Source organism: Nocardia pseudovaccinii NBRC 100343 (genome assembly GCF_001613225.1).
In the GTDB taxonomy this organism is placed as follows: domain Bacteria; phylum Actinomycetota; class Actinomycetes; order Mycobacteriales; family Mycobacteriaceae; genus Nocardia; species Nocardia pseudovaccinii.
In genome coordinates, this window is sequence record NZ_BDBY01000158.1 from 1 (window position 1) to 57,040 (window position 57,040).

General features: G+C 66.0%; 51 protein-coding genes, 1 pseudogene and 1 riboswitch. Of the genes and pseudogenes, 18 read left to right on the plus strand and 34 right to left on the minus strand.

The window, feature by feature from the left end; genetic code table 11:
* The 4 genes and pseudogenes from NP3_RS50460 to NP3_RS48030 form a co-directional block, all read right to left on the minus strand.
* Nucleotides 1–151 (minus strand): annotated as a pseudogene (locus NP3_RS50460) (OsmC family protein); the annotation flags it as partial.
* 96 nt (nt 152–247) lie between these two features.
* Nucleotides 248–955, minus strand: coding sequence for a response regulator (locus NP3_RS18600; RefSeq protein ID WP_063042916.1), 708 nt, complete (start codon nt 953–955; stop codon nt 248–250).
* A 38-nt stretch (nt 956–993) separates the two neighbouring features.
* Nucleotides 994–3,495: an ATP-binding protein gene (locus NP3_RS18605; protein WP_063042867.1), complete on the minus strand. Its 2,502-nt coding sequence runs from the start codon at nt 3,493–3,495 to the stop codon at nt 994–996.
* Complete coding sequence (locus NP3_RS48030) at nt 3,492–3,644, minus strand: hypothetical protein (RefSeq protein WP_157124384.1); 153 nt, start codon at nt 3,642–3,644, stop codon at nt 3,492–3,494. The genes NP3_RS18605 and NP3_RS48030 overlap by 4 nt, the downstream gene beginning before the upstream one ends.
* A 466-nt stretch (nt 3,645–4,110) precedes the next feature.
* On the opposite strand from NP3_RS48030, the gene kdpA reads away from it, so the two are divergent.
* From kdpA to NP3_RS18625, 3 genes are read left to right on the plus strand one after another with little or no spacing between them, the layout of a single operon-like run.
* Nucleotides 4,111–5,781: a potassium-transporting ATPase subunit KdpA gene (gene kdpA, locus NP3_RS18615; protein ID WP_063042868.1), complete on the plus strand. Its 1,671-nt coding sequence runs from the start codon at nt 4,111–4,113 to the stop codon at nt 5,779–5,781.
* A gap of 1 nt (nt 5,782) precedes the next feature.
* Nucleotides 5,783–7,912 carry a potassium-transporting ATPase subunit KdpB gene (kdpB, locus tag NP3_RS18620; RefSeq protein WP_063042869.1) on the plus strand — a complete coding sequence of 710 codons (2,130 nt, stop codon included), beginning with the start codon at nt 5,783–5,785 and terminating at the stop codon, nt 7,910–7,912.
* Between the two features lies 1 nt (nt 7,913).
* On the plus strand, nt 7,914–8,801 hold the full coding sequence (locus NP3_RS18625) for a potassium-transporting ATPase subunit C (protein WP_063042870.1): 888 nt from the start codon (nt 7,914–7,916) through the stop codon (nt 8,799–8,801).
* Between the two features lie 49 nt (nt 8,802–8,850).
* Here NP3_RS18625 and NP3_RS18630 read toward each other — a convergent pair whose 3' ends face one another.
* The 3 genes from NP3_RS18630 to NP3_RS18640 all read right to left on the minus strand — a co-directional run bounded on the left by NP3_RS18630 (nt 8,851) and on the right by NP3_RS18640 (nt 12,449).
* A complete protein-coding gene (locus NP3_RS18630; protein ID WP_063042871.1) occupies nt 8,851–9,036 on the minus strand; it encodes a hypothetical protein in 186 nt (61 codons plus the stop codon).
* 81 nt (nt 9,037–9,117) lie between these two features.
* Nucleotides 9,118–11,256 (minus strand): amylo-alpha-1,6-glucosidase, encoded by a 2,139-nt coding sequence (locus NP3_RS18635; RefSeq protein WP_063042872.1) that lies wholly within the window; start codon nt 11,254–11,256, stop codon nt 9,118–9,120.
* Nucleotides 11,253–12,449: a glycosyltransferase family 4 protein gene (locus NP3_RS18640; RefSeq protein ID WP_169814514.1), complete on the minus strand. Its 1,197-nt coding sequence runs from the start codon at nt 12,447–12,449 to the stop codon at nt 11,253–11,255. The genes NP3_RS18635 and NP3_RS18640 overlap by 4 nt, the downstream gene beginning before the upstream one ends.
* A gap of 370 nt (nt 12,450–12,819) precedes the next feature.
* Between NP3_RS18640 and NP3_RS18645 the strand changes: the two genes are divergently transcribed.
* The gene (locus NP3_RS18645; RefSeq protein WP_063042873.1) at nt 12,820–13,101 is read left to right on the plus strand and encodes a hypothetical protein; all 282 of its coding nucleotides are present in this window, start codon (nt 12,820–12,822) and stop codon (nt 13,099–13,101) included.
* A 1-nt stretch (nt 13,102) separates the two neighbouring features.
* Here NP3_RS18645 and NP3_RS18650 read toward each other — a convergent pair whose 3' ends face one another.
* From NP3_RS18650 to NP3_RS18690, 9 genes are all read right to left on the minus strand, one after another.
* On the minus strand, nt 13,103–13,552 hold the full coding sequence (locus NP3_RS18650; protein WP_063042874.1) for a carboxymuconolactone decarboxylase family protein: 450 nt from the start codon (nt 13,550–13,552) through the stop codon (nt 13,103–13,105).
* 65 nt (nt 13,553–13,617) lie between these two features.
* Complete coding sequence (locus NP3_RS18655; RefSeq protein ID WP_245721002.1) at nt 13,618–15,156, minus strand: PstS family phosphate ABC transporter substrate-binding protein; 1,539 nt, start codon at nt 15,154–15,156, stop codon at nt 13,618–13,620.
* A gap of 151 nt (nt 15,157–15,307) precedes the next feature.
* Nucleotides 15,308–16,381, minus strand: a complete 1,074-nt coding sequence (locus NP3_RS18660; RefSeq protein ID WP_084508683.1) for a PHP domain-containing protein — start codon at nt 16,379–16,381, stop codon at nt 15,308–15,310.
* A 5-nt stretch (nt 16,382–16,386) separates the two neighbouring features.
* Nucleotides 16,387–16,968 (minus strand): dihydrofolate reductase family protein, encoded by a 582-nt coding sequence (locus NP3_RS18665; RefSeq protein ID WP_063042875.1) that lies wholly within the window; start codon nt 16,966–16,968, stop codon nt 16,387–16,389.
* A 62-nt stretch (nt 16,969–17,030) separates the two neighbouring features.
* On the minus strand, nt 17,031–17,891 hold the full coding sequence (gene mutM, locus NP3_RS18670) for a bifunctional DNA-formamidopyrimidine glycosylase/DNA-(apurinic or apyrimidinic site) lyase (RefSeq protein WP_063042876.1): 861 nt from the start codon (nt 17,889–17,891) through the stop codon (nt 17,031–17,033).
* Nucleotides 17,892–18,037: 146 nt separating this feature from the next.
* Entirely contained in the window at nt 18,038–18,760 is a 723-nt protein-coding gene (rnc, locus tag NP3_RS18675; protein ID WP_063042877.1) for a ribonuclease III, read from the minus strand.
* A 22-nt stretch (nt 18,761–18,782) separates the two neighbouring features.
* The gene (gene rpmF / locus NP3_RS18680) at nt 18,783–18,965 is read right to left on the minus strand and encodes a 50S ribosomal protein L32 (protein ID WP_014987105.1); all 183 of its coding nucleotides are present in this window, start codon (nt 18,963–18,965) and stop codon (nt 18,783–18,785) included.
* 54 nt (nt 18,966–19,019) lie between these two features.
* Entirely contained in the window at nt 19,020–19,649 is a 630-nt protein-coding gene (locus NP3_RS18685; protein ID WP_063042878.1) for a YceD family protein, read from the minus strand.
* Between the two features lie 77 nt (nt 19,650–19,726).
* Nucleotides 19,727–20,473, minus strand: a complete 747-nt coding sequence (locus NP3_RS18690) for a DivIVA domain-containing protein (RefSeq protein ID WP_063042879.1) — start codon at nt 20,471–20,473, stop codon at nt 19,727–19,729.
* A 303-nt stretch (nt 20,474–20,776) separates the two neighbouring features.
* Between NP3_RS18690 and NP3_RS18695 the strand changes: the two genes are divergently transcribed.
* Entirely contained in the window at nt 20,777–21,292 is a 516-nt protein-coding gene (locus NP3_RS18695; protein ID WP_063042880.1) for a GtrA family protein, read from the plus strand.
* Nucleotides 21,293–21,354: 62 nt separating this feature from the next.
* Here the strand turns inward: NP3_RS18695 and coaD are convergent, their stop codons facing one another.
* From coaD to NP3_RS18710, 3 genes are read right to left on the minus strand one after another with little or no spacing between them, the layout of a single operon-like run.
* Complete coding sequence (gene coaD / locus NP3_RS18700) at nt 21,355–21,840, minus strand: pantetheine-phosphate adenylyltransferase (RefSeq protein WP_063042881.1); 486 nt, start codon at nt 21,838–21,840, stop codon at nt 21,355–21,357.
* A 54-nt stretch (nt 21,841–21,894) separates the two neighbouring features.
* Nucleotides 21,895–22,455 carry a 16S rRNA (guanine(966)-N(2))-methyltransferase RsmD gene (gene rsmD, locus NP3_RS18705; RefSeq protein WP_063042882.1) on the minus strand — a complete coding sequence of 187 codons (561 nt, stop codon included), beginning with the start codon at nt 22,453–22,455 and terminating at the stop codon, nt 21,895–21,897.
* Nucleotides 22,452–25,856 carry a pyruvate carboxylase gene (locus NP3_RS18710; protein ID WP_063042883.1) on the minus strand — a complete coding sequence of 1,135 codons (3,405 nt, stop codon included), beginning with the start codon at nt 25,854–25,856 and terminating at the stop codon, nt 22,452–22,454. The genes rsmD and NP3_RS18710 overlap by 4 nt, the downstream gene beginning before the upstream one ends.
* Nucleotides 25,857–26,162: 306 nt before the next feature.
* Nucleotides 26,163–26,367, plus strand: a riboswitch (cobalamin riboswitch).
* 140 nt (nt 26,368–26,507) lie between these two features.
* Here NP3_RS18710 and metE point away from each other — a divergent pair.
* Nucleotides 26,508–28,763 carry a 5-methyltetrahydropteroyltriglutamate--homocysteine S-methyltransferase gene (gene metE / locus NP3_RS18715; protein ID WP_063042884.1) on the plus strand — a complete coding sequence of 752 codons (2,256 nt, stop codon included), beginning with the start codon at nt 26,508–26,510 and terminating at the stop codon, nt 28,761–28,763.
* A 503-nt stretch (nt 28,764–29,266) separates the two neighbouring features.
* Here the strand turns inward: metE and NP3_RS18720 are convergent.
* The 3 genes from NP3_RS18720 to prpB form a co-directional block, all read right to left on the minus strand.
* Entirely contained in the window at nt 29,267–29,653 is a 387-nt protein-coding gene (locus NP3_RS18720; protein ID WP_063042885.1) for a nuclear transport factor 2 family protein, read from the minus strand.
* A 93-nt stretch (nt 29,654–29,746) separates the two neighbouring features.
* Nucleotides 29,747–30,865 carry a bifunctional 2-methylcitrate synthase/citrate synthase gene (locus NP3_RS18725; RefSeq protein ID WP_063042886.1) on the minus strand — a complete coding sequence of 373 codons (1,119 nt, stop codon included), beginning with the start codon at nt 30,863–30,865 and terminating at the stop codon, nt 29,747–29,749.
* Nucleotides 30,858–31,856, minus strand: a complete 999-nt coding sequence (gene prpB, locus NP3_RS18730) for a methylisocitrate lyase (protein ID WP_084508684.1) — start codon at nt 31,854–31,856, stop codon at nt 30,858–30,860. Before prpB ends, NP3_RS18725 begins: the two co-directional genes overlap by 8 nt.
* A 26-nt stretch (nt 31,857–31,882) precedes the next feature.
* Between prpB and NP3_RS18735 the strand changes: the two genes are divergently transcribed.
* Nucleotides 31,883–32,113, plus strand: a complete 231-nt coding sequence (locus NP3_RS18735) for a DUF1737 domain-containing protein (RefSeq protein WP_245721003.1) — start codon at nt 31,883–31,885, stop codon at nt 32,111–32,113.
* An 8-nt stretch (nt 32,114–32,121) separates the two neighbouring features.
* Here NP3_RS18735 and prpD read toward each other — a convergent pair whose 3' ends face one another.
* Complete coding sequence (gene prpD, locus NP3_RS18740; RefSeq protein ID WP_063042888.1) at nt 32,122–33,636, minus strand: 2-methylcitrate dehydratase PrpD; 1,515 nt, start codon at nt 33,634–33,636, stop codon at nt 32,122–32,124.
* Nucleotides 33,637–33,785: 149 nt separating this feature from the next.
* Here prpD and NP3_RS18745 point away from each other — a divergent pair, with 149 nt between their 5' ends.
* Nucleotides 33,786–35,207, plus strand: coding sequence for a short-chain fatty acyl-CoA regulator family protein (locus NP3_RS18745; protein WP_174566235.1), 1,422 nt, complete (start codon nt 33,786–33,788; stop codon nt 35,205–35,207).
* A gap of 72 nt (nt 35,208–35,279) precedes the next feature.
* On the opposite strand, the gene recG is transcribed toward NP3_RS18745, so the two are convergent.
* Nucleotides 35,280–37,553 carry an ATP-dependent DNA helicase RecG gene (gene recG, locus NP3_RS18750; protein ID WP_063042890.1) on the minus strand — a complete coding sequence of 758 codons (2,274 nt, stop codon included), beginning with the start codon at nt 37,551–37,553 and terminating at the stop codon, nt 35,280–35,282.
* Between the two features lie 4 nt (nt 37,554–37,557).
* A complete protein-coding gene (locus NP3_RS46800; protein ID WP_245721004.1) occupies nt 37,558–39,774 on the minus strand; it encodes a DAK2 domain-containing protein in 2,217 nt (738 codons plus the stop codon).
* Nucleotides 39,775–40,108: 334 nt separating this feature from the next.
* Between NP3_RS46800 and rpmB the strand changes: the two genes are divergently transcribed.
* From rpmB to NP3_RS18770, 3 genes are all read left to right on the plus strand, one after another.
* The gene (gene rpmB / locus NP3_RS18760; RefSeq protein ID WP_011210730.1) at nt 40,109–40,300 is read left to right on the plus strand and encodes a 50S ribosomal protein L28; all 192 of its coding nucleotides are present in this window, start codon (nt 40,109–40,111) and stop codon (nt 40,298–40,300) included.
* A gap of 102 nt (nt 40,301–40,402) precedes the next feature.
* Nucleotides 40,403–40,894 carry a GNAT family N-acetyltransferase gene (locus NP3_RS18765; RefSeq protein WP_063042922.1) on the plus strand — a complete coding sequence of 164 codons (492 nt, stop codon included), beginning with the start codon at nt 40,403–40,405 and terminating at the stop codon, nt 40,892–40,894.
* Nucleotides 40,895–40,933: 39 nt separating this feature from the next.
* The gene (locus NP3_RS18770) at nt 40,934–41,716 is read left to right on the plus strand and encodes an enoyl-CoA hydratase/isomerase family protein (protein WP_063042923.1); all 783 of its coding nucleotides are present in this window, start codon (nt 40,934–40,936) and stop codon (nt 41,714–41,716) included.
* On the opposite strand, the gene NP3_RS18775 is transcribed toward NP3_RS18770, so the two are convergent.
* The 4 genes from NP3_RS18775 to thiL are packed head-to-tail and all read right to left on the minus strand — an operon-like array spanning nt 41,717 to nt 44,747.
* Nucleotides 41,717–42,580 (minus strand): alpha/beta fold hydrolase, encoded by an 864-nt coding sequence (locus NP3_RS18775; protein WP_063042891.1) that lies wholly within the window; start codon nt 42,578–42,580, stop codon nt 41,717–41,719.
* Nucleotides 42,581–42,637: 57 nt separating this feature from the next.
* Nucleotides 42,638–42,904, minus strand: a complete 267-nt coding sequence (locus NP3_RS18780) for a hypothetical protein (RefSeq protein ID WP_040693471.1) — start codon at nt 42,902–42,904, stop codon at nt 42,638–42,640.
* Nucleotides 42,905–42,948: 44 nt separating this feature from the next.
* Nucleotides 42,949–43,632 carry a uracil-DNA glycosylase gene (locus NP3_RS18785; RefSeq protein WP_063042892.1) on the minus strand — a complete coding sequence of 228 codons (684 nt, stop codon included), beginning with the start codon at nt 43,630–43,632 and terminating at the stop codon, nt 42,949–42,951.
* An 11-nt stretch (nt 43,633–43,643) separates the two neighbouring features.
* Nucleotides 43,644–44,747 (minus strand): thiamine-phosphate kinase, encoded by a 1,104-nt coding sequence (gene thiL / locus NP3_RS18790; protein WP_063824815.1) that lies wholly within the window; start codon nt 44,745–44,747, stop codon nt 43,644–43,646.
* A gap of 172 nt (nt 44,748–44,919) precedes the next feature.
* On the opposite strand from thiL, the gene NP3_RS18795 reads away from it, so the two are divergent.
* Nucleotides 44,920–45,672 (plus strand): DUF3515 domain-containing protein, encoded by a 753-nt coding sequence (locus NP3_RS18795; protein WP_063042893.1) that lies wholly within the window; start codon nt 44,920–44,922, stop codon nt 45,670–45,672.
* A 78-nt stretch (nt 45,673–45,750) separates the two neighbouring features.
* On the opposite strand, the gene NP3_RS18800 is transcribed toward NP3_RS18795, so the two are convergent.
* Together NP3_RS18800 and NP3_RS18805 are read right to left on the minus strand one after the other, a co-directional pair.
* Complete coding sequence (locus NP3_RS18800; protein ID WP_063042894.1) at nt 45,751–46,848, minus strand: D-alanine--D-alanine ligase family protein; 1,098 nt, start codon at nt 46,846–46,848, stop codon at nt 45,751–45,753.
* Between the two features lie 65 nt (nt 46,849–46,913).
* Nucleotides 46,914–47,909 carry an NAD(P)H-dependent glycerol-3-phosphate dehydrogenase gene (locus NP3_RS18805; RefSeq protein ID WP_063042895.1) on the minus strand — a complete coding sequence of 332 codons (996 nt, stop codon included), beginning with the start codon at nt 47,907–47,909 and terminating at the stop codon, nt 46,914–46,916.
* Between the two features lie 43 nt (nt 47,910–47,952).
* Here NP3_RS18805 and cofC point away from each other — a divergent pair, with 43 nt between their 5' ends.
* The 3 genes from cofC to NP3_RS18820 all read left to right on the plus strand — a co-directional run bounded on the left by cofC (nt 47,953) and on the right by NP3_RS18820 (nt 52,017).
* On the plus strand, nt 47,953–48,651 hold the full coding sequence (gene cofC, locus NP3_RS18810; RefSeq protein ID WP_063042896.1) for a 2-phospho-L-lactate guanylyltransferase: 699 nt from the start codon (nt 47,953–47,955) through the stop codon (nt 48,649–48,651).
* Nucleotides 48,652–48,812: 161 nt separating this feature from the next.
* On the plus strand, nt 48,813–50,972 hold the full coding sequence (locus NP3_RS18815) for an RNA degradosome polyphosphate kinase (RefSeq protein ID WP_063042897.1): 2,160 nt from the start codon (nt 48,813–48,815) through the stop codon (nt 50,970–50,972).
* Between the two features lie 100 nt (nt 50,973–51,072).
* Nucleotides 51,073–52,017: an NUDIX hydrolase gene (locus tag NP3_RS18820; protein WP_063042898.1), complete on the plus strand. Its 945-nt coding sequence runs from the start codon at nt 51,073–51,075 to the stop codon at nt 52,015–52,017.
* A 183-nt stretch (nt 52,018–52,200) separates the two neighbouring features.
* Here the strand turns inward: NP3_RS18820 and NP3_RS18825 are convergent, their stop codons facing one another.
* From NP3_RS18825 to leuC, 3 genes are all read right to left on the minus strand, one after another.
* On the minus strand, nt 52,201–52,851 hold the full coding sequence (locus NP3_RS18825; RefSeq protein ID WP_063042899.1) for an HU family DNA-binding protein: 651 nt from the start codon (nt 52,849–52,851) through the stop codon (nt 52,201–52,203).
* Between the two features lie 156 nt (nt 52,852–53,007).
* On the minus strand, nt 53,008–53,616 hold the full coding sequence (gene leuD / locus NP3_RS18830) for a 3-isopropylmalate dehydratase small subunit (RefSeq protein WP_063042925.1): 609 nt from the start codon (nt 53,614–53,616) through the stop codon (nt 53,008–53,010).
* Between the two features lie 81 nt (nt 53,617–53,697).
* Nucleotides 53,698–55,119: a 3-isopropylmalate dehydratase large subunit gene (gene leuC / locus NP3_RS18835; RefSeq protein WP_063042900.1), complete on the minus strand. Its 1,422-nt coding sequence runs from the start codon at nt 55,117–55,119 to the stop codon at nt 53,698–53,700.
* Between the two features lie 149 nt (nt 55,120–55,268).
* On the opposite strand from leuC, the gene NP3_RS18840 reads away from it, so the two are divergent.
* The 3 genes from NP3_RS18840 to NP3_RS18850 all read left to right on the plus strand — a co-directional run bounded on the left by NP3_RS18840 (nt 55,269) and on the right by NP3_RS18850 (nt 56,832).
* Nucleotides 55,269–55,970, plus strand: coding sequence for an IclR family transcriptional regulator (locus tag NP3_RS18840; protein ID WP_063042901.1), 702 nt, complete (start codon nt 55,269–55,271; stop codon nt 55,968–55,970).
* A 35-nt stretch (nt 55,971–56,005) separates the two neighbouring features.
* Nucleotides 56,006–56,506 carry a pyridoxamine 5'-phosphate oxidase family protein gene (locus NP3_RS18845; protein WP_063042902.1) on the plus strand — a complete coding sequence of 167 codons (501 nt, stop codon included), beginning with the start codon at nt 56,006–56,008 and terminating at the stop codon, nt 56,504–56,506.
* A 131-nt stretch (nt 56,507–56,637) separates the two neighbouring features.
* Nucleotides 56,638–56,832, plus strand: a complete 195-nt coding sequence (locus tag NP3_RS18850) for a DUF5302 domain-containing protein (RefSeq protein WP_063042903.1) — start codon at nt 56,638–56,640, stop codon at nt 56,830–56,832.
* Nucleotides 56,833–57,040: the final 208 nt, after the last annotated feature.

Below are 57,040 nucleotides of genomic sequence, written 5' to 3' on the forward strand. Positions count from 1 at the left end.
CCCCCGGCACGCCCTGCGATGCGATCAATACCTCGGCCCCGCGCGAGCTGCGGCCGGTGTACGCCCTGGTCCCGGTGCGCTCGACCCACAGGGTGGTCGGCTCGGTCGCGGCGGCGGTGGTGGTCGCGGATGCGGTGGTCTGGTCAGCCATGGTCACGATCCTGCCATTCTCGAAACGGAACTCTCACCCCCGCCAACGCGGCACGTGCCCGAGCCCTTCCGCGAATCGCCGGTGATCTCCCAGACATCACTCCTGGAAGCGGTACCCCATTCCGGCCTCGGTCAGCAGATGCTTCGGATTCGACGGGTCGATTTCGAGCTTGCGCCGCAACTGCGCGAGATACACCCGCAGATAATGCGTTTCGGTGGCGTACGACGGCCCCCACACCTCACGCAGCAGTTCGCGCCGCCCGACGAGTTTGCCGCGGTTGCGCACCAGCATCTCGAGCATGCCCCACTCGGTCGGGGTCAGGTGGACCGTTTCACCGTTCCTGGTGACCTTCTTCGCGCTGAGGTCGACGGTGAACGATGAGGTCACCACGACCGGATCGGTGGCATCGGTATCGGTCGCGCCGCGCCGGACCGCGGCCCGCAGCCGGGCCAGCAGCTCGTCCATGCCGAACGGCTTGGTGACGTAGTCGTCCGCGCCCGCGTCCAGCGCCTCCACCTTGTCGGTGGAATCGGTGCGAGCCGAGAGCACAATCACCGGGGCGGCGGTCCAGCCGCGCAATCCGGCCAGTACCTCGATGCCGTCCATATCGGGCAGACCCAGATCCAGAATGACCACGTCGGGATGTTTGTCGGCCGCCGCGCGCAATGCCGCCGCGCCGGTGCCCGCTGTGATCACCTCATAGCCGCGCACCGACAAATTGATGCGCAGGGCGCGCACGATCTGCGGTTCGTCATCGACCACAAGCACCTTGGTCGACGGTGCTTCCTGCTTCTTGTCGGTCATTACGACTTCCTGTGCGGTCCGCGGTGTCGTTGTGCTCATCATCGGCTGCTCACCTCGGTTTCATCGGCAGGCAGGTCCACGATCATCGTCAATCCTCCGCCCGGTGTCGGTTCGGCGTGCACGGTGCCGCCCATCGCCTCGACGAAGCCGCGCACCACCGACAGGCCGAGCCCGACGCCCGTGGTGTTGTCACGATCGCCGAGCCGCTGGAACGGCTCGAATAATTGCTCCTCGGTGCCCGGCGGAACACCGGGACCGACATCGATCACGGCAATCGACACCCGCTCGCCGTCGTGTTCCGCGGTGACCCGCACAGGCGTGTCGCGCGTCGAATGCCGCAGCGCGTTATCGATCAGATTGGCCAGCACCCGCTCGAGCAGGCCGCTGTCCGCCCGCACCGAGACCTCGCCGACCTCCACCTTTACCCGATCCATTGCCGCACGCCGCAGCCCACGCGCACCCATCCCGACGCTCACCAGCGCCTGATGCACGACCTCGTCCATGTACACCCGACGGAACTGCGGCTGCACCACGCCGACCGCCAGGCGCGACGAGTCGAGCAGATTGCCGACCAGTGCGGTCAACTGATCCACCGATTCCTCGATGGTTTCCAGCAGTTCGACGGTGTCCTCGGGCGAGAACTCGATGTCGTCACTGCGCAGACTGGAAACCGCGGCCTTGGCACCGGCCAGCGGCGTGCGCAGATCGTGGCTCACCGCGGACAGCAATGCCCGGCGCAACCGGTCGGCCTCGAGCAGGGCCGCGGCGGCGCTGGCCTCCTCGGCCAACCTGGACTGCCGGACCAGCCCGGCAGCCTGGTTCGCGACCGCGTTGAGCACCGGACGGTCGACCGCGGCGAGCGGCCGTCCGGCCAACAGCAGCCAGCTCGTCGCATCGCCCGCCTGAATCGCGGTCTCGGCCTCGGACGCTCGCTGCGGCGGACTCGTGCCGACCGCAGCGATCACCTCGTCGCCGAACTGCATGCTGACCGCGCGCAGACCGTAGGTCTCGCGGACCTGCTCCAGCAGCTTGGGCAGATCCGCACCGTGCAGCACGGCACCGGCGAACAGGGTCAGCAACTCGGCCTGCTGGGAGGCTCGACGCGCCTGCCTGGTCTGTTTGCCTGCCACATCCACCAGCGCGGCGACCGCCACCGCGACGATCAGCAATACCACCACGGTGATGAAGCTGTCCGGTTCGGCAATGGTCAGGCTGTAGCGCGGATCGACGAAGAACCAGTTCAACAGCATGCCCGACAGCAGCGCCGAAAGTGCCGCGGGCACAACGCCACCGAGCAACGCCACCGCGACGACGCCGATGAAGAACACCGCGCTGAGCCCGCCGAGCTGCAGATAGCCGTCCAGGAAAGAACAGATCACCGAGACCGCTGCCGGAACCAGCACCGCCGCGAGCCATGCGCGGATCGGCTGGCGCGGCATCAGCGAATAGCGGCGCAGCCCACGATTGGCCTCCTCGTGCGTGACCATGTGTACATCGATCTTGCCGGATGCCTGCACCACGGCGGAGCCGATCCCCTCGTCGAGCATGCGCGCCCAGCGTGAGCGCCGGGACGTGCCGAGCACCAGCTGGGTCGCGTTCACCTCGCGGGCGAATTCCAGCAGCGTATTCGGCACATCGTCACCGGTGACGGTATGCAGCGAGGCATCCAGGCTCGCGGCGAATTCCCGCAGCCGGGTCAGCCGTTCCGTCGATACTCCGGCGAGTCCGTCGCCGCGCACCACATGCAACAGGACCAGGTCGGCGCTGGATTTGGTGGCGATACGGCTGGCCCGGCGCACCACCGTCTCCGATTCGGGACCGCCGGTCACCGCGACGACCACACGTTCGCGCGCCTCCCACAGCTCGGTGATCTTGTGGTCGGCCCGGTATTTCGCCAGTGCCGCATCGACCTGGTCGGCCAGCCACAGCAGCGCCAATTCGCGCAGGGCGGTGAGATTGCCGGGCCGGAAGTAGTTTCGCAGCGCCGCGTCGACCTTGTCGGCGGCGTATACGTTGCCGTGAGAAAGCCTGCGCCGCAACGCCTCCGGCGTGATATCGACCAGCTCGACCTGGTCGGCGCTGCGCACCACCGCGTCGGGCACGGTTTCCTTCTGCTGGATGCCGGTGATCTGCTCGACGACATCGTTGAGGCTCTCGAGATGCTGCACATTAACCGTCGAGATCACGTCGATGCCCGCGGCCAGCAAATCCTCGACGTCCTGCCAGCGCTTGCCGTGTTCGCTACCCGGGGCGTTGGTGTGCGCGAGTTCGTCGACCAGCACCACGGCCGGTGCGCGGCGCAGCACAGCTTCCACATCGAGTTCGGGCAGTGTGGTCCCGCGATACGCCACCATGCGCGGTGGAATCCGCTCGATGCCCGCCAGCAGTTCCGCGGTCTTGGCTCGGCCGTGTGTCTCCACTACCGCAGCTACCACGTCGCGGCCGCGTTCGAGTCGGCGATGGGCCTCGCCCAACATGGCGTAGGTCTTGCCGACCCCCGGTGCCGCACCGAGGTAGATGCGCAGTTGCCCGCGTTTCACTCGTCCATCATCGCGCGATACGGCGTGTCGCCGAAGATCCGTACCCGTTCTGTCGCGCTATCCGAATCCTGCTCCATTACCGACAGCGCGCGAATGATCAGCGCGCAACAGACGAATCCGATGAGCACCGCGACCGTGACAGCCGACATGACGATCCCTTTCACCGACCAATAGGACCCCGGTCGCGCTGGCATCCCCCGCATGGCCGGTCGATGAATTTCTACTCCCGTATCGGCGGCCTATCTGGATCTTTACGGTGTGTTGACGGGTTGACCCCCTACCTTGACGGCATCCTTTCACCCAGCGCCTGAGCCGTACCCGTAAACGAAGCGTCAATGCTCGTCGATGGGCCGCCAAGAACCCGTAAACAAGCTCCGCACCAGCTCGAATGACCGCTTGACTCGCCATGTCGCGCGCCATACCTGGAGCGCCAATGGAGGTTGTGTAAATGTCTGTCGTGGTGTTCACGGTGCTCACCGTGGCGATCTTCGCGCTACTCGGCCTGATCCAGCGTGGGGTGGAAAAGCTGTGATCGCGAACCTGATCGGTCTGGTCCTCGCCGTCCTCATCGCCGTCTTCATGGTGGCGGCGCTGCTCTTCCCCGAGAGGTTCTAGTTGAACACGACCACCGCGGGGATCGCGTTCGTCGCGTCCCTGATCATCGCGCTGGCCTTGGTGCATGTGCCGCTCGGCGACTACATGTTTCGGGTGTACAAGGCCGAGAAGCACTCCCGCGCCGAGCGGGTCATCTACAAGGCCATCGGTGTCCAGCCCGAGGTCGAACAGACCTGGGCCGTCTACGCGCGCAGTGTGCTGGCGTTCTCGGCGGTCAGCATTCTGTTCCTGTTCTTCCTTCAGCTGATTCAGGGCAAGCTGCCGCTGCATCTGCACGATCCGGCCACCGAGATGACCCCGGCGCTGGCCTGGAATACCGCGGTCAGCTTCGTGACGAATACGAACTGGCAGAACTACTCCGGTGAGTCGACCCAGGGTCACCTGGTGCAGATGGCCGGGCTCGCAGTGCAGAATTTCGTCTCCGCGGCCGTCGGCATCGCGGTGGCAGTCGCGCTGGTGCGCGGCTTCGCCCGCAGGCATACCGGCGATCTCGGCAACTTCTGGGTGGATCTCGTGCGCGGCACCATTCGCATCCTGCTGCCGCTGGCCTTCGTCTTCGCGATCATTCTCGTCGCCGGTGGCGCGATCCAGAACTTCCACCTGCACGATCAGGTCGCGCAGACGCTGAACGGCAGCGAACAGACCATTACCGGCGGGCCGGTGGCCAGCCAGGAGGTCATCAAGGAACTCGGCACCAACGGCGGCGGCTTCTACAACGCGAACTCCGCGCACCCCTTCGAGAATCCGACGACCTGGACCAATTGGATCGAAATCTTCCTGCTGCTGGTGATCAGCTTCTCGCTGCCGCGCACCTTCGGTCGCATGGTCGGCAGCAAGAAACAGGGCTACGCGATCGTCGCGGTAATGGGCACGATCGCGCTGATCAGCGTCACCTTGCAGAACCTCTTCCAGCTGCAGCACCACGGCACGGTGCCGACCGCGATCGGTGCTTCGCTCGAGGGCGTCGAAACCCGCTTCGGCGTGGCCGATTCCGCGACATTCGCCAGCGCGACCACGCTGACTTCCACCGGCGCGGTGAACTCGTTCCACGATTCCTACACCAGCCTCGGCGGCATGATGACGATGTTCAATATGCAGCTCGGTGAGGTCGCGCCGGGCGGTACCGGCTCGGGGCTGTACGGCATGCTGATCCTCGCGGTGATCACCGTTTTCGTCGCGGGTCTGATGGTCGGTCGCACACCGGAATATCTGGGCAAGAAGATCACGCCGCGCGAAATCAAGCTCGCAGCTTCATACTTCCTGATCAGTCCGCTGATCGTGCTGGTGGGCACAGCGGCCGCGATGGCCATGCCTGGCCAGCGCGCGGGCATGCTCAACGCCGGACCGCACGGGCTCTCGGAAGTGTTGTACGCCTTCACATCCGCGGCGAACAACAACGGTTCGGCCTTCGCGGGGCTTTCCGGAAATACCGAGTGGTACAACACCGCGCTGGGCCTTGCCATGGTCTTCGGCCGCTTCCTGCCGATCATTTTCGTACTGGCCCTGGCCGGTTCGCTCGCCCAGCAGGGTCAGACCCCTGAATCGATCGGCACGCTGCCGACGCACCGGCCGCAGTTCGTCGGCATGGTCGTCGGCGTGACGGTGATCCTAGTCGCGCTGACCTTCCTGCCCGCACTCGCACTCGGGCCGCTCGCCGAAGGAATCCACTGATATGTCCACTACGACAGCCGAACCGGTCCAGCACAAACGTGGCGTCCGCAAGGGTGTGCTGGACCCCAAGATGCTGCTGACCTCCATCCCGGACGCGGTCCGCAAGCTCGACCCGCGCACGATGTGGCGCAATCCGGTGATGCTCATCGTCGAGATCGGCGCGGTCTGGTCGACCGTGCTCGCACTGGCGAAGCCGACCTTCTTCGCCTGGGCGATCGTCGTATGGCTGTGGCTCACCGTCGTATTCGCCAATCTGGCCGAGGCGGTCGCCGAGGGACGCGGTAAGGCGCAGGCCGACACGCTGCGGAAAGCCAAGACAGACACCATGGCTCGGCGTCTGGTCGACTGGTCACCCGGTGGGCGGATCGTCGAGGAGAGCGTCGGGGCTCCAGCGCTGCAACGCGGCGATTACGTCATCGTCGAGGCGGGCCAGGTCATTCCGGGCGACGGCGATGTCGTGGAAGGCATCGCATCGGTGGACGAATCGGCCATTACCGGCGAATCCGCGCCGGTCATCCGGGAGTCCGGCGGCGACCGCTCAGCGGTCACCGGAGGTACCACCGTGCTGTCCGATCGGATCATCGTCAAGATCACCCAGGAGCCGGGCGCGAGCTTCATCGATAAGATGATCGCGCTCGTCGAGGGCGCGTCGCGGCAGAAGACGCCGAACGAGATCGCGCTGAATATCCTGCTCGCCGCGCTGACCATCATCTTCGTCTTCGCGGTTGCGACACTGCAGCCGTTGGCGATCTTCTCGAAGTCGAACAACCCTGGGGTGGCGGATACCTCGGCGCTGGACGCGCACGGTGTCACCGGCATCGTGATGGTCTCGCTGCTGGTGTGCCTGATACCGACCACCATCGGCGCGCTCCTGTCGGCCATCGGTATCGCGGGCATGGACCGCCTGGTGCAGCGCAATGTGCTTGCCATGTCCGGCCGTGCGGTCGAGGCCGCCGGTGATGTGAACACCCTGCTGCTGGACAAGACCGGCACCATCACGCTCGGCAACCGGCAGGCCTCGGAATTCGTGCCGATGCCCGGCATCTCGGATGACGAATTGGCCGATGCCGCACAACTTTCCAGCCTCGCCGACGAGACCCCCGAGGGGCGCTCGATCGTGGTCTACGCCAAGCAGGCGTTCAACAAGCGCGAACGCACGCCTGGTGAGTTGACCGGTGCGACCTGGGTGGAATTCACCGCCCAGACGCGTATGTCCGGCGTGAACCTGCAGGACGGCCACCAGTTGCGCAAGGGTGCCGCCAGCGCGGTCACAGACTGGGTTCGCGCACAAGGCGGGGCGGTCCCCGGCCATATCGGCGTGATCGTCGACGGGATCTCCGCATCCGGCGGCACCCCGCTGGTCGTGGGTGAGGTCGATGACGGAAAGGCCCGGCTGCTCGGCGTCATTCATCTGAAAGACGTTGTGAAGCAAGGCATGCGGGAGCGATTCGACGAAATGCGCAGGATGGGTATCCGCACGGTGATGATCACCGGCGATAACCCGTTGACCGCCAAGGCGATTGCCGACGAGGCCGGTGTCGACGACTTCCTCGCCGAAGCGACGCCCGAGGACAAACTGGCGCTGATCAAGCAGGAGCAGGACGGTGGTCGCTTGGTCGCGATGACCGGTGACGGCACCAATGACGCACCGGCCCTCGCCCAAGCCGATGTGGGCGTCGCGATGAACACCGGCACCTCGGCAGCCAAGGAAGCCGGAAATATGGTCGATCTGGATTCGGATCCGACCAAGCTCATCGAAATCGTGGAGATCGGCAAACAACTGCTCATCACCCGCGGAGCGCTGACCACCTTCTCGATCGCCAATGACATCGCGAAGTACTTCGCGATCATTCCCGCGCTGTTCGTCGCGCTGTTTCCGGGCCTCGACCTGCTGAACATCATGCGGCTGGCCAGTCCACAGTCGGCGATCCTTTCGGCGGTCGTCTTCAACGCGCTCGTCATCATCGCGCTGATCCCGCTGGCGCTGCGTGGTGTGCACTACCGGCCGAGCAATGCCTCGAAACTGTTGAGCCGCAACCTGACCATCTACGGTCTCGGCGGCATCATCGCGCCGTTCATCGGCATCAAACTGATCGACCTCGTCGTCCAACTCCTCCCCGGGATGTCCTGATATGCGTATGTCGACTTGGATCCGGCAGCATCTGGCCGCGTTGCGTGCGCTGCTGGTGCTCACCGCGATCACCGGAATCGTCTATCCCGTCGCGGTTTTCGCGGTCGCCCAGATTCCCGGCCTGCACGATAAGGCGGACGGGTCGCTGATCACGGTGGACGGCAAGGTCGTCGGTTCCAGCCTGATCGGGCAGTCGTTCACCGATAAGGACGGCAATGCACTCGTGCAGTATTTCCAGAGCCGTCCGTCGGCGGCGGGCGACGGCTACGACCCGCTGTCCACCGCGGCGTCCAACCTCGGCCCGGAGAGCATCGTCGATACGCTCGACGCCGATCCGGCCAAGGTGAAGCTGAGCCTGCTCTCGACGGTCTGCGCGCGAAGCAAGGCGGTCGGCGACCGTGACGGGGTCGACGGCAGCCGTCCGTTCTGCACCAAGGACGGTGTCGGCGCGGTGCTTTCGGTAATCGGACCGCGCGGCGCGGACGGCGAGGTTTCGCGCCCGGTGCAGGTCGTGAGCGTCAACGAGGTGTGCCCGGCGAAGCCGTTCCTGGCCACGTACAAGGGTGTTCAAGTCGAATGCGCCGAGCCGGGCGAGGACTACTCGATCGGCCGGATCGTACCGATCATCGGCGATACCTCGACCGGCACACCGGTGCCCACCGATGCGGTCACCGCCAGCGGCAGTGGCCTGGACCCGCATATCTCACCGCGGTACGCGGCCCTCCAGGTCGCGCGAATCGCCAAGGCCCGCAATATCTCCGAGGATCAGGTGCGCGCACTGGTCGACGCGCACACCGAGGGCAGGACTCTCGGCTTCCTCGGCGAACCGCGTGTGAATGTGATCGAGCTGAATCTCGATCTCGACAAGCGGTACCCGGTGCGCGGCTAGCGAACCGAGCGCTCATTCCCGAACGGGAATGGGCGCTCGGCCGATTCGTTCAGTTGTCCTCGACGCGGGCGAAGCAATACGCCGACGCGGCGAGATACTGGCGGCAGTCCGGTCCGTGGCCCGCATGCGTACTACAGATGAAACGCGCCAGGTCCAGATCGAGATCCATCGGCTCGGCACTACAATCACGGTGCTGAGTGCTCCACAGATCCCGGCGATCCAGTGATGTCTGCATTGTGCACCTCCAGCCTGTTGGTATTCAGTGGAGAAGCGAACCAATGTCCTTACATTGGTGGATTACCCGATCCGGCGCCGTTCATCGCGTGATCTGCCAATCGTCGGGCAGCCGCACCGTGGTGACCTGATCGCCCTCGGCCACGAGATCCACCGTCGCCGAACCCAATCGCAGATCGCTCAGCGTGACCGTGCCCCATTGCGGCGGCAGTTGCGGTCTGACGGTGAGTGTGCGCGACGGCGCGGCCGGATCCAGTCCGAGGAATGAGCGCACCAGCAATAGCGGTGCCGCGCTGGCCCACGCCTGCGGTGAACAGGAGGTGGGATACGGGACCGGAACCGCGAACTGATCGCGCGGAAATCCGCAGAACAGCTCGGGCAGCCGACCACCGAAAGATGCCGCCGCATCGAGTAATCCGCCCGCCAGCCGGGTGGCGAGCTCGACCGCGCCCGGCACCTGCCGGTAGCGCAGCAGGCCCGCGACGGCGATCGCGGTATCGTGCGGCCAGACCGATCCACAGTGATAGCTCATCGGGTTGTAGGCGCCCATCGACGAGGCGAGGGTGCGCAGCCCGAAGCCGGTGTCCATTTCGGGACCGGAGAGCCGCCTGACCATCTCGGCGGCGTGCTCGTCGCTGGCGATACCGGTCCAAAGACAGTGCGCCACATTGCTTGTCAGCGCATCGACTTGCCGTTTGCGGCCGTCGAGCGCGACCGCGTACCACCCCTGCTGCGGCAGCCAGAACTGTTCGGCGAATTTGCCGCGCAGTTCGGCGGCCCGCTCACGCAGCCGGGTCGCCGCACGCTGATCGTCGAAGGCCTCGGCCAACTCCGCCCGGGACAGCAGTGCGGCATATGCATAGCCTTGCACCTCACACAGCGCGATCGGCGCCTCAGCGAGATGTCCTGCGGCATCGTTGATTCCGTCGAAACTGTCCTTCCAACCCTGATTGATCAGCCCGCGATCGGTGGCACGGCGGTATTCGACGAAGCCGTCGCCGTCACGATCGCCGAAATCGGTGATCCACCGCACCGCGGCGTCGGCGGCGGGCAGCAGTTCCCTGATTACCTCCGAATCCGCACCCCATCGATGACATTCCGCGAGCAACATGATGAACAGCGGTGTGGCATCGGCGGTTCCGTAATAGGTACTGCCGCCGAGCACATGCCCGCTCGCGGGGCCGCGCCGCATCTCGTGCATGATCCGCCCCGGCTCCTCCTCGGTGAGCGGATCGATGCGCTGCCCTTGCAATTCGGCCAACTGCTGCAGTGTGCCCAACGCGAGATCCACTTCCAAAGGCAGCGCCATCCACGCGGTGAGCAAACTGTCGCGGCCGAACAGGGTCATGAACCAGGGCGCACCCGCGGCCACGAACGGGCGACCCTCGCCGGATTCGTCGTGAATCTGCAACGCGCCCAAGTCGCTTTCCGAGCGGCGAAGCACCTGGGTGAGCACCGGATCCGCGGAAGTGATCTTCGTCGCGGTGTGTCGCCACGCCGCCATCTTGCGGCTCGGTGCGCTGAGCCCATGGTGCTCCCCCGGCGCCAACGGCGCCTGGACGCGCTGATTGCCGACGGTCGGCTGGGCAATGATCTCGGTCTGCCAGCGTTCGCCGGGCAGTACGACCACCCGCCAGAGCAGGGTGCCGGGCAGAACGGCGGGCTCGACGGTCGCCGAAACCGTGAGCCCGCGCATCCGATCGGTGCGGTCGTGCAACAGCAACTCGCCTTCGGCCACGGTGACCTCGGCGCGGCCGTGCGCCACGCGGCCCTCCTTGACCGCGAACAGATCGACGAAATCCGCGTCGGCATGCAATTCCAGCGTGACCGCCGTGGCCTCCCGGCCCATATTTTCCAGGGTCAGGATCTCGTGCATGCCATCGGCGATGAGGCGTTCGCGCACCAACAGCAGGGTGCTGTCGGCCTGTCCGGCCTGCGGTGGCCGGCGCAGCACGAATCTGGCGGCGAACGCCTCCGGGCTGAGCACCGACAGCGATTCGGCCGGTTGGCCGTCCACCAGCAGTTCCCAGCGGGAGATGACGCGGGCGTCGCGGAAGAACAACCCGTGCGGATGTCCCGGTTCGACATCGCCGAGCCGATTCGACAGGCAGAAGGTACCGCCCTCGACCAAGGTCACCGAATTGCCGCAACCGCCGAGACCGGTCGGCTCACCGGAATTCAGCGGTGCGGGATTCGACGCGGCGCCTGCGTCTGCGGTCATACTCGTTCGCTGGCGGCGATGCGGACCGGCACCGTCTTATCGAGCAGCAGTGCCGCGCGCGCATGGCGCCGCGAACGCAGGAGCTGGTGATAGACCTGCTCATAGCCGCGCCCGAGCGTGCCCGAGCCGAAGTTCGCCTCGACGTGCGCACGACACGCGGCCGGATCCAGCTGGCTCGCCTCGTGGATCGCGGCGGGCAGTTCGGAGGGATCATCACAGATCCGACCGGTCACGCCATCGACGATGACCTCGGCAACGGCGCCGCCGCGGAGTGCGACAACCGGTGTGCCACAGACCATCGCCTCGATCATCACCATGCCGAACGGTTCCTCCCAATCGATGGGGAACAGCAGGCAGCGCGCATTCGCGAGCAGTTTGCGCTTGGCCGACGCATCCGCGAGTCCGAAAAGGTGATCGCGCTCGGTGATCAGTGGGCGCACTTTTTGCTCGAAATACGCCCGCTCGGGGGCTTCGCTGCATTTGCCCGCGAGCACCAGCGGAATACCGGCCTCGTGCGCGGCTTCCAATGCGAGATGCGTGCCCTTGGTTGCGGTGAAGCGGCCGAGAAACAGTGCGTAGTCGCCTTTTTCGGTTTGATAGGGCCACTGGTCGACATGCAGTGCATTGTGTACGCGACCGACCCAATTCAGATCGGGCGCCAATTCGCGCTGCCGATCACTGATGGCGACCAGCGATACTTCCTGGCCCAATTCGCGGTAGTAGTGATAGCAGTCGCCCTCGTCGACCGGCCCGTGCACGGTCACCACTGTTGGTAAGCCCAGTCCCATATACGCCGGGGCATTCAGTGGTCCGGCAAACGTGTGGTCGTGCACCAGATCCACGCCGGAGGTCGCGGCGACCTGTTCGATCGCCCTACGCACCTTCAGAGCGTGCACGACCTCGGGGAACGGCTCTCCGAGCCGTTCGGGTAGTGCGCGATCCCACACCGGAACGAATTTCGCGGTGGTGCCGGGTTCACCGGCGCCGAACAATGTCACGTCGTGCCCGCGCGCGACCAATGCGTCGACCAAATCGGCGACTACCGCCTCGACTCCGCCATAGGCCTTCGGCGGTACGTCGAAGTAAGGCGGAACAACCATCGCAATGCGGAATCGTTCGCCGACGTGATCGGTAGACAGCAAATCCGAAGCGGCAATGTGCGCCGAATTCGGCGCGATCAGACCTGCGCTCATGACCATCCTTCCAGGGACAACCTTGTGCACATCCACCCAGCACTTCGGTGCGCTGGGCGCCGAACGTGTTGGCCGCCGCGGCGGAGGTGAAGACTGGAGCCTGCACCGCCGTCCATGAAGGCTTGGTTGGCCTGGTCACGCCGATCGGCGTGAACAGGGGGGCCGCACACAGACGTACCTTATTTCTGGGTGTTCAAACCACGCAGTCCGTGTGAAATCTCAGCATTTGGGATGAAATAGCCCATTATCCGGTGTTGATATCGCGGAGAATTATCCGACAATTGACGGTTCCGAGTTGGCCGGGCGAGCAAAACGAATCCGGCGTTCGATTGCGCTACCGCCTCTTTATACGCATACATATAATAGACGCATGTTCGATCCCATCACTCTTGCCGCCGGGGCCGGAATCGCCGGTGTCGGCTGGGCCGTCGGGCGGTTCGGCAGGCGCTCGCCCGCTGGATCCACAGTGGCCCGGTGCGGCTGTGGTCACGACCTGGCGCTGCACGATCCGGAGGCGGGCACCTGCCATGCCGAGCTGGTCCGCAAGACGTACGGCGGGCCCGTATGGGTGCAGTGCGGTTGCCGACGCTACACCGGTCCGGTCCCGGTCGAGGACTACTTCAGCAGACCGATCCTGCCCTCGGACGACTGAGTCACGACTCGGCCGCCGACGCAGGCTGCATGCGCAGCGGCACCCCGATCCGGTTCCACAGGTTGATCATCGCGGTGACCGCGACCAGACCGGCCCGCGCGCCCGCCTCGAAGTTCTTTTCCACTTCGGCCCAGATCTCGTCGCTGACACCGTGTTCACCGAGTCGGGTGACCGCTTCCGCGTAGGCGAGGGCGGCTCGTTCGGCCTCGGTGAACTTCACCGACTCGCGCCAGGCATTGAGGTAGTAGATCCGCTGTTCGGTCTCGCCCGCCATCCGCGCGTCGGTGGTGTGCATATCGATGCAGAACAGGCAGCCGTTCATCTGGGAAACGCGGATCTTCACCAGCTCGCGCACCGTCGAATCCAGTGGTCCGCGGCGGATCGCCTGCTCTGCGGCGTACCAGGCCTGGTAGATCTCGGGCGCCACCTCGGCGAGTTGCATGCGTGACATGGGTCATCCTCTCTCGAAATCGCTTACCCGAGTAGGACGAGACAGCCGCCGAATCTGTGACAACGTCACGAAGACGGCAGGCAGCGGGCCCGATCGGGCAGCTCACCGCACGGCTCGTTGCCATGTTCGCGCAGCACATCCTTACCGGTCAGATCGGTCAAGAAATGCAGGAAGCTCGCGCCGAGCGAATCGCCGGGGAGTTCACCGTAGCTGTAGGCGTATTCGACGCCCCAGAACGGATAGCTGCGGTTGACGGCGGCGTCCCGACCCGGTGTTACGCCATTGATGGTGAGGGTAGTGGCTCCCGCCTTGACCGCCTCAGAGAACTCGCTGTAGCCGATCGCGCCCGGAATGTCGCCGACAGCCTTCTGCATATCCTTGGTGACCTGCACATCGCAATATCTGGCCGTCGCGGGCGCGCCATCCTTGATCGCGACACAGCTGACATGCGGCCGATCTGGCTGCGCACCGCCGAGGACCCTGCGCTCCAACGTATTTCGAGTGCCCGACCCCGGTATCCGATTGACCAGCACGACCGGTAGGTCGGCACCGCCGACATCGCGCCAGTTGGTGATGCGGCCCTGATACAGATCCTGGATCTGTGCGACAGAAAGGTTGGTGACGCCGACATCCTTGTGCACGATCATGGTGAACAGCGACAACGCCAGCGGACGGTCCAGCAACGGTTGGTAGCCATCACCTTTCGGGCCGTCGCTGATCGTGAGCAGATCGGGATGGTCCTTGCCCTCCTCGGCGAGCCGGTCGAGGCCGCGTTCGGTGCCCTCGAAGCCGAAGGTGAATTCCGCTCCGGTGCACCGCTTCCCGTACTGCGCGGCCGCATCGCGTATGACCGGTTCGAAGGCCGACGAGCCGACCACCGTGAGTTTGCCCGCGGCACAATCCAATGGCGTCGGGTCGGGCGACAGCACGGAGACCAGCAGCTGGACGACGATCACCACGACCAGAAAGGCCGTGAGCGCCACCATCACTCGCGAAATGCCGGTGCGGCTCTGGGTTTCGATGATCCGCCCACCCTTGATGCCGCCGCTCAGTACCGGATCCGCATACTCCCCCGTACCCTCCGAACGTTGCAGAATGGCCAGGATCTTGTAGTGATCACCGCGATTGAGTGGAACCCTCGGCAGATCGATGGCACCGATATGTCCTTCGGTATCCTCACGAACCGCGATACCCGAATCACGCCCCAGCGAATCGGCCAGACCCTCGTCACTCAGCTCGGTCACCGCCATGCCGATGACCCTGCGCTGCGAAAAGTTCAGATGCAGGCCGACCCGCCCCGCCTCGGGCGCCCGGTAGTCGTGCGTATCGATCGGTGTCGCACCGCTGTTTTCGATACGGACCAGCACCACCGATAGATCCTTCAGCGGCGGACTCACACCTTCGTGCTCGGGGCGCAGCTGCGGCAGTACACCAGGAAAGACCGATTCGATCTCACCGGTGACCGGCGTATCCATCTGCACCCGATAGCCGATTTCCTTGCGTCCGACGAAGACGAACTCCCAGAGGAACGCGACGATCGGCACCGCGATACCGATGAGTCCGAGCACGATTTCGATCGGAAAGCCACCCACCGGTGCCGCCACCCCCAAGAGATCTTTGTGTCAACCATTCTCGAACGTCATCGGGCATCCTCCCAGATCCCGCACGAGTGTTCGGCAACAGTTAACCCGGCGGTCAGCAGCTGCCGCCGAAGTCACCTCCGACCGGGTCGGCCCGCTCGCGCCGAGGCGACGATCAAACCACGTCCCCAGCTGCCGATTTCGTCCAAGCGAGCAGCTTCTCGGCTGGCCATGAGTTGATAACCCGTTCCGCCGCAACATCGTTCGCGACAGCGCGCTCACAGCCGTAACCCAGCCAATCCAACTGACCGGGGGCGTGCGCATCGGTGTCGATCGAGAAATAGCACCCCATCTCGACCGCCATCCGCAGCAGTCGCGACGGCGGATCGAGCCGTTCAGGACGACTGTTGATCTCTACTGCTGTCCCGTAACTCCGGCACGCCTCGAAGACAAGTTCGGCATCGAAACTCGACTCGGGCCGCAGACCCCGCTGCCCCGCGATCAGTCTGCCGGTGCAGTGGCCGAGTACATCCACATTCGGATTCGCGACCGCGTACACCATGCGCTTGGTCATCGTCTCGCTGTCAGCACGCAGATGCGAATGTACGCTGGCCACAACGATATCGAGTTCGGCGAGCAGATCGCTCTGCTGATCCAGGGTCCCGTCATCGAGGATGTCCACCTCGATCCCGGTGAGAATCCGGAACGGCGCGACTCGTTCGTTCAGCTCCGCGACCACATCCAGCTGCCGTCGCAACCGGTCCGCCGAAAGCCCGTTGGCGACGGTCAACCGTGGCGAATGATCGGTCAGCGCACAATATTCGTGGCCGAGCGCGGCCGCGATGCCCATCATCTCCGCGATCGGACTACCGCCGTCGGACCAGTCGGAGTGGGTGTGCAGATCGCCGCGCAACTGGGCCCGCATGGGTTTGCCCGGTGACCCGATGGGCTGCGCGGCCTTGCGGAGTTCGCTCAAATAGTTCGGCACCGCACCGGAATACGCCTGTTCGATGACGGCGGCGGTCTTCGGCCCGATCCCCGCGAGTTCTTGCCAGCTGTGCGCGGCGCGATGGGCTGCCTGCTCGTCCTCGGACAGTTGGTCAACGATATCGGCGGCACGTCGGTACGCCTTCACCCGATGTGTCTGCGCCCGTGCGCGTTCCAACCAGAAGCCGATCTCGCGCAGCGCCTCCACCGGGCCCGGAGAGTTCCCCGGATCCGGAGCGACGATCGAATCGTCTTCCGCCACGGCGGTTATCTGATCCGGCTGTACTTCACGAAGGCGACGCCGTCCTCGAACACCCGGCTGGTGATCACCCGGAAGCGGGCCGCCTCGGGCAGGCGCGCGCCGGAACCGAACAGCGAGCGGCCGCGGCCGAGTACGACCGGGTACAGCTTCAGGAAGATCTGATCGATCTCCGGCAGCAACTCCTGCGCCAACTCCCCGCCGCCGCATAGCCAGATCCCGAGCCCGTTGTCCCGCTTCAACTCTCGCACGGTGGCGAGCGGATCGGCCGAGATCAGCTCCACCGAAGGATCCGGACTCTCCGGCAGCGTCGTCGATACGACGAACTGACGCAGATGCGAATACGGGCTGGAGGTTCCGGTCCGCACGCCGAAGTCGTGGGTCTTGCGACCCATCAGCACGGTGTCGAAGTATCGGTTGCGCTTATCGATGCCGAGGGCCTCCCGCACCTTCGTCGGCAGGGTCTCGGGATACTGCGCGGTGATCGCCGGGCCGTGATCGCCGCCGACCGGGAAGAAGTCGACCGACCCCTCCTCGGTGGCGATGAACCCGTCGATAGTCGAAGCGACGTAGTAGGTGAGCTTGCGCATAAGTCCTTCCTCCACGGCCAGTCGGCTCCCGAGCCGCCTAAAAGAACGGTAGCTCGCCAACCCTAACGGCGACGGGCCTTCGGTTGGCAGCGCGGGCAGGAATAGGAAGAACGATTCATGAACTTCTCCCGCACGATGGGCGCACCGCAGCGACGACACGGTTCGTCCTCGCGGCCGTAGACCGCGAGCGAGCGTTCGAAGTAGCCGGATTGGCCGTTGACGTTGACATACAACGCGTCGAACGAAGTGCCACCGGCCGCGAGCGCCTCCTCCATCACTGTGCCGACATCGGTGAGCAGGGTGCGCACGGCGGGTCTGGTCAGCCCGGACGCGAGCCGGTTGCCATGGATCTTCGCCCGCCATAGAGATTCGTCGGCATAGATATTGCCGACGCCGGAGATCACGGTCTGATCCAGCAGCACCCGCTTGATCTCGGTCTGTTTGGCGCGCACCGCGGCCACCACGACCTCAGGGTCGTAGCGCGGGTCCAGCGGATCCCGCGCGATATGGGCCACAGGTTGGGGTACCGGAGTCCCGTCGACCTCTACCAACGGTGCGAGCGCCCAGCCGCCGAAGGTGCGCTGATCGACGAAGCGCAATTGCGCACCGTCGTCGAGGGTCGCGAGGATATGCGCGTGCTTCTCCACCGGGGCGTCGGCGGGCTGCACCAACATCTGCCCGCTCATACCGAGATGGACGACAAGCGAGGTGTCCGGATCGTCGAAGGTGAGCCACAGATATTTGCCGCGCCGCTCGGCGGCGGCAACCCGCAGCCCCTTCATCCGAGCCGTCAGATCATCCGCACCTTCGAGATGGCGGCGCACCGATCTGGGATGGCTCACCGTGACGGATTCGACCACCCGCCCGACGACATGAGCGGCGAGTCCGCGCCGGACGACCTCGACCTCGGGAAGCTCAGGCATCAACACTCCTATCGACCACGCGCGAGTCTTACGAGCGCCGTTCGCGGCCGAGTGGCCGAAGCGCATGCGACGCAGTCGCGAGTCTCGGCAGCTCGGACGCGAGACACCAGGGGGCCGCGAACACGCGGTGCCGCAGGCGCCGCAAATCAGATACCGTCGGTCAGCGCCTGATAGGCGGCGCCCGCGGCCTTCTGCTCGGCTTCCTTCTTGGAGCGGCCGACGCCCTGACCGTACGGACGACCGCCGATCACGGTGGTCGCCGTGAATTCCTTGTCGTGGTCGGGACCGGTCGAGGTGATCTCGTAGCTGGGCACGCCGAGGCCACGTTCGGCGGTGAGCTCCTGCAGACTGGTCTTCCAGTCCAGTCCGGCGCCCATCCGCGGTCCGCGCTCGAGCAGATCGGCGAACAGCCGCAGCACCACCTCACGCGCGACATCGATACCGTGCTCGAGATGGACTGCGCCGAGCAGTGACTCCATGCCGTCGGCGAGAATGCTCGGCTTATCCCGGCCGCCGGTGAGCTCCTCGCCCTTACCGAGCAGCAGGTGCACGCCGAGCCCGCCCTCGCCGAGCCCGCGCGCCACCTCGGCGAGCGCGTGCATATTCACCACGCTCGCCCGCAGCTTGGCCAGTTCGCCCTCGGACTTGTCCGGGTGCTCGTGGTACAGCCGCTCGGTGATGCTCAGGCCGAGGACCGAGTCGCCGAGGAATTCCAGACGCTCGTTGGTCGGCAGTCCGCCGTTCTCGTACGCGTACGACCGGTGCGTCAGCGCCAGCCGCAGCAGATCGGCCCGCACGTCGACGCCGAGCGCCGCGAGCAGGCTCGCATGTTCACCGGACGCGCCGGATTCGTCCCTACTGGCGGTCACGTCGATACGACAGGTCGAACGATCAGACAGCAGCGGTGACCTGGCGGCCCTTGTAGGTGCCGCAGGAGGGGCACGCGATATGCGGCAGCGTCTTCTCGCCGCAGGCGCGGTTCGGGCACGTGATCAGGGTCGGCGCGGTGGCCTTCCACTGGCTGCGCCGCGACCTGGTGTTGGAACGGGACATCCGGCGCTTCGGAACGGCCACGACTACTTCTCCTCTTGTCCTATTGCTTGCCGGTACGGCAGCACTGTCTCGGTCTTAATGGTCTGTGTTGGTTGCACCCGAATCGGGGCTGCCATTGCCGGGCGACTCGGCGGCGAACTTCGCCAACCCGGCCCAGCGAGGGTCAAGTATCTCATGCCCATGGCCGGAACCCGCAATCGCCATCCGGACACCGCATTCCGGGCACAGGCCCGCGCAGTCCGGAGCGCACAGCGGCTGCAGCGGCAGCTCCAAGCCGATCTGGTCCGTGATCACCGGTTCCAGGTCGATCTTGTCGTCGACGATGCGGTAGATCTCGTCGTCCTCGGTGGTCTGCTCGGTCGCGCTGTGCGGGTAGGCGAACAGCTCGGTGAGCTGAATTTCCACCGTTGCGGTGAACGGTTCGAGGCAGCGCGCGCACTCACCGGCTGTCGGCCCGGAGACCGTCCCGGTGACGAGCACACCCTCGGACACCGCCTGCAACTGCAGATCGAGGTCCACCTCGGCGCCCACCGGAATGGCGATCAGATCCAGCCCGATCCGCTCGTCGGTGGTGACGACGCGATGCAACTCTTTCATCGTGCCGGGGCGACGGCCCAGGCTGATGACATCCAGCACGAAACCCGCGTCCGGCGCACGGCGCGAGGCCGAACGAGGGCGCGAATCGGGACCGGAACCGGCGGACATCACGAACTCACTTCACATTCGAGGGGAAATGGGCAACCACTCCACAATACGCGAGGGCCCGGTGCGGACCCAAACCGTCAGCGACGGTAGTCGGCCGCGTAATCCGGAGCGCCCGCACCCGAGCGCAGTTGGTGACGTCCGCCGCGCACGGTCCGCAGAGTGGAGTTGAGGGTCTCCTCGAAGTCGGCGAGCCTGCTGTCGACGTAATGGTCGCATTCGTCGCGCATCCGATCGGCCTCTTCGTTCGCACCGTCGATCAACCGGGCCGATTCGGCATGTGCGGCACGCACCACTTCGGTCTGCGTGACCAAGCGGTCGCGCTCGGCCTCACCCTCGGCGACCGAACGGTCATAGGAGGCCTTGCCCGCCTCGATCATCCGCTCGGATTCGATGCGGGCCCGACCGGTGACGGCCTCGAATTCGGCATTGCCGTCGGCGACGATGCGATCGGCCTCGGCCTGTGCGGTATTCACCAGGTGGTCGGCGTGCGCGCTGGCCTCGGCGACCATGCGGTCGGCGTGCGCCTTGGCGTCGGCGAGAATCCGGTCGGCCTCCTCGCGGGCCGATCCGATGGTCTGGTGCGCCTGGTCGTTGGCGGTGGTCACGGTCGTCTCGGCGGTGTTGCGGGCGTCGGAGACGATCTTGTCGCGATGATCGAGCACATCCTGGGCGTCGTCGAGTTCGCCGGGCAGTGCATCGCGCACGTCGTCGAGCAGTTCGAGCACATCACCGCGCGGCACGATGCAGCTGCGGGTCGGCGGGATGCCGCGTGCTTCTTCGACAATGGCGACCAGCTCGTCGAGAGCTTCGAATACGCGATACATGCTCCTACCCCACTCTCGTGCAGACCTACAGCGAAACTTTCCGCCGTGGCCCAGTGTGCCCCTCGTCACGGCTCGTGCCGAGTCCCCCACCGGTGTGTCGTGCAGGTGTCTCGTACGCCACAAAAACAAGTGGAGGATATGTCTCCACTTGGTGTTACATTTATCGGGAAGGTCGCACCAAGATCTTCTTAAGTGGATCGCAGGCCCTGACCGGGACTGTGGGGTTAGAGGAGGCCGACCGGGCGGATTGCGATGACCATCGCGGTTGTCCGTACCGAAGGCTCGTGTGGGATCGGAAAGACAATGACCGTACTGGAACTACCGCGGACGACGGTTCTGCCCGCAAGCAGCCTGTACACACCGTGGGCGGGGCCTTACCCCGTGCTGCAGCCGGGGACGGCCGCTCGGTTCGGCCAGTTGATGCAGTATCTGCGTGGCGACCGCGCGCTGGCTCAGCTGATCCGCTTCGCCCTGGTCGGTGGTTCCAGCAATATCGCCTACGTGCTGCTGTTCTTCGCGATGCACGGCGTCGGTCCCCTGGTCGCCAATATCGCGGGCTCGGTCGTGAGCACCGTGATCGCCAATGAAATGCACCGTCAGCTCACCTTCCATGCCGCAGGCCGGGTCGGCTGGTTCACCGCTCAGTGGGAGGGCGGCGGGCTCGCGCTGGTCGGACTCGGGATCACCACCGCCGCACTGGCCGCGCTCGAGCTGTGGGCACCCGGCATGGGCGGTACGTTCCAGGCCGCGGCTGTCCTGGTCATTACCGCCGCGGTCGGTGGTATGCGCTTCCTCGCCCTGCGAGGCTTGGTCTTCTGATCAACAGCCCATACAAATCCGCCCCGGTTCTTCGGAACCGGGGCGGATTTCGTTGGGGGCGTTCAGCCTTTGCGTTCAGCCAGGCGATCGAGCAGGCGCTTGTGGACGGCGGGTGGGAGCATGTCGGTGACATCGCCGCCGTAGGTCGCGACCTCCTTGACCAGTGAGCTGGACAGGAAGCTGAAGGTCGGGTTGGTGGCGATGAAGAAGGTGTCGACGCCGCTGAGCTTCTTGTTCATCTGCGCCATTTGCAGTTCGTAGCCGAAGTCGGTGGCATCACGCAGACCCTTGACGATCGCGCTGATCCCCTCCTGCTTGGCGAAATCCACCGTCAGCCCCTGCCAGGACTCCACCCGCACATTGGGCAGGTGCGCGGTGGCCTCGCGCAGCATCTCCATGCGCTCCTCCACGCTGAACATGCCCTGTTTCTTGGGATTGACCATGACGGTCACCACGACCTCGTCGAACTGAGCCGCGGCCCGCGCGAAGACGTCGATGTGTCCATTGGTCACCGGGTCGAACGAGCCCGGGCACAGCGCTCCTGCCATGAACAGACGGTATCAGGAGGCCGGATCCGCAACTCGAATGCCGCGACGGCGGAGTTACTCCGGGGCGAATTCGGCTAGTTCGATGCGGGTTTCACCGTATTTGCGCGCCTTGGCGGGGACATAGCCTGCGGGCCAGACGATCTCGGGTGAGCGGATGGAACGCTCCACCACGACGAGGGCCTCCGGTGCCAGCCAGTCGTGTTCGGCGAGGGCGCGCAGGTCGGCGGTGACCGTCGCGGTGTCGACGTCGTAGGGCGGGTCGGAGAAGACCACGTCGTACTTGCCCGCACCGCCACCCGCCAGGACAGTGGCGACGGTGCCGATGCGGAGTTCGGCGCCCGGCAGGCCGAGGTCGGCGATATTGCCGCGCACGATGGCCGCGGCCTTGCGGTCGGATTCGATGAGCGTGGCGTGGGTGGCGCCGCGGGAAAGCGCTTCCAGGCCCAGTGCGCCGGATCCGGCGTAGAGGTCGAGTACGCGGACGCCGTCGAAATCGATGCGGGCGTCCAGGGCGCTGAACAGCGCCTCGCGCACCCGATCGGAGGTGGGCCGGGTACCCGCGGGCGGGACGCGTAGCCGCCGCCCGCCCGCGGTACCCGCGACAATCCGGGTCATTCGGCCGCGGACTCGCGCACCGTGAGTTCGACCAGCAGGTCACCGCCTTCGACCTGTTGCACCTTGCCGATCGCGACGCGGCCGACGATGCCTGCGCGCGGCGCGGTGATCGCGGCCTCCATCTTCATCGCCTCGATGGTGCCGACGATATCGCCCGCCGCGATCGAATCGCCTTCGGACACAGCCAGTGTCACCACACCGGCGAACGGGGCGGCGATATGGCCCGCGTTGTTCTTGTCGGCCTTCTCCGCGGCCGGGATATCGCTGGCGATGGAGCGGTCGCGCACGGCGACCGGGCGCAGTTGGCCGTTCATGATGCACATGACCGTGCGCATACCGCGCTCATCGGGTTCGGAGATGGCCTCCAGTCCGATGAGCAGGGTGACGCCCTTCTCCAGTTGCACACGGTGTTCCTCGCCGCGGCGCAGTCCGTAGAAGAACTGGTTGGCCGACAGGCCCATGGTGTCGCCGTACTTTTCCCGGTGCGCGAGGAATTCGGCGGTGGGACCTGGGAAGAGCAGGCGGTTGAGCGTGGCACGGCGTTCTTCGGAGGAACCGGCGAGTCCGGCCTCGTCAGCGGGGGTCAGCGGGGTCTCCGGCTTGGCCGGTCCGCGTCCGGCCAATGCGCGGCTGCGGAACGGTTCGGGCCAGCCGCCCGCCGGATTGCCGAGTTCGCCACGCAGGAATCCGATGACCGAATCCGGAATGTCGTAGCGGCCCGGATCGGCGGCGAAGCTTTCGATATCGACACCGGTGCCGACCAGCGCGAGCGCGAGGTCGCCGACCACCTTCGAGGACGGTGTGACCTTGACCAGTCGGCCCAGCAGCCGGTCCGCCGCAGCGTATTTCGCCTCGACCTCTTCGAAACGGTCACCGAGACCGAGCGCGATGGCCTGCTGACGCAGATTCGACAGCTGACCACCCGGGATTTCGTGGGTGTACACCCGGCCGGTCGGCGCGGGCAGCCCGGATTCGAAGGGCGCGTACACCTTTCGCAGCGCCTCCCAGTACGGCTCCAGATCGCAGACGTTCCGCAGACTGAGACCGGTGTCGAATTCGCTGTGCGCGGCAGCCGCGACGATCGCGGAAAGCGCTGGCTGACTGGTGGTTCCGGCCATGGCGGCACTCGCGCCGTCGACCGCGTCGGCACCGGCCTGCCAGGCGGCGAGGTAGGTGGCCAGCTGACCGCCGGGAGTGTCGTGGGTGTGCACGTGCACCGGCAGGTCGAAGTTGCTGCGCAGCGCGGAGACCAGGGTCGCGGCGGCCGGAGCGCGCAGCAGGCCCGCCATATCCTTGATGGCCAGCACGTGCGCGCCCGCGTCGACGATCTGCTCGGCGAGTTTGAGGTAGTAGTCGAGGGTATACAGGGTTTCGTCCGGGTTGGACAGGTCGCCGGTGTAGCTCATCGCGACTTCCGCGATGGCCGTACCGGTTTCGCGTACCGCGTCGATGGCCGGACGCATCTGGTCGACGTTGTTGAGTGCGTCGAAGATGCGGAAGATGTCGATGCCGGTGTCGGTGGCTTCCTGCACGAACGCGCGCGTCACCTGCTCCGGGTACGGCGTGTAGCCGACGGTATTGCGTCCGCGCAGCAGCATCTGCAGACAGATATTCGGCACGGCCTCGCGCAGCGCGGCCAGCCGCTCCCACGGGTCCTCGTACAGGAAGCGCAGCGCCACATCGTAAGTCGCGCCGCCCCATGCCTCGATCGACAGCAGTTCCGGTGTCAGGCGCGCGACATGCCCGGCGACACCGAGCAGGCCATTGGTACGCACCCGAGTGGCCAGCAGCGACTGGTGTGCGTCGCGGAAGGTGGTGTCGGTGACGCCGACGGCCTTCTGCTCACGCAGCGCCTGCGCGAAACCCTCCGGGCCCAGGCGCAGCAGCCGCTGACGGGAACCATCCGGCGGCGGCACGCTCAGATCGATCGCGGGCAGCTTGTCGTGCGGGTACACCGTGGTCGGACGCTCACCGTGCGGCTTGTTCACCGTGATATCGGCCAGGTAGTTCAGGATCCTGGTGCCGCGGTCGGCCGAACCGCGCAGGGTCAGCAACTGCGGGCGCTCATCGATGAACGAGGTGGTAACCCGGCCCGCCTTGAAGTCCGGATCGTCGAGCACCGCGAGCAGGAACGGAATATTGGTGGTGACGCCGCGGATACGGAATTCCGCGAGCGCGCGGCTGGCTCTGGCCACGGCGGCGGGCAGATCGCGGCCGCGGCAGGTGAGCTTGACCAGCATCGAGTCGAAGTAGGCGCCGATCTCCGCGCCCAGGTTCGCGCCGCCGTCGAGGCGGATGCCCGCGCCGCCGGGGGTGCGGTAGGCGGTGATGCGGCCGGTGTCGGGGCGGAAGCCGTTGGCCGGATCCTCGGTGGTGATCCGGCACTGCAGGGCCGCACCGCGAATGGCGACCTTGTCCTGGCTCAGACCGAGCTGTTCGAGGCTCTCCCCCGCCGCGATGCGCAGCTGGGACTGCACCAGATCGACATCGGTGATCTCCTCGGTCACCGTGTGCTCGACCTGAATGCGCGGGTTCATCTCGATGAAGACGTGGTTGCCGCGCTCGTCGAGCAGGAATTCGACGGTGCCCGCGCAGCTGTAGCCGATCTGACGGGCGAAGGCCACCGCGTCGTTGCAGATACGTTCGCGCAGTGCGGGATCCAGGTTCGGGGCGGGCGCTAGCTCGATCACCTTCTGATGGCGGCGCTGCACCGAACAGTCGCGTTCGAACAGGTGCATGACGTTGCCGTGCTGGTCGGCCAGGATCTGCACCTCGATATGGCGCGGGTTCACCACGGCCTGTTCAAGGAACACGGTCGGATCACCGAAGGCCGACTCCGCCTCACGAGACGCGGCCTCGATCGATTCGCGCAGCTGCGCGGGATCGGCGACCCGCCGCATGCCGCGGCCACCGCCACCCGCGACGGCCTTCACGAAGATCGGATACTCCAGTGCCTCGGATGCGACCAGCAGCTCGTCCACGTCGGCCGACGGCGCGCTGGATTTCAGCACCGGCAGACCCGCCTCCCGCGCCGCCTCGATCGCGCGGGCCTTGTTACCAGCCAGTTCGAGTACTTCAGCCGACGGACCGATGAAGGTGATGCCCTCGCGCGCACAGGCCGCCGCGAGGTCCGGGTTCTCGGACAGGAAGCCGTAACCGGGGTAAATCGCGTCGGCGCCCGCGGACTTGGCCGCCTCGATGATCGCCTCTATCGACAGGTACGCCCGGACCGGGTGCCCCTCTTCGCCGATCTGGTAGGACTCCGCGGCCTTCAACCGGTGGACCGAGTTGCGGTCCTCGTACGGGAAGACGGCGACCGTCCCGATGCCGAGTTCGTAGGCCGCGCGGAAGGCGCGGATGGCGATCTCGCCACGGTTGGCAACCAAGACTTTCGAGAACATTGAACTAAGGTACCCGGCCCGGAATCGCGGGCTGACAGGGAAGTCCCATTAACGGAAACTTCACAACGAGTCCTAGCAGAGTTGCAAAGTTTTGTTCATCCCACCGACACATCTCACCGTCCGTCGCGGTCACAAGTGCGGACGGGCGCCACCGTCGACTGGAGAGCACCTGGCGACAACTTCGCAAACGCGCGACACATCGAACGCGGTGACAATCCGATTGCGCGGCCGCCTATGCTGGTTGACGCAGCTGGTTCGCCGTGCGCAGACGAGATGGAGCCCCGACGTCGCGTCACGGAGTCGAGTTCGCGGATCGGCGTAACCGGTGCGCGGACGAGAGGGAACCCGGTGAGAATCCGGGACTGTCCCGCAGCGGTATGCAGGAACGACCGCCGTCATCAGCACTGGGTGGATACCCGGGAAGCGACGGCCAGTAGGTGAGCCCCGTACGGGGTCGGCCAGAAGGCCCGTGCCCGCAAGTCCGAAGACCTGCCAGCCGTGTCGGATACGCTGTATCCGGCGGCCACCGCCTCGTGGATTGGGCGCGCGGACCTCTGTGCGATTGTCGGGCTCCGTTGGTGCACCGGCACGTCACTCGGTCTCCGCTAGCTCGTAGGGCGATGGTCTTCGATCTCAGCACTGGAGAAATTCGTGACTGTTACGCATAACCCGTTCACCGCGACGGTTCTCGGTCTCCCGCGGGTGGGGCCGCGCCGTGAGCTCAAGCGCGCCACCGAATCCTACTGGGCCGGACGCATCGACGCGGAGCGACTGCACGCGATCGCCCGCGACCTGCGGCGCGATCAGCTGGCCGAATTACAAAGCGCCGGAATGGATTCCATCCCCATCGGCACCTTCTCCTATTACGACCAGGTGCTCGATACCGCAGTGCTGCTCGGCGCGCTGCCACCCCGGGTGGCCGGAATCGCCGATCCGCTGGATCGCTATTTCGCGGCGGCACGCGGCACCGACACGGTCGAACCCCTCGAGATGACCAAATGGTTCGATACCAATTACCACTATCTGGTGCCGGAAATCGCTCCGGAGACGGTGTTCTCGCTGGATCCAGCCAAGGTGCTGGACGAGCTGCGGGAGGCGCTCGCACTGGGGGTTCCTGCGCGGCCGGTGGTGGTCGGACCCATCACCTTCCTGAAGCTCGCGAAGGCGACCGGCGGTGCGGCGCTGGATCGCCTCGACGAGTTGGTGCCGCTCTACCGGGAGCTGCTGCGGCTGCTTGCCGTGGCGGGCGCGGAATGGGTACAACTCGACGAACCGATCTTGGTCACCGACCTGACCGCTGACGAGGTCGAACTCGTACGGCGGACCTACGCTGAACTGTCGGCCACGACGGATCGCCCCGCGCTGCTGGTGGCCACGTACTTCGGCAGGCCAGGTGCGGCGTTGAGCGGCTTGGCCGAAACCGAAATCGAAGGTATCGCACTGGATTTCACGGTTGACGCCGATCTGTCCGGTGTGCCGTCGCTGGCGAACAAGCTGCTGGTGGCGGGTGTGGTCGACGGTCGGAATGTGTGGCGGGCCGATCTGGAAAAGGCTTTGGCGACGCTCGGCACGCTGCTGGGATGCGCGAAATCCGTTGCGGTGTCGAGTTCCTGCTCATTGCTGCACGTGCCATACAGCTTGGCGAGCGAAACCGGCCTCGACGAGCGGCTGCGTTCGTGGTTGGCGTTCGGTGCGCAGAAGGTCGCCGAGGTGCGGTTGCTCGCGACCGGACTGAGCGCGGGACCCGAGGCGATCGCCGACGAATTGACCACGGTCCGTGCCGCTCTCGCCACCAGGCGCACCGATCCTCGGTTGGACAATTCGCAGGTGCGGGCGCGGCTGGCCACGCTCGGTGCGGATGCGACTCGGCGGGCACCCGCGCAACAGCGACGGGCATTGCAAGCCGAGCGGCTGCGGTTGCCATCGCTGCCGACCACGACGATCGGCTCGTATCCGCAGACTTCGGCGATCCGGCTGGCGCGTGCGGCACTGCGCAAGGGCGAGATCGACAAGCCCGAGTATGTGCGACGGATGCGGTCCGAGATCGCGGATGTCATCGCGTTGCAAGAGCAGCTGGGCCTGGACGTACTGGTGCACGGCGAGCCGGAGCGCAATGACATGGTGCAGTACTTCGCCGAGCAACTCGACGGATTCGCCGCCACCGACGCGGGCTGGGTGCAGTCCTACGGAACGCGTTGCGTGCGGCCGCCGATTCTGTTCGGCGATGTGGCGCGGCCCGCGCCGATGACCGTGGATTGGATCGGCTATGCGCAATCGTTGACCGATAAGCCGGTCAAGGGCATGCTGACCGGCCCGGTGACGATTCTGGCCTGGTCGTTCGTCCGCGATGACCAACCACTGGCGGATTCGGCACGTCAAGTGGCGCTGGCGATCCGGGACGAGACGGTCGATCTACAGGCCGCGGGCATTCGGATCATCCAGGTCGACGAGCCCGCGCTGCGGGAATTGCTGCCGCTGCGCGCGGCCGATCAGGGCGAGTACCTGGAATGGTCGGTCGGCGCTTTCCGGTTGGCGACCTCCGGGGTTTCGGATGCCACGCAGATCCACACCCATCTCTGCTATTCGGAATTCGGTGAGGTCATCGATGCGATCGCCGGATTGGATGCCGATGTGACCTCGATCGAGGCGGCGCGCTCGCATATGGAGGTGCTCGACGATTTGAATGCCGCAGGCTTCGATCTCGGTGTCGGACCGGGCGTGTACGACATCCACTCACCGCGGGTGCCGAGCGTGGAGGAGATCACCGCCGCCCTGCGCGCCGCACTGAAGGCCGTTCCCGCCGAACGGCTTTGGGTCAATCCGGACTGCGGATTGAAGACGCGTGGACCAGTCGAGGTCGAGGCGTCACTGCGCAATTTGGTCGCTGCTGCGGCGGCGGTGCGCTAAGCGGATAGTGCGCTCGTCCTCCTCGATGTAGGAGGGCGAGCGCACGCGCCCGTGTTCACGCCGCCTGGGGACCGCTCCCAACAGCGTCTACGCTGGCATCCACAGCGCCCCGCCGCCCCTCCGCGAACACCCCGACATCGACAGCGGGCTCGCCGTCCCCAGCGAGCTACCCCGCCCCCCAATCGACGCATCCGCAGATCCTGCCAGATGACCGCGCAGCCTGATAGCGCGGTGTGATCACCGCGCTATCAGGCTGCATATCAATGAGATTCGGCCCCAGGAAAAGGCCGGAGCCGACGGCGCGGCGTGTACCTCTCACAACTTTCGCCGTTGCGGACCATCGGCCGCAGGCGCGACCGTGCGCTCAGTCCCCGCCGCCAGCCTGTATGACATTCCGAGCAACGATCCATGCGTAACCCCTCCTCATACGTCGCCATCAGATATCACCCCCGATGTCCTATTCGACGCATGGCCGACCGATTCGGTTCCGCCGATTCCCTCGACTATTCCGCCGCGGGCTCGGTTCCGAAGGCGCGATTGATGGCGGCCATATCGAAGTAGTCGCGCCAGGCGGTGATGGCGCCGTCGGCGACCTCGAAGACACCCACCACCGGCAGCGGTGTGTCTTTGCCCAGGCCACGCAGGATATCGGTGCGTTCGTTCATGACAATATTCCCGGCAGCGACCTGGTGGTGCACGTCGAATTCGATGGATTCGAAGGTGCTGAGGAAACCGGCGATGAAATCGCGGATGGCAGCGCGACCGTTGATCGGTTCCATCGGAATGTTGTGGTAGACGGCGTCTTCGGCGAAGAAGGCGCTGATCCGGTCCGGGTCGGGATCGGCCCAGCTGCGGCACATGGCGGTGACGATTTCGTCGGGGCTCGGCATTCGTTCGCTCGCTTCCTTGCGCCGATGGGATCGGGCACATCGGTCGATTCGATCGCCCCGATTACACCAAACAATTGCTTGGTTGCGCCAGGATCAGCCCGAGACCAGCAGTTCGCGCTGCGGCACCCCGACGTATTCGGACAACGGACGGATCAGGGCATTGGCGGCGGACTGCTCGATGATGTGAGCGGTCCAGCCGGTGATGCGACTCAGCACGAAGATCGGCGTGAACATCTCGATGTCGAAGCCCATCAGGTAGTAGGCGGGTCCGGCCGGGAAGTCGAGGTTGGGTTCGATGCCGGTGGCCTCGGCCATGGCCTGCTCCAATGCGGTGTACATGCGCAACCAGCGCTGGCCACCGGTCACCTGCACGACTTGGTCGAGAGCCTCGCGCATCGTCGGCACCCGCGAGTCGCCGTTCTTGTACACGCGATGCCCGAACCCCATGACTTTCTGTTTGCCGGACAGCTTGGCGCGCAACCACTCCGCTGCCAGTTCGGGCTCACCGATCTCCAGCATCGTGCGCATGACGGCCTCGTTGGCACCGCCGTGCAGCGGACCCTTGAGGGCACCGATCGCGGCGGTGATCGCACTGTACATATCCGACCGGGTCGAGGTGACCACACGCGCGGCGAAGGTGGATGCGTTGAAACTGTGCTCCGCGTAGAGGATCAGTGAAATCTCGAAGGCGCGCACAATGCGCGAATCCGGCACCTTGCCGAAGCACATGTTCAGAAAGTTCTCGGCGAAGCCGAGATGTGAATGCGGCGCAATAGGATCCAGTCCACGACGGCGGCGCATGTCAGCGGCGACGACCGTGGGCAACACCGCGGTGAGCCGTAACGCCTTCGCCAACAATGCCCGATCACCTTGTGCGGCATCGAGTTCCGCGTCCTCCGCACCGAGGTAGCTGACCACGGTCCGGACCACATCCATCGGATGACAGTTCTGCGGCATTTTCTCGATGAGCGACAGGATCGAGCGATCGATGCGTCGCTGGGCACGTTCACGCTGACACAACAGTTGGAGTTGGGCGGCGTCGGGCAGTTCGCCGTACCACAGCAGATAGGCGACCTCCTCGAAACCGCAGTGCCGAGCCAGATCCTGCACGGTATAGCCGCGATAGGTCAGCGAATTCGTCTCGGGCACAACCTTGGAGATGCTGGTGGTATCGACCACCACCCCGGCCAGGCCCTTCTTGATTTCAGTCATCGTTCAACTCGCTCACTCCTCCGCCGCGCTGGCGCTCGGCTCCGTCATGCGCGAAGCGCGCTGTGCTTATGGTTCGCTCGCTACGCTCGCTCACGGTAAAATTGAATATTCCGGAATCGAAGTCGTTGTACTGCTGGTAGTCGAGTAATTCGTAGAGTCGCGCCCGATGCTGCATCTCGTCGACCAGTCCGGATTGCGTTCCGGTGGCCGCAATTTCACGCAGACCACGCTCGACGGCGAACATCGCCAGGCGCAGCGTGGTCACCGGATAGATGACGGCGTTATAGCCGAGATCCGCCAGTACCGGAGCCGATAGCAATTCCGACTTGCCGAACTCGGTCATATTCGCAAGCAATGGAATAGTCACCGCAGCACGGAACTTCGCGAATTCGGAGGCATCGGCGAGTGCCTCGGTGAAGATGAGGTCGGCACCCGCGTCGGCGTACGCCTTGGCCCGATCGATCGCCGCATCCAGCCCGTCGGTCCCGCGCGCATCGGTGCGCGCGCAGACCACGAAGTTCGGGTCCCTGCGGGCCGAGACCGCGGCACGCAACCGACGGACCATCTCATCGACCGGAACCACGGCTTTGCCGTCGAGATGCCCACAGCGCTTGGGATTCACCTGGTCTTCGATATGGCAGCCAGCGAGCCCGGCATCTTCCAGCAGGGTCACCGTGCGCGCCGCGTTCATCGGCTCGCCGAAGCCGGTATCGGCATCGATCAGCACGGGCAGGTCGGTCACCCGCGCGATCTGCTGTCCCCGCGCAGTCACCTCGGTGAGGGTGGTCAGGCCGATATCCGGCAATGCGAGTTCGGCAGATACCACCGCGCCGGAGACATAGACGCCCTCGAAGCCGAGCTCCTGAATCAGCTTGGCCACCAACGGGTTGAAGGCTCCCGGCCAGCGCTGGATTTGCCCGGAGGCCAACCCGGCGCGCAGTGCCACACGTTTGTCGGCAGCGCTCGTGGCGGCGGCGAGCAGTCCGGTCATCGCGACCACCGTCCTAGGCTGAGCAGATGAGAGCAGCATCGCGCAGCGATTCCATGAGGGGTGGCGGTCGGGAGACGGGTGGGCCCGAAGATCGTCCCCTGCGCTATCGGCTGATCACCGGCGTCGACGACGCCACCTTCTGCGAACGGGTCAGCGGCCTGCTCGATCAGGGCTACCGGCTGCACGGATCGCCCACCCTCACCTTCAACGGCACCGATGTGATCGCCGCGCAGGCGCTGATCTGGGGCGAAGGGTAGCGCCGACATCAGAAGATCCCCGCGCGTACTTGCGGTGCCCGCCCCATGACCTCGGGCGAAACCGTGAACGTCAGCTGATCCAGTTCCCCGGGGGCCAACTCCGGCGTGCGCTGCACCGCATCCAGAAAACGGTCCTGCTCCGCGGGTTCGATCACACCCTCGGCCAGTGTGCGGAACTTCGCGATGTACTGCTCGCGCGCGAACGGCCGCGCACCCAGCGGATGCGCATCCGCCACCGCGAGCTCATCGACAATCGTCTCGCCACTCTTCAGCGTCACGACCGCCCGTGCCCCGAAGGCCTTTTCGTTGGGATCGGTGGCGTGATAGCGGCGCGTCCATTCCGGATCCTCGACCGTCGAGATCTTGCGCCACAGCGCGACGGTATCCGCCCGACGTGCCCGCTCGGGTGCGTAGGACCGCTCATGCTGCCAACCGCCGTCCTGTAGCGCGACCGCGAATATATAAGGAACGGAATGGTCGAGCGTCTCGCGGCTGGCGTGCGGATCGAACTTCTGCGGATCACCGGAGCCCGTGCCGATGACCACGTGCGTGTGGTGGCTGGTATGCAGCACGATGGTGGCGATCTGATCGAGGTCGCCGATGCGCGCCCGCATTCGGCGCGCGAGATCGATGGGCGCTTGGCTCTGGTACTCGGCCGAATGCTCTTTGGTGTAGCTGTCGAGGATGGCCCGCTTCGCCTCGCCCGGGCTCGGCAGCGGCACCTGATATTCCGCTTCCGGCCCACCGAGCAACCACGCGATGACGCCGTCCGCCCCCTCCCAGATCGGTGCGGGCGCACCCTCGCCGCGCATGGCCCGATCGACTGCCTCCACCGCCATTTTTCCGGCGAATGCGGGAGCATATGCCTTCCAGCTGGAGATCTCGCCCTTGCGCGACTGCCGGGTGGCGGTGGTGGTGTGCAGCGCCTGCCCGATCGCCTGATAGATCGTCTCGGTGTCCAGGTCCAGTAGCGTCCCGATGCCCGCGGCGGCCGATGGACCGAGATGTGCGACGTGATCGATCTTGTGTTCGTGCAGGCAGATTCCGCGCACCAGGTCGATCTGGATCTCGTAACCGGTGGCCAGGCCGCGGATCAACGCGGCACCACCGCGACCGGTGTGCTGGGCGACGGCGAGGATCGGCGGAATATTGTCGCCCGGATGGGAGTACTCGGCGGCGAGAAAGGTGTCGTGAAAGTCGAGTTCGCGCACCGCGACTCCGTTCGCCCACGCGGCCCACTCCGGTGACACCCGGCGCTGCGGCGGCAAGCCGAAAACCGTGGCGCCCGATCGACGCGCATCCGGCTGTGCGAGTGCCTGCGCCCGTGCATTCGTCACGGGGCGGCGGACCAGCGCGGCCGCCGCGACGGCGGCGTTGTCGATGATCCGGTTCACGATCATCGCGCTGACCTCGGCGGTCACCTCGACCGGATCCGCGGCGACCTCGGCAATTCTGGTGGCCAAATGTTCTGTGCGCGGAAAGTCCGCGGCAGCGGCGCGGGCGCGTACGATGTGGGTTTTCATCCATCCTCCGGTTCCAGACGGGCCAGCGGCCCTACTTCGCACGCTACGCAGGATTGATCTTCGGCAAAATCCCTTGCAATAGCAGATTTCTGCGGGCGAGAATCCTCCATTTTGCGATGATTGCGAATTCCGAGGGCTACCATCTTGCGGTGCGCAAGATGTACGCGGGCGCCCGACTAAGACGGTTGCGCGAGGAACGGCGAATGACCCAGGCGGCACTGGCGAAATCCCTGGATCTATCGCCCAGCTACCTGAACCAGCTCGAGCGCGACCAGCGACCGCTCACCATTCCGGTGCTGCTGAAGCTCAACTCCACCTTCGACCTCGACGTGCAATTCTTCGCGGCCGACTCCGATGCCCGGCTGGTCTCGGATCTGCACGAGGTGCTCGTCGACGCGGCGGGCGGTGACAGCGCGCCACTGACCGAGGTGGAGGAACTTGCGACGCGACTGCCGGAGGTCTCCCGAATCGTCGTCGCGATGCATCGGCGATTACGCGCGGCGACAGATCAACTCGATCTGCTCTCCGCACGGGTGGCCGCGCCGACGGGCGCACCCGGCGTGCCCATGCCGTATGAGGATGTGCGGGATTTCTTCTACGACCACCACAATCACATCGCGCAGCTCGATCATGCGGCCGAACAGCTCTTCGAGGAGTGCGGTCTGAGCATCGGGTCACTCGATCGGCAACTCGCTAGGGTGGCCGAGGAGCGCGCCGGGGTCACCGTGCTGGTACGCGGTGACGGCGCGGATCCGTCCATCCCGAAACGGCATTACGATCCGGACAGCCGCACGCTGACGCTGGCGCGGCGGCTGCGTCCCGGGCAGCGCGCATTTCAAATTGCCACGACCCTCGGTTTTCTGCTGTACGGCAAGGATCTGGATGCCGTACTCGCCGAAACACCGTCGCTCACCGGCGAATCCAGGACGTTGGCGCGCATCGGGTTGGCAAATTACTTCGCGGGCGCGCTGGTGCTGCCGTACGGCCGCTTTCTGCGGTCGGCCGAGGAACTGCGCTACGACATCGATCTGCTCAGTCTGCGTTTCGAGGTCGGCTTCGAGACCATCTGCCACCGGTTGAGCACCCTGCAGCGGCAGGGGCAGCGCGGCGTTCCGTTCTTCCTGGTGCGCACCGACCGGGCGGGCAATATCTCGAAACGCCAGTCCGCCACGGCATTCCATTTCTCGCGGGTCGGGGGCAGCTGCCCGCTGTGGGTGGTGCACGAGGCATTCGCCAATCCTGGCCGCATCCTGACCCAGATGGCGGCGATGCCCGATGGCCGACGCTACCTCTGGATCGCCCGCACCGCGCTGGCGGGACCCCACGGATTCAGCACAGCGACAAAGGATTTCGCGATCGGTCTAGGTTGCGATATCGAATACGCCGACCGGCTCGTGTATTCGAACGGCCTACACCTCGACAGTCCGGCCGCAGCGGTGCCGATCGGCGCGGGCTGCAAGGTCTGCGAGCGCCCCTCCTGCCCACAGCGCGCCTTCCCGCAGATCGGCAGCCCCCTCGCAGTCACCGAGCACATCAGCACGGATCTGCCCTACCCCCGAGTCCTGCGCTAGTTCCGGACAATTGATCACCATGCGCTGGTGCAGGCAATCGTCGAGAAGGCCGCTCCATCAGCGCATTCTCGATCAGGACTTCGCAAGGTATTCGAGGCGTTCGGCGTCTACGGCGGCGTGCATCATGGTGGCCAGGCCTGGGTGGTGGTGTAGGCCCGGGTCGGATTCGACCAGTTGGCGGGCGAGGTCTTGGGCGGCGGTGATGACTTCGAGGTCGTCGAGTAGGGAGAGCAGGCGCAGGGAGCGGGCGGTGCCGGATTGGGCGGCGCCGAGGACGTCGCCTTCGCGGCGTTGGCGCAGGTCGAGGACGGCGAGTTCGAAGCCGTCCGTGGTGGCGGCGACGGCGTCGAGGCGGGCCATCGCGGTGCCGGTCGGACCGGCGTCGGTGATGAGCAGGCACAGGCCGGGGTGTTTGCCGCGGCCGATGCGACCGCGCAACTGATGCAGCTGGCTGACACCGAAGCGGTCCGCGTCCACGATGACCATGACGGTCGCATTCGGCACGTCGACGCCGACCTCCACGACCGTGGTGCAGACGAGCACATCGATGTCGCCATCGTTGAATGCACGCATCACCTGGTCTTTTTCATCGGTCGGGAGCCTGCCGTGCAGCAGGCCGACCCGGACGCTCGCGAGCGGACCGGTGCGCAGCATGTCGAAGACCTCGAGCGCCGCAGCCGTGGTCGGACCTTCCTTCTCCTCTGCCTTAGCTGCCTTCTTTCCGTTGCGGCCCTTGCCGTTCTCCTCGTCGTCGCCGATGCGCGAGCACACCACATAGGCCTGCCGACCGGCGCCGACCTCCTCGAGGATGCGTTCCCAGGCCCGATCGACCCAGTTCGGATGCTGTTTGCGCGGCACCACCTTCGACACGATCGGCGAACGGCCGCGCGGCAGCTGGGTGAGGGTCGAGGTCTCGAGATCACCGAGGGTGGTCATGGCGATGGTGCGGGGAATCGGGGTCGCGGTCATGACGAGCAGATGCGGGCTGGTTCCGGATTTCGCCTTGGCGCGCAACGCGTCCCGCTGTTCGACGCCGAACCGATGCTGTTCGTCGACGATCACCATGCCGAGATCGAAGAACTCCACCGCGTCCTGGATGAGCGCGTGCGTGCCGATCACGATGCCCGCCTCGCCGGTGACCGCATCGAGTAGCGCGGCCTTCTTCGCCGACGCCGACATCGAGCCGGTCACCAGCACGACCTTGGTCGCGTTGTCGGCGGCGCCGAGTTCACCCGCGGTTCCGAGATCACCCAGCATCGCGCGCAGCGACCGATAGTGTTGGGCGGCAAGGACTTCCGTGGGCGCGAGCAGCGCGCACTGCTGACCGGCGTCGACCACTTGCAGCATGGCGTGCAGTGCGACGATGGTCTTGCCCGAACCCACCTCACCCTGCAGTAGCCGATGCATCGGATGACTGCGCCCGAGATCGTCGGAGATCTCCGCGATCACCTGCTGCTGCCCCTCGGTCAGTTCGAAGGGCAGGCGGGTATCGAAAGCCGCCGCGATACCGTCGGATCGGGGCGGACACGGCCGGGCCGCTCGCGCCTCCGCGTCGTGTCGCCGCTCGGCGAGGACCAGCTGCAGGGCCAGCGCCTCGTCGAAACGCAAACGCTCCCTGGCCTGTTCGATATCGGACTTGCGTTCGGGCAGGTGGATCAGGCGCAGCGCGTCGGAGATCTTCATCAGCGCGCGGTCGTCGCGCAGCTCGCTCGGCAGCGGATCGTCGATCGGGTCGAGCTGGTCGAGTACCTGCCGGACGCAGGCGAGCAGATCCCAGCTCTGCACTTTCGCGGTCGCCGGGTATACCGGGATGTATTCCCGTTCGAAGAACGAGACATCCACTCCCCCTTTACCTTTCGCGCTCTGCGCCAATCCGCGCAAGGCGCCCCCGCCGCGCACCGAGGTGAGGTTCTCGATCGAATCCTCTTCCTTCTCGGGCAGGATCAGATAGTCGGGATGTGAGAGGTTCCAGCGGTCCGGGCGCCACCAGTGCACGGTGCCCGACATCATGGCCCGGACTCCTTCGCGGACAAGGTAACTCACCTTGTCTCCGTTGAAGAAGGTGATATCGATCGGGGCGACCGAACCGGTGTCGAGGGCCACCTTGAGCAGTCGCCCCCTGCGGTTCTTCATCGGGCGCAGTTCGGTTTTCGTCACCCGGCCGATGACGGTGATGTGCGCCCCCTCTTCCGGCTGCTCCTGGGTGAGCGGTTGCCCCTGGGTGGCATAGCGCAATGGGTAGTGCCGCAACAGATCCTCGACGGTGTGCATGTCGAAGGCATCGGCGAGCGGCTCGGCCGCCTTCACGCCGAGCAGGTGGTCCAGCCGATCGCTGAGTGTCGCCATATCCCTATTCCACCCCTATCTGCACCAGATCCGCTTGCTGCCCACCGGAATACACACTCACCTCGACGCCGGGGAAGCCGTTCGCGATATGCGCGGCCAGTTCGTCCGCGAGTTCGCCGGGCGCCGCCACACCCATCAGCAGGGTGACCAGCTCACCGCCGAAGGCGAGCATCCGGTCTAGCAGGGTCCGGCCAGCGGTCGGCACATCGCGGTCGATCACCACGACATCGTGACCGACCAGCCCCAGCCCATCACCGGCCTCGCAGGTGCCGACCATGGTGAGCGCCCGTTCTGTCGCGGCACGCAATGATCCCCAGCGGGTCGCGGCCGCCGCTTCCGACATGGCGAACGCGTCGTCCACCGCGATCCGGCCGCAATCGTGCACCGCCAGCGCCGCCAACCCTTGCACCATGGACCCGCTCGGCAACAACAAGACGTCCCGATGCGCGTCACGAGCCGCAACACCGACCGCAACCAACTCGTGCGCGGGCAGCGCACCATTCGGCAGCACCAACACCTCCCGATTCGGCAGCCGCCGAATCGCCGCAAGCAGCGCCGCACTGGTCACCGGCCCGTCCCCGCCGAGCACCACCGCACCCCCGGCCTCGAACAGCGCTGCCGCGCCATCTCCCGATGCGACGGCCAGGACAGCGCGGTCTGCGGGACCGTCGTGATCGGGACCGATGGGCGCGGTTGTGCCGGATCCGATGGTCGTGCCGAGAGCTTCAGCACGCGTGGGCGTGTCGGTGCGTGCAACGCCTCTAAGCTGCACGGCGGCATCAGCGTGACCCGCAGCATCGACGGCGGCCCCATCAGCGCGACCAGCACCAATACGCGTGCTGGCGTCAGTGCGCCCCGGCTCCGCGGCGGTATCGGCGCGACCCGCAACATCGGCGGGGGCTGCGTCAGGACGCGTGACGACCTCGGCGCGGTCGGCGTGCGGGAATTTGCCCGAGTGCGCGGCCGCGTCGTAGTGCGCGGGTGCCAGGCGGGCGGTGATGGTGAAGCTTTCGATGCGGATGGCGCTCAGGGTGCCGGTTGCTATGCCTGCCTCGACGGCGGCGCCCGCGTCGGTGCAGTGGACGTGCGCGGACCAGGAGCCCGCGCCGTCTCCGACGACCACCACTGAGTCGCCGAGGTCGGCGAGGCGATCGCGGAGGCGGGCGATTCGTCGGTCGTCGGTGTCGGAGAGGAGGTACATCACCTCGAAGTGGGGTTCGGCACTGCTCAGAGGTTCGGCACAGGTGTCGCGCGGTTCGGCGTCGGCTCGCGGTGCGGAATCGGCATGCGCAGGGACGGTGGCGCGATCGTCACTCGACTCGAATGCGAATGCGCCGCGCGCGTACTCCGGCCGATCGGGTGTCCGGCCGAGAGTGACCGCGACCAGGCTGTCGAGCAGCACGACCAACCCGCGCGCCCCCGCATCGACCACCCCCGCTTCGCGTAGCACGCCGAGCTGAGCGGGCGTATCACCGAGCGCCTCGGCAGCACCGTCGGCCGCCGCCACCGCCACCTCGGCCAGGGCGGATTCCGGCGAGGCCGCAGCACATTCGGCTGCCCGCTCCAGGACGGTCAGGATGGTCCCCTCGACCGGCACACTCAGCGATTCCCGAACCAGCGCCGATGCCGTGGCCAGCGCGTCACGCAACGTCTGCGCCGTCAGCGGGCCCCCGCGCGCCGCCTCGGCAATACCCCGCAACACCTGCGACAAGATGATCCCGGAATTCCCACGCGCCCCGAGCGTCGCCCCACGCGCCATCGCCGCGGCCACATCGTGCGTCGAGAGCGCGCCCGGTTCGAGATACCCGTCCGCGGTTCCACCCAATGGCGCTGCGCTGAAGCCATTCCGCGAGCTGCCGCGCCCGGCAAGACCAGGCGGGGTGAGTCGATCAACGCCATTCCGGGCGACAACTCGATCCGTTGCATGACCGTCGGCCGCGAAACCGTCCGGTTGCTCGGACCCGCGCGCCGAGATCACCGCGGCATCCGCGGCCTGCATTGCCGCTCGCATGGTGGCGAGCATGTTCGTACCCGTGTCGGCGTCGGCGATGGGGAAGACGTTGAGGGCGTTGATCTCCTCGCGGTGCTGCCGCAGGCCTTCGAAGCAGATGCGGCCCCAGCGCAGCAGGGCCGTGCCGTTCAGTTCATTCGGACCGGCAACGGCAGGCAGACCCGCGTCAGGGCCGTCGCCCATCATGTCCCGCACTCCGGGCACCGCCACCTCTCTCCGCGATCGTTCACACCGCCGTGCCACCCGCACCCAAGCGACTGCTGGCAGATCGCTCGAAAGGTTCTGCCACCGTTGGCCAGGTTAGCTGGCGATACCGACAGTCGATCGGCGACACCGATCCACTACCATCGGGTGTGCCCACGGGTCGTCGGTTCATGACCCGGTTTGGTGGATCAGGGCGCCGCCAGCTACCCTTGCAGGGTTGCCTAGCGCGGCCGAGAGGGTTCGCGCTGGCCGACGTCAGTCGGCAGGGCATTAAGACATTGTTTCCGGACATGCTGCCGACGTGCGGCGGTCCCCACATGACATGAAGGAGTTCGCGACTATGGCTGCCGTCTGCGACGTCTGCGCCAAGGGCCCCGGCTTCGGGAAGTCGGTCTCGCACTCGCACCGGCGTACCAACCGTCGTTGGAACCCGAACATCCAGACCGTGCGCGCACAGGTCGCGCCGGGCAACACCCGCCGCATGAACGTGTGCACCTCCTGCCTGAAGGCGGGCAAGGTCGTTCGCGGCTGATTTCCCAGAGACCGACATACGCCCCGACGCCACCAGGCGCTCGGGGCGTAGTCATCTACGGACCCTGGTCATCGGCGATCGCCCTCGGCAACGATGGTTTCCATGACCCAGCCCGCCTGGCGCATAGCCCCGCTCACCGCCGAATACGTCCACGGCCTCGCCGAATGCCATATCGCCTGCTGGCGTGAGGCCTATCGCGGCCTGGTCCCCGACCACATCCTGGATGCGTTCGAGGTCGACCGCCGCGCGGAGCAATGGGAACGCGTCCGGGTCCGCAACCCGGGCAACGCCTACGTCGCCCTCGCCGACGACCAGGTGATCGGCTTCTCGTGTGCGAGCGCGTCACGCGACGAATCACCGGTCACCCCAACCGAACTCAATGCCCTCTACGTCCGCGCCGCCTGGTACGGCACCGGCGTCGCCCACGACCTCATCCGCGCCGCCGTCGCACCCGACATCCCATGCTCTCTCTGGGTCTTCGAGAAGAACCCACGCGCCCAGGCCTTTTATCGCAAACACGGCTTCGAACTCGACGGCACCAGCCGCATCGAGGCCTTCACCCCCGCCATCGAAGTCCGCATGGTCCGCCGCTGACCGGAAGACGGCTCGGAGCGGGGAGCTAATGTGCTGGTCATGACTTCCACGCAGACCGAGTACGTCACCGTCGTCGACGGCGTACTACAGATCACCATCTCGACCGCCGCGAACGGCACTTCCCTGGACTTCGCAGGCATCAACGCGGGCACTGAGGCATTGCGGTCGGCCGACCGCGAGATCGGAGCCGTCCTGCTGACGGGCGCCGGGCCGAACTTCTCCGCGGGTGGCAATGTGCGCGGTTTCGCGGCGGCCGAGGATCGCGCCGGTCATATCTACGGCCTCGCCACGGATCTGCACGAATTCGTGCGCGCGCTCGACGAGACCATCGTGCCCGTCGTCGCCGGGGTGCAGGGGTGGGCGGCCGGTGCCGGGATGAGCCTGGTGTGCGCGGCGGATATCGCGATCGGCGGCCCGAGCACCAAGCTGCGCCCGGCGTATCCGGGGATCGCGTTGAGCCCGGACGGCGGCATGTCGTGGACGCTGCCGCGGATCGTCGGCGCAGGACGCGCCCGCGAAATCCTGCTCACCGACGCGATTCTCGACGCCGAAACGGCGGTGCGACTCGGCATCCTGAGTCGGCTCGTCGATGACGAGCAGGTGCGGGCCGAGGCACTGGATGTGGCCCGAACCCTCGCCACCGGACCGCGATCCGCCTACGCGAGCATCAAATCGCTACTGGCACGGTCGAATTCGTCGACACTGAGCGACCAGCTCGACTACGAGCGCGATGCCATCAGCGCCGCGGCGAACAGCCCGGCCGGGCACGAGGGCGTGGATGCCTTCGTCGAGAAGCGCAAGCCCGACTACCGGAACCGGTAGCTAACCACGCACCTGGAGCACGAATTTCGCGACCGCGTCGGTGAACGAATCGTTGTCGTCACCGGCCGCGGTATGCGCCGCGCCGCCGATCTCGACCAACTGCGCATGCGGCACCAGTGCCTGGAATTCGGCGGCGCCTTCCGGCGTCACCACATCGGATTGCATGCCGCGCACCAGCAGCACGGGAATGGTGAGGGCGCGCGCGGCGGCCTCGAGCTGCTGCACCATCTCGCTCGGATCCTCGACGCGGTGGGTGAGCATATCCGGATCCCAATGCCAGTACCAGCGACCGTCGCGCTGGCGCAGATTGCGCAGCAGGCCGTCGGTGTTCTTGGGCCGTGGCCGGTGCGGCATATATTCCGCGACCGCATCGGCGGCCTGCTCGAGGCTGTCGAAGCCGTCGCGATGCTTACCGAGGAAGTCGATCACCCGCGCGACACCGGCGGGTTCGGGGCGGGTGACGATGTCGACGAGCACCAGTGCGGTAATCGGCGCACCGCCCGGATCCGCCGTAGTCAGCAGGCCGGTCATACCGCCCATGCTCGCGCCGACCACGACCGCGGGGGTGGCCAGCTGTTCGAGGACCGCGACCAGGTCGGCGACCATCGTGGCGCGCCGGTAATCGGCGTTCGGCGACCATTCGCTGTCACCGTGGCCGCGCGCGTCCAGCGTGACGACCCGCATCCCGGCGGCGGCCAGCTTCGCACCGGTCTGCTTCCACGAGTGTCTGGTCTGACCACCACCGTGCAGAAACAGGACGAGCGGGCCGTCCGCCGGGCCGAACTGGTCGGCGGCCAGCTCGATCCCATCCGAACCGCGCAGCCGCAGCCGGATCGGATCGAGAAGGTTGTTCGCATTACTCACGATCCGAGGATCGCACAGTTACCGCTGGGGCTCGTGCGAGCCCCGGTCAATGGGACCTCAGCAGTCCCACTTGCCCTGCGCGCTGATGGTGTTCTGCAGCAGGCACGCGACCTTGGCATTCACCGAGGACGAGATGGTCGAGGAGCCATTGGAGGTGAATTCCTCGCCGACCGGAGCGGCGGTCTTCGGCGCGGAGGTCTCCGTGGCGGGCTCGAGCGGCAACCCGGCCGCATTCGCCGCCGCACTGCCGCCGGCCAGGGCCGCGCACAGGGCCAGCGTGGCGGTGGTGCCGCGCAGTGCGCCGCGAACGGTCTTGTTCTGCATGTAATTGTGCTCCTCTACTGTGTTTTAACCTCGACGCCCGAGATCTAGGGCAGGCGCCAGTCAACAGGCTCGGCACCCAATTCGTCGAGTAGTTCATTCACTCGTGAGAAGGGTCGCGAACCAAAAAAGCCGCGCGAAGCCGACAGTGGTGACGGGTGCACGGATTCGATATAGGGCACCTCGGCCGCTGCCAGCTGCGGTTTCAGTGTCTGCGCGTCTCGACCCCACAGGATCGCGACCAGCGGTTCGTCCCTGGCCACCAGCGCACGAATCGCCTGATCGGTGACCGCCTCCCAGCCCTTGCCACGGTGCGAGGCGGGCTGTCCGGGCGAAACCGTCAGGACTCGGTTCAGCAGCAGTACGCCCTGATCCGACCACGGGCTCAGGTCGCCGTTGGACGGAGTCTCGTGGCCGAGGTCTTTACTGTATTCGGCGAAGATATTGGCGAGGCTGCGCGGCACCGGCGAAACATCCGGGGCGACAGAGAAACTCAGGCCCATCGGATGTCCGGGCGTCGGATACGGATCCTGGCCGACGATGAGCACGCGCACCGCGTCGAACGGGCGTTGGAAAGCGCGCAGCACATTCTCACCGGCAGGTAGATATCCGCGGCCCGCCGCGTTCTCCGCGCGCAGGAATTCGCCCATCGCCGAGATCTGTTCGGCAACCGGTTCGAGAGCCTTCGCCCAACCCGGATCCATGATTTCCGTCAGTGGTTTCGCGCCCATGACCGCACAACCTATCGTGGCTCGGGCTCGGATGCCGAGTCCACCCCGCTGAACGATTCCCAGCCCCCATTGCCCGGATGTCGCATACCGTCGACGGTGATGCCGTGACCTGCCAGCACCCGTCCGATCGGGACCCAGCCGGGCGGCAAATCCCGGTGCGCGGGCCAGGTTCCGACGAACGCGTGATCCTCGCCGCCGGTCAGAATCCATTGCGCCGCATCGGCATCCAGACGGCGCGCGATCGTCGCCAGAGCCGGATCGCGCAATGTCATCGATTGGATATCGATGGCGACGCCGGACGCCTCGGCGATATGGCCCAGATCCGCGAGCAATCCGTCCGAAATGTCGGTTAGCGCGGTGGGTATCGCGGGCACTTCGGTGGAGGATCCGATGATGCCCTCGGACCCGCACTCCGTCGCGTTCTGATCCGACACCCCGACGCGCTCCACGCCGTCCGCCCGGGAGGCTCCCGAGTTGTCCACTCCGGCAACGGAATCAGCGACAACCGCGAGCACAGCCGAATAGGGCGGCTGTGGAACCCGATGGGCCGCGAGCGCTTCGGCGAAGAATTCGTCTGCCGGATCGAATCCGGCGGTGAGCACCGCCAACCCGGCTGCGGACCAGCCGAGGCGACCGACCACCGCGACCGTATCCCCCACGCGTGCACCGGCTCTGGTGATCGGCGCGCGGCCGTCCAGATCGCCGAAAGCGGTGACCGAGATGACCAGCTGCGGGCTGCGCACCACATCGCCGCCCGCGATGGAACCGCCCGCGCGGCGCGCCTCGGCCCACATCCCGTCGGTGAGCCCATCCACCAGCTCGAGCGACGTATCGGCCGGACAGCCGAACGCCACAACGAATGCGGTCGGCACCGCACCCATCGCGACCACGTCGGCGGCATTCTGCGCGATGGCCTTGCGCCCGATATCGCGCGGATCGGACCAGTCGAGCCGGAAATGTCGATCCTGGATCAGCATGTCGGTGGTGACCACGAAACGGCCGTCCGGCGCGGCCACCAGGGCGGCGTCGTCACCGGGGCCGAGCAGCACGCCTGGCGCCTGCACCCGCCCCGAGTTGATTCGCTCGATCAGCGCGAACTCCCCCAGCTCACGCACTGTCTTCGGCGGTGTGCTGTCGCTGATGACCTGTCCCTTCCCGGCGTCGCGCTGGCTGAAATCGCCCCGAGGGTACCCTTTCCAAGGCAATCGAGTACTACCAGGCCGGAGCGCGGCATCCATCTACCAGGTGACCGGGCCCTGCCAGCGCGAACAGGAAGGACCGGTGAGCATGGCGGCGGATTCGTCGGAGGCGGAGTCGTCCGAGGCCGGGCTGTCGAAGGGGACGGCCGATTCGGCTGCGGACAGCACTGCGGCAGCACCCACGCCCACCGTCGATCACAGCGGAGCCGAGAGCCCATCCCCAGCGTCCGATGCCGAGCCCGAACCGGCCTCCGCCGGTGCCGAACCCGCGGCCCTCGGTACCGCCGACGAGCCCGCGACCGAATCCAGCGGCTACCCGCCCGCGCTGATCGCGACCGCGGTCGCACTCCCGGTCGTGCTGGTAGTCGCCGTTCTGGTCGCCGCGGTCCTTGCCCTACGCGCACCGACCGAACGCGAACCGCTGGTTCTCGGTCCGGTTCCCGCACCCGCGGCAGACGGTCCGGCGTGCGCCGCGCTGCTGCCCGCATTGCCGGTCGATCTCGGCGACTACTCCAAATCCACGCTGGTGGAACCGGCTCCCCCCGCGACTCGCGCCTGGCAGCGCAAGGACGGCGGCGACGCCATCGTGCTGCGCTGCGGTTTGGAGCGACCGTTGGAGTTCAACCGCGCCTCCCCACTACAGATCGTCAATGGCGTGCAATGGTTCGAGGTCCGCGATGCGGCCGCCAAGGCGAGCACCTGGTTCGCCGTCGACCGCGCGACCTATATCGCGCTGACCGTCCCCGACGGATCCGGACCGACTCCGCTACAAGGAGTTTCGGACACGATCACCGCCAACATACCGGCCCAGCCGATCGATCCCGGCCCGCTGCCGAACTGACGTTCACACCCCGCGTCGTTGCGCCGCACCCCGGTGTACGTGCGACGCCGCGGGTCCGGTCAAAAGGTCGAGCATCGCTCACCGCAATCCGGTACCTCGGGCGAGCGCCGTTTCGATCAGCGTGGAAACCAGTGCCCGGTAGTCGATTCCGGTCGCCTCCCACATCCGCGGATACATCGAGATCGAGGTGAAGCCGGGCATCGTGTTGATCTCATTGATCACCGGCCCCTCGGCCGTGACGAAGAAGTCCACCCGCGCCAACCCTTGGCAGTCGAGCGCTTTGAACGCCCGCACCGCGAGTTCCCTGACGCTGTCGGATACTTCGTCGTCCAGTTTCGCCGGAACATCGAATTCGCAGACATCGTCGAGGTATTTGGTGTCGAAGTCGTAGAACTCCGGCGCCGCGGCATCGGCGTCGGGCATCCGGATCTCCGCGACCACACTGGCCTCGACCCGCCCGTCCGGAAATTCCAGCACGCCGCATTCGACTTCCCGCCCGACAATGCCCGCCTCCACGATCACCTTCGGATCGTGTTCGCGCGCCGTCGCGATCGCCGCGTCCAACTCGCGCCAATCGGTGACCTTGGTGATGCCGATCGAGGAGCCACCGCGCGCCGGTTTGACGAATACCGGCAGGCCGAGCAGCGCGCGATCATCCGCATCGAGCGTGTCGGTCCCGCGCCGCAGCACCAACTGCCGCCCGATCGGCAGCCCCTCCGCGGCGAGCAGTTTCTTGGTGAATTCCTTGTCCATGCCCGCGGCGCTGGCCAGCACCCCGGGCCCGACATACGGCACCCCGGCCAATTCGAGCATGCCCTGCAGCGTGCCGTCCTCACCGAACGGACCATGCAGAATAGGGAAGACCACATCCACCGAACCGAGTGCCGCACTCGGATCATCGAGCGCGACCAACGAGCCGGACCGGCTCGGATCGGCGGCCAGCGTGAGCGCGGTGCCACTGCTGTCCACAGCGGGGAGCGCGTTGTCCTTGAATCCGAGCGACGCCACCTCCGAACCACCGAGCACCCAGGCGCCGTCGAGAGTGATGCCGATGGGCACGGCCTCGTACTTTTCCGGATCGAGGTTGCGCAGCACGCTACCGGCCGACACACACGAGACGGCGTGCTCGTTACTGCGCCCGCCGAACACCACAGCAACCCTGATCCGGTTCGTCATGAACGGAACCGTACCCGTATGGGTGCCGAACCAACCTCGTGCCCGTGCGGGTATAACGTTCGCTCCTATTCCGGTTTGATCCGCCGACCCAGCAGATTGTCGACCGCCTCGCGTACCGAAACGCCCTCATGACATACCTGGTGCACCCCCGTGGTCAGCGGCATCTCGACGTCGTGCGCCGCGGCCAGCGCCCGCACCGATGTGCACGACTTCACACCCTCGGCGACCTGACCATGTGTCGCCTCCTGGGCCGCCTCCATTGACCCGCCCGCCCCGAGCACATGCCCGAACGACCGGTTGCGCGACAGCGGCGAAGTACAGGTGGCGACCAGATCGCCGACTCCGGCCAGTCCGGCCAACGTGACTGGCTCCGCGCCGAGTGCGACCCCGAGCCGGATGATCTCGGCCAGCCCACGGGTGATCAGGCTGGCAATCGAATTGTCGCCCAACCCCATTCCCGAGGCGATGCCGCAGGCGAGCGCGATGACGTTCTTGCAGGCGCCACCGATCTCGCAGCCGATCACATCGGTATTGGTGTAGGGCCGGAAGTAGCCGTTCGCGCAGACCCGCTGCAGTGCGACGGCCCGCGCGGCATCGGTGCAGGCGATCACGGTGGCCGCGGGCTGCTCGGCGGCGATCTCCTTGGCCAGATTCGGACCGGACAATACCGCGATCCGGCTCTCGTCGGCACCGGTGACTTCACCGATGACCTGACTCATCCGCAGCAGCGTGCCGGTCTCGATGCCCTTGGCCAGGCTCAGCAGCGCGGCATCCGGCCCGATCGAGTCCCGCCACGTCTCGAGATTCGCGCGCAGGGATTGGGACGGAACCGCGAGCACGACGATTTCCGCGCCGTCGAGCGCCTCGGCGTGGTCGTGGGTGGCCCGCACGCTGGGTAGTTGCACATCGGGCAGATAGAACGGATTGCGATGTTCCGTGGCCAGGGCCTTGGCCACCTCGGGCCGCCTGGCCCAGATCGTGACGTCGGTTCCCGCGTCCGCCAACACCTTCGCGAACGCGGTCCCCCATGATCCCGCGCCCAGCACTGCCGCCCTCGTCATCTGCCCAATATGCCACGGAACCACTCATGGAAGGATTAGCAGCATGCGTCCGCATGCGTTGCACGCCGTGATCGCGGTGAAGAGCCTCGATCGGGCCAAGAGCCGTCTGGCCGATCGGCTGCGCCCGGAACACCGGGCCCGGCTGGTGCTCGCCATGCTCGCCGACACCGTGTCCGCCGCCGTGGCGGTTCCGCAGATCGCGTCGGTCACCGTGGTGACCCCGGATCCGGTCGTCGCCGAACTGGCGCGCACGCTCGGGGCGGTGGTGCATCCCGAACCCCGCCGCGAGGTGATCGACACGACCGATCCGGACGGCCTGAACACCGCGCTCACCGACGCGGCCACCGCATTGCGACACCGGCACGGTCCGATCGAGCTGCTGGCCCTGCAGGCGGATCTGCCCGCCTTGCGCCCCGACGAACTCTCGGACATGCTGACCACCGCGCCGGTCGGCGTTCGTTCGGTCATCGTCGACCACGCAGGCAGCGGCACGGCCGCGTTATTGGTTCGCGATACCGTCGCCCCGCTGGACCCGCGCTTCGGTCCCGGCTCGGCGCGTCGACACATCGAAGCGGGTGCGGTCGACCTGCACGGTGACTGGCCCGGATTGCGGCTCGACGTCGATACCGCCGACGATCTGGACCGCGCCGTCGAGCTCGGCGCGGGCGATTCGACAGGTGCTGTGCTGCACGACATCGGCTGGCCGATTCACGTTCACGAGCGGGTACGCCGGGTGTGCTAGCCGGTCGCCACATCCGGCGTGATACGCACGGCAATGATGGCGTCGGGCTGCACACGGCCCGGTTCGTAGGGGATGATCGTTGACGTGAGTGAGCGAAGCAAGCTATTCCGGAACCAGCGTGCGTCGCGCATGTCGGTGCCGCGTGCCAGCGAGGCGCGGGCATGAGCGATATCGAAACCGTCAAGCAACAGGTGCTGCCGACCGCACTGCCCGCCGCGACACCGCCGGCCGAGGATGGTCACGCCCAGCGGTTGCCACGTGATCGCTACCTGAACCGCGAACTCAGTTGGCTCGACTTCAACACCCGAGTTCTCGCACTTGCCGAGGACGCATCGCTGCCATTGTTGGAGCGCGCGAAATTCCTCGCGATCTTCGCCTCCAATCTGGACGAGTTCTACATGGTCCGCGTCGCCGGTCTCAAACGCCGTGCGGAGACCGGACTTTCGGTGCGTTCGGCCGACGGCCGTTCGCCCACCGAACAATTGGAGCTGATCGCGGCGCGCGCCCAGGAGATCGCCGACCGGCACGCCCGCGTCTTCCTCGACTCGGTACTGCCCGCGCTGACCGCCGAGGGCATCGCCGTCATCGTCTGGTCCGATCTGGATAACGATGAGCGCCAACGTCTCTCGGGCTACTTCCAGGATCAGGTTTTTCCGGTACTCACCCCGCTCGCGGTGGATCCGGCGCACCCATTCCCCTACATCAGCGGCCTGAGTCTCAACCTCGCGGTGACGGTGAGGGATGCCTCCACCGGCGGCGAACATTTCGCCCGCGTCAAGGTGCCCGACAACGTCGATCGCTTCGTTCGGGTGCGGCGCACCGACTCCGGCTCCCCGGTCGCGGCCTTCCTACCGATGGAAGAACTGATCGCCGCGCACCTCGATCTGCTGTTCCCGGGTATGAAGGTCGTCGAACACCACTCGTTCCGGATCACCCGGAATGCCGATTTCGAGGTCGACGAGGATCGCGACGAGGATCTGCTGCAGGCATTGGAGCGGGAACTCGCTCGCCGCCGCTTCGGGTCGCCGGTCCGACTAGAGGTCTCCGACGATATGACCGAGCACATGCTCGATCTGCTGCTGCGTGAGCTCGAGGTCGATCCCGGCGATGTGATCCAGGTGCCCGGCCTGCTGGACCTGTCCTGCCTGTGGCAGGTGTACGGCGTGGACCGGCCCAATCTCAAGGACGCACCGTATGTGCCCGCGACGCCGCCCGCGTTCGGCGAGCGCGAAACCCCGCGCAATGTCTTCCAGGCGCTGCGCGAGGGCGATGTGCTGGTACACCACCCCTACGACTCGTTCTCCACCAGCGTGCAGCGCTTCATCGAACAGGCCGCCGCCGACCCGCAGGTGCTCGCGATCAAACAGACCCTGTACCGGACCTCCGGTGACTCCCCGATCGTGAACGCGCTCATCGACGCGGCCGAGGCGGGTAAACAGGTCGTCGCGCTGGTCGAGATCAAGGCCCGCTTCGACGAACAGGCCAATATCAAATGGGCCCGGGCGCTGGAACAGGCGGGCGTGCATGTCGTCTACGGCCTCATCGGCCTCAAGACGCACTGCAAGACCTGCCTGGTGGTGCGTCGCGAGGGTTCGACCATCCGCCGCTACTGCCATATCGGCACCGGCAACTACAACCCGAAGACCGCGCGCCTCTACGAGGACGTCGGGTTGCTCACCGCCGCACCGGAAATCGGCGCAGATCTGACCGATCTGTTCAATTCGCTGACCGGTTACTCGCGAAAGGCCAACTACCGCAACCTGCTTGTCGCACCGCAGGGTGTGCGCGCCGGAATCATCGAGCGGATCCAGCGCGAGATCGAACTGGCACGCCAGGGCGTCCCGGCGCGAATCCGGATAAAGGCCAATGCAATTGTCGACGAGCAAGTCATCGACGCGCTCTACCGAGCTTCTCAGGCCGGTATACCGGTGCAGATCGTGGTGCGTGGCATCTGTGGTCTGCGACCCGGCGTCGAGGGGATGAGCGAGAACATCGAGGTGCGCTCGATTCTCGGTCGCTTCCTGGAACATTCGCGAATTCTGCACTTCCAGGCCCAGGACCAATACTGGATCGGCAGCGCCGACATGATGCACCGGAATCTGGACCGGCGCGTGGAAGTCATGGCACAGGTGAAGGATCCGAAGCTGTGCGAGCAGTTGGGCTCGGTCTTCGACTCGGCGCTGTATCCGACCACGCGCTGCTGGGTACTCCAAGCCGACGGCAGTTGGCATGCCTCACCCGACGGCGCCGATAGCAACGGCGTCGAGGTACGCGACCACCAGCAATTCATGATGCGAGTACGGAGACCGGATCAGCCGTGAACGAACGGCAGCGAGTGAACGATCAATACAGCGCGCAATCGCGCACGACGAAGCCGAGCACCATCGAGGCGCAGTCGTGAGTGGTACGACGGGATACGAGATGGACGGCGCGCCGTTCTGGGATCCTCGGGTAACAGCCAACATTCACGCCGCGGGCGCGGTGTTGTGGCGTAGAAGGTCCGCTGAATCCGGCGCCATCGAGATCGCCGTGGTGCACCGCCCCAAGTATCAGGATTGGTCGCTGCCGAAAGGCAAACTCGATCCGGGCGAGACCCCGGTGCTCGCCGCCGTGCGCGAGGTCGGCGAGGAAACCGGCCTCGACTGCCGGCTCAGTCGCTACCTCGGGCACGTCACGTATCCGATTCCCGGACATCGGAAACTCAAGCGGGTGGACTATTGGGCCGCCGAGGTTTCCGGCGGTGAATTCAGCGCCAATTCCGAGGTCGACGCGCTGTCCTGGTACACCTTGGACCGGGTGATGGACCAATTGTCGTATCCGATGGACCGCCAGGTGATGCGCGCCTTCACCCGCCTGCCCGCCGCCACCAGCACGCTGGTTGTGGTGCGGCACGCCAAGGCTGGCAGCAGGGACCGATTCGACGGTCCGGACGAGCAGCGCCCGCTGGAGCGAGCCGGTCGAGCCCAAGCCGATGCGTTGGTCCCGAATCTGCTGGCATTCGGTGCGTCCGAGATCTTTTCGGCCGATCCACTACGCTGTGTCCAGACGATGGAACCACTTGCGGAGAAACTCGGCACGACCATCGGCATCGAACCGGATTTCTCCGAAACCGCTTATGCCGCAGCGCCGGACAAGGCTCGACAACGCGCCCTATCACTCGTGTCGGATCGTGCGGTGCGCGTTCTTTGCAGTCAGGGCAAGGTAATTCCCGATCTGCTGCAGTGGTGGGCCCAACGGGACGGCATCACACTGCCGTCGGCGCGCAACCGCAAGGGCAGTGTGTGGGTGCTGTCGTTCGTCTCGGGTCGACTGGTCGCCGCCGACCACCTCGACCGGTCACTCTCGGACGCCATCGTCAAGCCCTGACGCCGCAGACGAGTCCTCACGCCGCGAGGGGACCACAACCGTCATACGGTCGCTTCTCGACGCCAGATCCCGACGCAGACAGCCGAAACGGCCCCGAGGCGAACCTCGGGGCCGTTTCGAGTCGGTTTGCCGGTGATTCCGCCTAGCGGAGCCGAATCACCCGGCGGCAGTGCACCTTCAGCGTCAGCGCGCGCGACGTGCCGGAGCCTTCTTGGCCGCGGACTTCTTCGCGGGCGCCTTCTTCGCGACCGTCTTCTTGGCGGCGGTGGTGGTCTTCTTGGCCGCCGTCGTCGCCTTCTTGGCCGCAGCTGTCGTCTTCTTGGCGACGGTCTTCTTGGCGGGTGCCTTCTTGGCAGCCGTCTTGGTGGCAGTTGCCTTGCGCGCCGTTGTCTTTGCCGGGGCCTTCTTGGCCGCGGTCTTCTTCGCGGGCGCCTTGGTGGCGGTCGTCTTCTTGGCGGCGGTCTTCTTGGCCGCCGTCTTCTTCGCGGCCGCCTTCTTGGCTGCCACCGGTGCATTCGCGCCGCGCTTTACCGCAGGGCCGCTCGCGGTCAGCTTCTGCTTACCCGCAATGACGGCTTTGAACTGCGCACCCGGACGGAACGCCGGCACCGAAGTGGGCTTCACCTTCACGGTTTCGCCGGTACGCGGGTTCCGCGCGACACGAGCCGCACGCTTACGCTGTTCGAACACACCGAATCCGGTGATTGTGACGCTCTGACCCTTGTGCACCGCACGCACGATGGTGTCGACCACATGCTCGACTGCCGCGGTGGCCGTGCGCCTGTCCGTACCCAACTTTTCGGTCAGAACGTCGATCAGTTCCGCCTTGTTCATTGAATCCTCCGCAGACTAATGGCCCGTCGTCGGACCGACTAGGTACCACGGTAAACCCACTTTGGGCAAGAGTCTATGTGCCACGCCAAAATTCATGTGGTTTAGCACACGTCCAGCTACCGCCCCAAGGCGAACTCAGCTATCGCTACCGGGTGATTACGCCTGCGAAATATGCGCCGGAAGGGTTGTGGGTTTCCAACTTGGCCTTGCCTTTTCGAACTCGCCGATGACGTCACTACGCCGGAGTGTCAGCCCGATGTCGTCCAATCCTTCGAGCAGACGCCACCGTGTGTAGTCATCAATATCGAACGGCAACACGACGGTTCCAGCCGTCACCGTGCGCGCCTCGAGGTCTACTACCAATTCGAGACCCGGCTGTTCCTCGAGCAACTTCCAGAGCATTTCGACATCGTTCTGTGACATCTGCGCGGCCAACAGTCCGCCCTTGCCCGCATTGCCGCGGAAGATGTCGGCGAAGCGTGACGAGATGACGACGCGAAAGCCGTAGTCCGACAGCGCCCATACCGCGTGTTCGCGCGAGGATCCGGTACCGAAGTCCGGACCGGCCACCAGCACACTGCCCCGGTTAAAGGGTTCGGTGTTCAGAATGAAGTCCGGATCCGATCGCCATGCTGCGAACAGTCCGTCCTCGAATCCCGTTCGCGTCACCCGCTTCAGGTACACGGCCGGAATGATCTGATCGGTGTCGACATTGGATCGGCGCAGCGGCACTCCGATCCCCTTGTGCACGGTGAAGGCTTCCATTTGCTGATTCTCCTGGGTCATTAGACGATTTGGGCGGCCGGAACACGAATCGGCGCGGACACAACGGCGTCCGCGCGCTGATCAGTCCAGATCCGCAGGCGAGGACAGGGTGCCGCGAACCGCCGTTGCGGCCGCTACCAGCGGGGAAACCAGGTGTGTACGGCCACCTTTGCCCTGCCGCCCCTCGAAGTTACGGTTCGAAGTCGAAGCACAGCGCTGACCCGGCGCGAGCTGATCGGGATTCATTCCCAGGCACATCGAGCAGCCCGCCTGACGCCATTCGGCGCCCGCCGCAGTGAAAATCTCGCCCAGTCCTTCTTTTTCCGCCTGGGCGCGCACCCGCATAGATCCCGGTACAACCAGCATTCGCACCCCGTCGGCGACGCGGCGTCCCTTCAAAATCCCGGCCACCGCACGCAAATCCTCGATGCGCCCGTTGGTGCACGAACCGACGAATACGGCGTCGACCGATACATCACGAAGTGGAGTACCCGGCTCCAAATCCATGTATCGCAACGCTTTCTCCGCGGACTCGCGTGCCGTCTCGTCGGTAATCCGCGCGGGATCGGGCACCTGCTCGCCCAGCGGCGCACCCTGTCCGGGGTTGGTACCCCAGGTGACGAACGGGCTCAGCGCGGCGGCGTCGATGTGCACCTCGGCATCGAAAACGGCGCCCTCATCGGTCTTCAGCGCCTCCCAGGCGGCCACTGCGGCATCCCAGGCGGCTCCCTGCGGCGCGTGCGGGCGGCCTTTGAGGAATTCATAGGTGGTTTCATCAGGAGCGATCATGCCGGCCCGCGCGCCCGCCTCGATCGACATGTTGCAGATCGTCATTCGCGCCTCCATCGACATGGCGCGAATGGCCTCGCCGCGATACTCGAGCACATAGCCCTGACCACCGCCGGTACCGATCTGGGCGATGACGGCCAGAATCAGATCCTTACTCGTGACACCGGGCGGCAATTGGCCGTCGACAGTGATCGCCATGGTCTTGAACGGGCGCAGCGAGAGCGTCTGCGTGGCAAGGACGTGCTCGACCTCACTGGTGCCGATGCCCATGGCCAGCGCGCCGAACGCGCCGTGGGTGGAGGTGTGGCTATCGCCGCACACCACGGTCATCCCCGGCTGGGTCAAACCCAATTGCGGCCCGACGACGTGCACGATGCCCTGATCAAGGTCCCCCATCGGATGCAGGCGCACACCGAATTCCGTGCAATTGTGGCGCAGCGTTTCGACCTGGGTGCGCGAAATAGGGTCGGCGATCGGCTTATCGATATCGATCGTCGGGACGTTGTGGTCCTCGGTCGCGATGGTGAGATCGGGACGGCGCACCGGACGGCCCGCGGCGCGGAGTCCGTCGAAGGCCTGCGGGCTGGTCACCTCGTGTACGAGGTGCAGATCGATGTAGATCAGATCGGGCTCCCGCGAGGCGCCCTCGCCCGCTCCGCGGGCGACGACATGCTGCTCCCACACCTTCTCGGCCAGTGTGCGGCGCTCGGCCATTCTCGATCACCTTTCCGACGAGCAACCGAGGTACGCGATCCGGGCTGAGGCGCGCTCACGGCTGCACAAGTTTTTGGCTGTTCCGACGCGTCCGGAGCGAGCAGACCCTTAAGTGGCTTTCTCAGTATCCGAGACGCTAATATCGTTCTATGAGACAGCATAGCGGTATCGGCGTCCTCGACAAAGCGGTGTCAGTGTTATATGCCGTCGCGGAGCACCCATGCGGTCTCAACGAACTGTGCACCCGCACCGGACTGCCCCGGGCCACCGCCCATCGCCTGGCCGTCGGGCTCGAGGTGCACCGGCTGCTCGCCCGCGACAACAACGGTCTGTGGCGGCCCGGACCGGCGCTCGCCGAACTCGCCGCCGGGGCCACCGATCCACTGCACGAGGCCGCCGCGGCCATTCTCCCGCGCTTGCGCGAGATCACCGGCGAGAGCGTCCAGATCTACTGTCGAGACGGCAATGCGCGGGTCTGCATCGCCGCCCTGGAACCGCCCGTCGGCCTGCGCGACACCGTGCCGATCGGGGCGCGCCTGCCGCTCACCGCCGGTTCGGCGGCCAAGGTGCTGGTCGCCTGGGCGGATCCGGAACTGCAGCGCATCATCCTGGCCGATGCGGTATTCGGTGAGCGGGCGCTGGCCGAGGTCCGCAAGCGCGGCTGGGCCCAGAGCGCCGCTGAGCGGGCCAGCGGTGTGGCCAGCGTCTCCGCACCCGTGCGTGACGCCGCGGGCCACGTCATCGCGGCGGTCTCGGTGTCGGGCCCGATCGATCGCATGGGCCGCAGACCGGGCGCCCGCTGGGCGGCCGACCTGGTCGCCGCCGCGGACGCACTCCACAAGAGGCTGTAACACGTTCTAGTTTCAAACCTCTAAGGTTGGTGCGCATGGGAGTAAACCAACGGGCGCAGATCGTCATGTCCGACGCCGAGATTTCCGAATTCCTGCAGCGCAGCCGCATCGCGACGCTGGCCACCATCGGCCCGAACGGTGCGCCGCACCTGACCGCGATGTGGTACGCGCTCATCGGCGGCGAGATCTGGTTCGAGACCAAGGCCAAGTCGCAAAAGGCAGTCAACCTGGGCCGCGACCCCCGCGTGACCTGCATGGTCGAGGCAGGCCAGACCTACGACCAGTTGCGCGGCGTCTCGATCGAAGGCCACGCCGAGATCATCGATGATCCGGACAAACTCTTCGCCGTCGGCGTGAGCGTCTGGGAGCGCTACACCGGCCCCTACAGCGAAGAAGTCCGACCGCTCGTCGAGCAGATGCTCAACAAGCGCATAGCGGTCCGGGTAGTCCCGGATCGCCTCCGCAGCTGGGACCACCGCAAACTCGGCCTCCCCCAACTCCCCCTCGGCGGCACCACCGCCCAGCCCCTCGACTGATCGCGCCACGCGGGCAAAATCCGCCTGACACGCCGGGTGCGGCACAGTAGCGTCAACCCTGATCGACCCGAATCGGCAGCGCGGCGACGCCCCATTGGCGCGCCACCCGGCCGCGACGACGAGGAGCAGACATGGCGGAAGCAGACAGTTCCAACGGCAAGGCGGCACCGAGCACCGAAGACGTCAAACGCAAGTTCAAGGAAGCCCTGGAGCGCAAGAACCAGCACCACGCCAAGTCGAACGACCACCTCGACGGCCGATCCAAGGCAACCTCCCCCCACGGCAACGCCAGCCACAAGCGAGAGTTCCGCCGCAAGAGCGGATAGGCCCACCGCCAAGGCCCTCCAGCGAACCGCTGGAGGGCCTTTTGGTACCCCGAAACTCGCCTCCAACTCGGCCAACTCCGCTAATCCGGCCACTCGGGTGACCGGCGCATAGGGCATGGGACATCGATCGCGTGCCCGCACCAGGGCAACGCCCAACAGATCCCCAGCGCGGTCCGCGTGAGTGCGGACGACCAAACAGTGACATGCA

Bases quoted from the DNA above. Each gene is read 5' to 3' on its own strand.
- NP3_RS18600 (WP_063042916.1), bottom strand. From the start codon at position 955: ATGACCGACAAGAAGCAGGAAGCACCGTCGACCAAGGTGCTTGTGGTC.
- NP3_RS48030 (WP_157124384.1), bottom strand. From the start codon at position 3,644: ATGTCGGCTGTCACGGTCGCGGTGCTCATCGGATTCGTCTGTTGCGCG.
- kdpB (WP_063042869.1), top strand. From the start codon at position 5,783: ATGTCCACTACGACAGCCGAACCGGTCCAGCACAAACGTGGCGTCCGC.
- NP3_RS18625 (WP_063042870.1), top strand. From the start codon at position 7,914: ATGCGTATGTCGACTTGGATCCGGCAGCATCTGGCCGCGTTGCGTGCG.
- NP3_RS18630 (WP_063042871.1), bottom strand. From the start codon at position 9,036: ATGCAGACATCACTGGATCGCCGGGATCTGTGGAGCACTCAGCACCGT.
- NP3_RS18635 (WP_063042872.1), bottom strand. From the start codon at position 11,256: ATGACCGCAGACGCAGGCGCCGCGTCGAATCCCGCACCGCTGAATTCC.
- NP3_RS18640 (WP_169814514.1), bottom strand. From the start codon at position 12,449: ATGAGCGCAGGTCTGATCGCGCCGAATTCGGCGCACATTGCCGCTTCG.
- NP3_RS18645 (WP_063042873.1), top strand. From the start codon at position 12,820: ATGTTCGATCCCATCACTCTTGCCGCCGGGGCCGGAATCGCCGGTGTC.
- NP3_RS18650 (WP_063042874.1), bottom strand. From the start codon at position 13,552: ATGTCACGCATGCAACTCGCCGAGGTGGCGCCCGAGATCTACCAGGCC.
- NP3_RS18665 (WP_063042875.1), bottom strand. From the start codon at position 16,968: ATGCGCAAGCTCACCTACTACGTCGCTTCGACTATCGACGGGTTCATC.
- mutM (WP_063042876.1), bottom strand. From the start codon at position 17,891: ATGCCTGAGCTTCCCGAGGTCGAGGTCGTCCGGCGCGGACTCGCCGCT.
- NP3_RS18685 (WP_063042878.1), bottom strand. From the start codon at position 19,649: ATGTCCGCCGGTTCCGGTCCCGATTCGCGCCCTCGTTCGGCCTCGCGC.
- NP3_RS18690 (WP_063042879.1), bottom strand. From the start codon at position 20,473: ATGTATCGCGTATTCGAAGCTCTCGACGAGCTGGTCGCCATTGTCGAA.
- NP3_RS18695 (WP_063042880.1), top strand. From the start codon at position 20,777: ATGACCGTACTGGAACTACCGCGGACGACGGTTCTGCCCGCAAGCAGC.
- coaD (WP_063042881.1), bottom strand. From the start codon at position 21,840: ATGGCAGGAGCGCTGTGCCCGGGCTCGTTCGACCCGGTGACCAATGGA.
- rsmD (WP_063042882.1), bottom strand. From the start codon at position 22,455: ATGACCCGGATTGTCGCGGGTACCGCGGGCGGGCGGCGGCTACGCGTC.
- NP3_RS18710 (WP_063042883.1), bottom strand. From the start codon at position 25,856: ATGTTCTCGAAAGTCTTGGTTGCCAACCGTGGCGAGATCGCCATCCGC.
- NP3_RS18720 (WP_063042885.1), bottom strand. From the start codon at position 29,653: ATGCCGAGCCCCGACGAAATCGTCACCGCCATGTGCCGCAGCTGGGCC.
- NP3_RS18725 (WP_063042886.1), bottom strand. From the start codon at position 30,865: ATGACTGAAATCAAGAAGGGCCTGGCCGGGGTGGTGGTCGATACCACC.
- prpB (WP_084508684.1), bottom strand. From the start codon at position 31,856: ATGACCGGACTGCTCGCCGCCGCCACGAGCGCTGCCGACAAACGTGTG.
- NP3_RS18735 (WP_245721003.1), top strand. From the start codon at position 31,883: ATGAGAGCAGCATCGCGCAGCGATTCCATGAGGGGTGGCGGTCGGGAG.
- prpD (WP_063042888.1), bottom strand. From the start codon at position 33,636: ATGAAAACCCACATCGTACGCGCCCGCGCCGCTGCCGCGGACTTTCCG.
- recG (WP_063042890.1), bottom strand. From the start codon at position 37,553: ATGGCGACACTCAGCGATCGGCTGGACCACCTGCTCGGCGTGAAGGCG.
- rpmB (WP_011210730.1), top strand. From the start codon at position 40,109: ATGGCTGCCGTCTGCGACGTCTGCGCCAAGGGCCCCGGCTTCGGGAAG.
- NP3_RS18765 (WP_063042922.1), top strand. From the start codon at position 40,403: ATGACCCAGCCCGCCTGGCGCATAGCCCCGCTCACCGCCGAATACGTC.
- NP3_RS18770 (WP_063042923.1), top strand. From the start codon at position 40,934: ATGACTTCCACGCAGACCGAGTACGTCACCGTCGTCGACGGCGTACTA.
- NP3_RS18780 (WP_040693471.1), bottom strand. From the start codon at position 42,904: ATGCAGAACAAGACCGTTCGCGGCGCACTGCGCGGCACCACCGCCACG.
- NP3_RS18785 (WP_063042892.1), bottom strand. From the start codon at position 43,632: ATGGGCGCGAAACCACTGACGGAAATCATGGATCCGGGTTGGGCGAAG.
- NP3_RS18795 (WP_063042893.1), top strand. From the start codon at position 44,920: ATGGCGGCGGATTCGTCGGAGGCGGAGTCGTCCGAGGCCGGGCTGTCG.
- NP3_RS18800 (WP_063042894.1), bottom strand. From the start codon at position 46,848: ATGACGAACCGGATCAGGGTTGCTGTGGTGTTCGGCGGGCGCAGTAAC.
- NP3_RS18805 (WP_063042895.1), bottom strand. From the start codon at position 47,909: ATGACGAGGGCGGCAGTGCTGGGCGCGGGATCATGGGGGACCGCGTTC.
- cofC (WP_063042896.1), top strand. From the start codon at position 47,953: ATGCGTCCGCATGCGTTGCACGCCGTGATCGCGGTGAAGAGCCTCGAT.
- NP3_RS18815 (WP_063042897.1), top strand. From the start codon at position 48,813: ATGAGCGATATCGAAACCGTCAAGCAACAGGTGCTGCCGACCGCACTG.
- NP3_RS18820 (WP_063042898.1), top strand. From the start codon at position 51,073: ATGGACGGCGCGCCGTTCTGGGATCCTCGGGTAACAGCCAACATTCAC.
- NP3_RS18825 (WP_063042899.1), bottom strand. From the start codon at position 52,851: ATGAACAAGGCGGAACTGATCGACGTTCTGACCGAAAAGTTGGGTACG.
- leuD (WP_063042925.1), bottom strand. From the start codon at position 53,616: ATGGAAGCCTTCACCGTGCACAAGGGGATCGGAGTGCCGCTGCGCCGA.
- leuC (WP_063042900.1), bottom strand. From the start codon at position 55,119: ATGGCCGAGCGCCGCACACTGGCCGAGAAGGTGTGGGAGCAGCATGTC.
- NP3_RS18840 (WP_063042901.1), top strand. From the start codon at position 55,269: ATGAGACAGCATAGCGGTATCGGCGTCCTCGACAAAGCGGTGTCAGTG.
- NP3_RS18845 (WP_063042902.1), top strand. From the start codon at position 56,006: ATGGGAGTAAACCAACGGGCGCAGATCGTCATGTCCGACGCCGAGATT.
- NP3_RS18850 (WP_063042903.1), top strand. From the start codon at position 56,638: ATGGCGGAAGCAGACAGTTCCAACGGCAAGGCGGCACCGAGCACCGAA.